This is a genomic window from Pseudomonas sp. Y24-6 (assembly GCF_020295325.1).
Classification (GTDB): Bacteria; Pseudomonadota; Gammaproteobacteria; order Pseudomonadales; family Pseudomonadaceae; genus Aquipseudomonas; species Aquipseudomonas gregormendelii.
Map to the genome: position 1 here is coordinate 1 of NZ_JACBXG010000002.1, position 57,412 is coordinate 57,412.

Genomic DNA, 57,412 nt, shown 5'->3' on the forward strand with positions numbered 1-57,412 from the left:
CATCATCCTCATCGAGCTGACGCTCAAACTCTCTGGTTTCATCGAGAGTCAATTCCTTGAAGGAGATGCACTATGAAAGCAACCAACGTTGTGATTCTTACACTCAGTTTGGCTATATCGTCCCTGGCCTTTGCCGAAGGTGGCGGCGACCGTGCGGTTGAGCGCATGGAACGAGCTCGCGAGACGGCAATGGCCACCGGAAAGTCTGCCCCCGGAGCTGAGGCGCAAGAAAATATTGCACAAGAGAAGCTCAAGGCTGAAAAGCAGCCTCACCATTGCTGAGCCAACCAGCTTACTGAAATGTAATCACCCCGTTTGCTGGCTTATGGCATCTTCCGATACATCAAGCGCACTAGCTCGTCTAGCGTTAGCCCTTAGGGGCACGCCCAGTGCGCACATCTAACATCCGACTGACGGGACATGAATCGGTATGCAAGCCAAAACCTCTCGGCGCACCTTTGTGAAAGGACTCACCGCAGGCGGGATTCTCGGTGGTTTAGGCCTCTGGCATACCCCTATCTGGGCCGCCCCTAGAGTGGGCGATGCCAATGTCTTGTCAGGTACAGAGTTTGACCTCTTCATCGGAGAAACACCGGTAAATATCACTGGGAACTCCCGGACGGCCATGACCATAAATGGCGGGATTCCTGGGCCCCAGCTGCGCTGGCGTGAGGGCGATACCGTGACCTTGCGGGTCAAGAACCGCCTCAAGGATATGACTTCTATCCACTGGCACGGAATTATCCTTCCGGCAAACATGGACGGTGTTCCAGGCCTTAGCTTCCATGGAATTGAGCCTGATGGCACGTACGTCTATCAGTTCAAGGTCAAGCAGAACGGAACGTACTGGTATCACAGTCACTCCGGCTTCCAAGAACAGGTTGGTGTGTACGGCCCACTGGTCATCGATGCCAAAGAGCCTGAGCCTTTTGAGTATGACCGCGACCTCGTGGTGATGCTTAGTGACTGGACTGATGAAAATCCTGCTTCGCTGATGAAAACACTGAAGAAACAGGCGGACTACTACAACACCCATAAGCGAACAGTGGGTGACTTCATCAATGACGTGGCTGACAAAGGTTGGTCAGCGACCGTCGCTGATCGCAAGATGTGGGCCGAGATGAAGATGAATCCTACGGACATTGCGGACGTCAGTGGTGCGACGTACACCTACTTGATGAACGGACAGGCTCCGGACTCCAATTGGACTGGCACCTTCAAACCTGGCGAAAAGCTCAGGTTGAGGTTCATCAATGGTTCAGCCATGTCCTACTTTGATGTACGAATTCCAGGTTTGAAGATGACTGTTGTGGCCGCTGATGGCCAATACGTCAAACCGGTAAGCGTGGATGAGTTCAGGATCGCCACTGCCGAGACTTTCGACGTGATCGTCGAACCCACGCAAGAGGCCTACACACTGTTTGCGCAGTCGATGGATCGGTCGGGTTACGCCAGAGGCACCTTGGCTGTCCGGTCTGGCATGACTGCTCCAGTGCCTGCGCTAGACCCTCGTCCTCTAGTCACCATGGCCGACATGGGTATGGCCGGTATGGATCACGGTGGGATGGCCGGTATGGGCGATATGGCTGGAATGGATCACAGCAAAATGGCCGGTATGGGAGACGACTCGATGCAGGGTATGTCAGGTATGGACGGCGGAGCCATGAAAGATAGCTCTGGTGCTATGCAAGGCATGTCCAGCATGCAGGGAATGGATCACAGCAATATGTCCATGGGCGGCATGAATGGTATGGGAGAAATGCAGTCGCACCCAGCCACAGAGTCCAACAATCCCCTCGTCGACATGCAAGCAATGTCGACCTCTCCGAAGCTCGATGATCCTGGCATGGGCCTTCGCGACAATGGACGAAAGGTGCTGACGTACTCTGATCTAAAAAGCACGTTTGAGGATCCAGATGGCCGTGAGCCAAGTCGCACTATTGAACTGCACTTGACCGGTCATATGGAGAAATTTTCCTGGTCTTTCAACGGCGTGAAGTTTTCAGACGCCGAGCCGGTAAAACTGAAGTATGGCGAGCGAGTTCGGTTCGTTCTTGTGAACGACACCATGATGACTCACCCCATCCACCTGCATGGGATGTGGAGCGACCTTGAAGATGAAAACGGGCAATTCCTTGTCCGCAAACACACCATCGATATGCCGCCAGGATCAAAGCGCAGCTACCGGGTGACTGCAGATGCGCTGGGACGCTGGGCCTATCACTGCCATCTCCTATACCACATGGAAATGGGCATGTTCCGTGAAGTGCGCGTGGAGGAATAAGGAGATGGCTATGAGTAATTTCTTAAGCGGGACTCGCATGCACTCGGCTGTACTCACGGTCGCTCTCACTGCTGGTGTTGCCTTGCCGGCAGCTGCTGAGTCTAGCCAGGGGGTGGCCGCTGGGCAGATGCAGGGCATGGATCACAGCCAGATGCAGGGTATGGATCACAGCCAGATGCAGGGCATGGATCACAGCCAGATGCAGGGCATGGATCACAGCAAAATGGAGGGTATGCAGCCCGCCAAGCAACCACTAACTCAAAGCCGGACTCCGATACCACCACTTACCGATGCTGACAGAGCCGCAGTCTATAACGCCCCTGGTGGTCATGAAGTTCATGACACTGCAATCAACTCATTTTTTATATTTGAGAAACTGGAATGGCAGGATGCTGACGATGGAAGCGCGCTGAACTGGGAAGCACAAGGTTGGATAGGGGGAGATGTTGATCGGCTATGGTTGCGCTCCGAAGGTGAGCGCACCAATGGGAAGACTGAAGAAGCAGAGGTTCAGGCACTTTGGGGCCACTCCATTAGCCCTTGGTGGGATTTAGTCGGTGGGGTTCGTCAAGACTTCAAACCAGGCGACCCACAAACGTGGGCTGCTTTCGGTATTCAGGGCCTGGCTCTCTACAATTTCGAGGCCCAGGCTACTGCTTATCTGGGTGAAGGTGGCCAGACCGCTGCTCGGTTGGAGGGTGACTACGACATTCTCCTTACCAATAAGCTGATTCTGCAACCGACGGCAGAATTCAATTTCTATGGCAAAAACGATCCTCAACGCGGGGTCGGTTCAGGGCTGTCTGAAAGTGAGGTTGGTTTGCGGCTTCGGTACGAAATCCGCCCGCAATTCGCACCTTACGTCGGTGTAACTTGGAATCGGGCTTATGGCAGAACCGCAGACTATGCCCGCGAGGAAGGCGAAGATAACAACGAAGCACGCCTAGTGCTCGGCGTCCGAGTGTGGTTCTGAAACAAAGTTAGCGGTACTAAATAATTATCTAACCTCATTACAACAGCTTCGCGCTGTGAGGAGCCTTGCATGTCCGTATTCAAATCCTGTGTTGTGGCCGTCGCTCTTTCTTCTAGCCTGCTGCTCAGTGCAGTTGCCCAAGCTCACCCGAAGCTGCTGTCTTCAACTCCGGCTGAAGGCGAGAGCGGCCCAGCTCCTGCGAAGATTGAACTGCATTTTTCCGAAAACCTGGTTACTCAGTTTTCCGGGGCCAAGTTGGTCATGACGGAAATGCCTGGCATGTCACACTCCCCTATGCCCATGAAAGCCAGCGTGTCTGGCAGTACCGATCCTAAAACCATGATCTTGACCCCGGCCTCTCCTCTCACCGCTGGTACTTACAAAGTCGAATGGCGAGCGGTCTCCTCCGATACCCATCCGATTACCGGCAGCGTTACTTTCAAAGTGAAATAAGCGTGGGCGACCCATTGAATGTGGCGCTGCGCCTCGCGCTTTATCTGGATCTAATGCTCCTGTTCGGCCTGGCGGTCTTTGGACTGTACAGCTTTCGGGGTAAAGAGCGCGTGTCCGGAGCGGTGCTGCATTTTGGGTGGATACTGCCCGGCACCGCTGCTATAGGCATGCTTTTGTCCGTAGCAGCTTTCATGATTATCACAAGCAATATGAGCGGCGCCTCCGACTGGGACGAGCTGCGGCCTCATCTGGAAATGATGCTGTACGAGACTGAGATCGGCTATAGCTGGGTGACGCGCATGATCTCGCTGGCAGTGGTGATTTTTGTCGCAAGTCAGAGCAAGCGATGGCCAACAGGGAGTCTCTGGGTTGCTACCTTGGCAGGCAGCATCGCCTTGTCCACGCTTGCTTGGACAGGTCATGGGGCAATGGACGAAGGTACTAAGCGGTTCTGGCACTTTGCAGCTGATATTCTGCACCTCCTCTCCGCTGGGGGCTGGATCGGAGCTCTTGCGGCGTTTGGCCTGATGTTGAGGATTAAAGGGGCTAATCCGGAGCAACTCGTAAGAGTGCTGTCACGAGCGCTTAAAGGATTCGAAACAGCGGGTGGATTTATTGTTGGCACAATCATAATGACTGGCGTCGCTAATTATCTCTTCATTGTCGGGCCGACAGTAATCGAACTCGTAACTAGCACCTACGGCATTCTCCTGCTGATGAAAGTCCTGCTTTTCGCTGGGATGATTGGGCTTGCTGCACTCAATCGTTTCTACCTGAGTCCCTCACTTGAACGTTCTTTGAAGGCTGGGGATTATTCTCTGGCAGCAACTGCCTTGAGAAAAAGTGTGATGCTCGAATCGACCTGTGCAGTTGTCATCGTTTTCTTGGTGGCATGGCTAGGAACGTTGAGCCCTTCAATCGAGATGGCTCAAGGGTGATTCATGAGCCAGATCTGAGCGTCACTATGGACGCTCAGGACTAGGTAAAAACTATCGGCTCGAGGGGTAGTCAGCGACCACTTCTTGCGCACCTGCCTTGGTGAGCCCCAATACTTGATAAGGTTGATGATTCTGGCCGTAGTCCATGCCGGGGGAGCCTGCTGGCATGCCTGGTACTGCAATTCCTGCGAGGTCTGAGCGGCCACTCAGCTTCTTGATTTCTTCCGCAGGGACATGCCCCTCTACGAACTTGCCGTCAATAACAGCCGTATGGCATGACGCGAGTCCCTGCGGCACTCCTAAGCTCTGCTTAATAGCGCTCATATTGCTTTCAACATGGTCGACCACCTTGAATCCATTCGATTCAAGGTGCTTGACCCACTCCTTGCAGCATCCGCAGTTCGCGTCACGATGCACATCGATTGTGAGCGGCTCAGCCGCCTGCGCGACAGCACAAATCATCAAGCCCACGGCGAGCGATAGCTTTCGTTTGAACATTCGATGCACCTCGTAGCGTTTTAGTATGCGGTTGCTCTGCAAGCCCCCTAGCCTTGGGCCAGCCGTCATGCTTCCACAGTGGTTGGAATTAGGTTAAGCGCAAAAAGCTCAAATCGCTGATTACATTTTTGTAAGCCGCCTGCCAATTCACTCCATCCAACCCATCACACACCGACCTGTCGTGGCATCGGGCGATCCGTGGGCTGTTGAGGCAATTACATTTACGTAAGCTTGCGCACAGATGTCAGATTGGTAGCACACTAGAACACCGCAAACCGGAGCCCGTGCATGAAACTCTTGGTCGCAGAAGACGAACCCAAAATCGGAATGTACCTACAGCAGGGTCTTGTGGAGGCTGGCTTCACTGTCGACCGAGTTGTTACGGGAACAGAGGCGTTGCACCATGCGTTAAATGAGACCTATGACCTTCTGATCCTGGACGTAATGATGCCCGGCCTGGACGGCTGGGAGGTCATTCAATCTGTCCGCATAGCCGGGAACTCAGTTCCTGTTTTGTTTCTGACAGCCAGGGACGGGGTTGATGACCGGGTCAAAGGGTTGGAACTAGGAGCGGACGATTACCTAGTCAAACCCTTTGCATTTTCCGAATTGCTTGCTCGCGTCAGAAGCTTGCTCCGCCGTGGTTCCGCCGTACCCAACCAAACATCTATCAAAATCGGCGATCTGGAGGTCGATCTTCTGAAACGACGTGCCTCCCGCTCAGGTCGACGCATTGACCTCACCGCCAAAGAATTCTCCCTCCTAGAACTCCTTATGCGCCGTAGAGGGGAAGTCCTGCCAAAATCACTGATCGCATCGCAGGTTTGGGATATGAACTTCGACAGTGATACCAACGTGATCGAAGTAGCAATTCGCCGGCTCCGGGCCAAAATCGATGATGATTTCGACACTAAGCTGATTCAGACCACCAGGGGAATGGGCTACATGCTAGATGCGCCGGATACTGAATGAAGCGTGTATCTCTTACCTTCCGTTTGAGCATGATGTTTGTCTGTGCCGTGGTAGCCGTGCTGGTTGTAGCAGGCTTTACCTTCGATGCTTTTAGTAGACATCACTTCAAAGCGCTCGACCGTCAAGCGATGACGGAAAAGCTCGTATCCATTCGGCAAATCATGGATGGCGAGGCCGGCTCCGTAGACTCTTCAGAAGTGGTGTTACAACTGCAAGCCCTGCTGGGCGCCCATCAGGAGCTTTCAGCATCGATTGTCACCAACGGAGGGAGGACGATCTTCGCTACTCCCAACGGAACTGCACAGCCTACCGCTGCGGTTCATGAGGCTGGGGAAGGTTTGTTGGAGTGGACGGCTGGCGGCCATACGTATAGAGGCATGAAGGCCCAAGTTCATTTAGTGAATGAAGCTGAGCCACTAACCGCATGGTTAAGTATGGATATCACCAGTCACATGCACTTCGTTGAAACTTTGCGTTGGTGGCTGGTCATTGGGCTGGCTATCAGCGCTCTGGTCAGCGCAGCGTTAGGGTGGCTGGTGGCGCGCAGCGGGTTAAAGCCGGTCGCACAGGTGACGCAAGTCGCGGCCTCAATGTCAGCCGGTTCGCTGAAAGAACGCATCCCGATGGACTCGGTGCCTCGTGAGCTTGAGAGCCTTGTCTCTTCTTTCAACGCCATGCTTGCTCGCCTTGAAGAGTCTTTTGTTCGGCTGTCCAACTTTTCAGCCGATATTGCGCACGAGCTACGAACCCCTATCAGCAATCTGCGTACACACACCGAAGTCATCCTTTCAAAGAAACGTGCACCGGACACTTATGAAGAGAATCTCTATTCAAACCTGGAGGATCTGAACCGACTCTCCAGCATTATTGACGGCATGCTTTTCTTAGCAAAATCGGACAACGGTCTGGTTCTACCTGCCAAAGAGAAAGTCGAGTTGCGTTCGGTGGTCGAAAAACTTTTCGAGTATTACCAGTTGCTGGCAGAAGACACCGGAGTAAAGCTACAAGTCTCCGGACACGGCGCGGTCTATGGTGACGGTACGATGTTGGATAGGATGATCTCGAATTTACTTTCTAATGCGCTCAGGTATACCCCTCCTGACTGCACTGTCTCCGTAAAAATCGAGTCGTTGGGTAGCATAATCAGCTTGTCAGTGAAGAACCCCGGCGAGGAAATAGCTGGAGAACATCTGCCCCGGTTGTTTGACCGTTTTTACAGAGTCGATCCTGCACGTAGAGAGGGTGCTACGAACAACGCGGGGTTAGGTTTGGCAATCGTCAGATCACTGGTTGACGCCCATGATGGCGCCGTTGAGTGTGTCTCCGGAGGAGGCTATACGACCTTTGAGATCCGCTTACCTGCTTGGCCTGCTGACTGAGAATAAAAGAAAACTCCCGTGCCTCTTCTTTGAGGAACAAGGCCGCAATGCGGCCTTGTTTATTTACGGCGTCACTCGTGTGAATGGCCGTGCCCAGCGATCTCAGAAGTTGCGTCTTTTTCATCGCCTCCGCAGGCCGTCATCAAACCAAGGAAGCAGATCAGGAGCATCGAACGGATCATGGTTGTTGGGGTTTTCATTGGAATACTCTTCAAAAATGGATGAAATTGAATGACATGTGGTCAAGCAGCACGCTGCGTTTCTTGCCGTAGCACAGCCATCGCTGCTTCTGATTACTGTTTGACGCCCAAATAATCGCCGCTGGTTTTCAGTGTGATGGTCACGTCGTTAGTGCTGCGATTACGCCAAAACCAGCCATGGGTGCCGTCAAAAATGGCGGTGAACTCACCTTTATCACTTTTGACTTGCTTGCCCTTGTTGTAGCTGTGGAAGTACCCCTTTTCGCCGTTGTAAGGCTCTCCATGAGTGTCGTAGTTCACAGGCCCACCTGCCGCTGTCCATTCATAGCTGACAGCCTTGTCCTTCAGCACTTCCAGTTTGATTTCTGTCCCTTCACCTGGCTTGAGCGTGACGGTCATTTGATCCGTCTTTAACGCAGGGGCAGGTGTCGCAACCGGTTGAGTCACTGGTTGAGCCACCGGTTGGACTTGCGCAACCTGCGGAGCCGGGGCTGAAGCCGCTGGTTGAGGTGGAGCTGCATCCGCCAACGCCTCTTGGGCAAGAGTGATCTTCAGTTCGCCCATCTGGGTCAGCCCCAGTGTCCGGCCCACACCTGTCGGATCAATGGCGTATTCCGAGGGCATGACCACGGTCACCAAAAGGCCGGCTGCAACCAGCATTGCAATGACAGTCGAGCGCACCAGTTTGCGAGTGGTAGGTAATTCATTAACAGTGGGAAGCGGAGTATTGAACATGGTCAGAATTCCTTACGTAGAGACAAACAGGCCAGTGATCTGATAACCCATCAGCAGGAAACCGGCACTCATCATGGCGACGTTGGCGGTATAGGCGTGGCGCCAGAAGCTGCCAGTGCGCCGCCAAAACCCCATCAGAATTAGAATCGCGCTGAGGGCAAGCAATTGGCCGATCTCGACACCGACGTTAAAGGCGATGAGGTTGGGAATCAGGCCGTCAGGCGAGATTTCGTACTCCTGGATTTTGGTTGCCAGACCAAAGCCGTGGAGCAGGCCGAATATCAGCGTGGCCACTTTGGTGTTGGGTTGGAAACCGAACCAGCGCTGGAATGCACCCAGGTTGTCGAGCGCCTTGTACACCACTGAAAAACCTATGATGGCGTCGATGATGTACGAGCTAATGCTAATCTCGGTGAGCACACCAAGTAGCAGCGTGACCGAGTGGCCTACAGCGAATAGCGTGACGTAGAGCCCCACGTCTTTGAGGCGATAGAGGAAGAAGATCACCCCGAACAGAAACAGGAGGTGGTCGTAGCCCGTCATCATGTGCTTGGCGCCCATGTAGATGAAAGGCAGCAACATGACGCCGGAGCTTTCCTGGATGAAGCCCTTGTCACCTTCCGCGACGGCGTGAGCCATCGCCTCGGGCATTCCCAGGAAAAGTACAGCGACAAGTAAAAACAACAGCAATACGGGGCGGTGCAAAGGCGCAGTAAACGCGCCGACGCCGCTCATCGAATACGAATGCATAGATCAATCCTACGTTGCAGAGATCGAAGGCCGCAGTGCGGCCAAGGTCAAGACGCGAACGAAGGACGGGGTGGACGCTCGATCAAAAATATCGGCGGCAGGGGAACAGAGTCTCGAAGCGCATCGACCCGGATGGATAGCATTAGGGGGGTCGCCAGCATCAACGCTGCTGTGAGTTGCGGTGTTTCGTGCTGGTGATCAGGGGTCAATGGCGAATGGTAGTGATCTGAAAGGCTCGAGTAGCTGGATGAAGCCTCTTCGCCGTGGGAGTGATGGGCATCTTGCGCGATCTCCCAGGCTGGCTGTTTCGACGCCACAGATAACGAATAGGTATGCCCAGCCCAAGCCACCAACATGGCGAGAGCAAGTGCGATTACCACCGTCGTTGTCAGTGTTCTGCTGAACATGGCGTTAGGGTTTCAACTCGTTTTATAGGGCTTTTACGCGTTTGACCACATCCCCCTGGGGGGGATAGGATGCCAGCGTAATTCATTGAGGCCTGAGGCTCAAGTCATGAGTGAGCACGAACACGAACACAGCCATCCCCACACCCACCAGAGTCATGAGGCAATCATCAAACGTCTCAAACGGGCAGATGGGCATTTACGCGGCATCATCACCATGATCGAAGAGGGTCGTGAGTGCGTGGACATCGCCCAGCAGCTGCATGCGGTTGAAAAAGCAGTGTGCCAGGCCAAACGTACGCTCATCCAGGATCACATTGATCACTGCCTGGAGGACACCGTTTCGGCGCTAGGCAATGGCGAGCGCGCACCACTGGAAGCTTTCAAGCAAATCACCAAGTACCTCTAGGTCTGTCATGCCCAATTTTGCTGAACTGCTGCAACAAGGCGGGGCTCACGCCTGGCTGTATTTCCCGAGCGCGATTCTGCTCGGCGCCTTACATGGCCTGGAGCCGGGACATTCCAAAACCATGATGGCGGCCTTCATCGTGGCCATCCGTGGCTCGGTCAAACAGGCAGTTTTGTTAGGTTTGGCCGCGACGTTGTCGCATACCGCAGTGGTGTGGTTGGTCGCCATCGGCGGCATGTACCTGGGCAAAGGATTGGACGCGCAAACCACTGAGCCGTACTTCCAGCTTGCCTCCTCTGTACTGATCATCGTGATTGCGCTTTGGATGCTCTGGCGTACTTGGCGCGGTGAGCAGATGTTCAAGTTTGAGCAAGGTGATGATCATCACCACGGCGAGCACGACCATGGTCATGATGATGAGACCCATCGAATCGATACCGGCCATGGCCGCATCGAGCTGTCGATCTTCGAGGAAGGCATGCCACCGCACTGGCGCCTGAAGACACTGACCGGGCACGCTTGGGCTGCCTCAGATGTTCGCCTGATGACTACTCGTCCGGACGGTAGCACCCAATCGTTCTCTTTCGTTGAGCGCGACGGCTTCCTGGAGTCGACGGTCGATATTCCGGAACCACATGAGTTCAGTGCTCGCTTGAGTCTTGGGCATGCAGGTCACTCCCATGATTACGATCTTCAGTATCAGGAACACGATCACGGGCATGCTCATTCCGAATTGGAAGGCTTAGAGTTGTCGATTGATGGCTACCAGGATGCGCATGAACGTGCGCATGCCAACGATATACGCAAGCGCTTCACCAATCGCGAGGTCACCACGGGCCAGATCGTCATGTTCGGCCTGACTGGTGGTCTGATTCCTTGTCCGGCTGCCATTACCGTTCTGTTGCTATGTCTTCAGGTTAAAGAAGTCGCACTGGGAGGCATGCTTGTCCTGTGTTTCAGCATCGGATTGGCGCTCACCTTGGTCACTGTAGGTGCTGCGGCGGCAATTGGTGCTAAGCAGGCCTCCAACCGTTGGCCTTGGCTGGGCACCGTGGCTCGTCGTGCTCCGTACCTGTCCAGCGTGCTGATCATTGGTGTTGGTCTGTACGTGGGTTTCCATGGCTGGATCGGCCTGAACGCTTGAGGCAAGTCTTTCGTGTTTGAACTTACGAGCTACATTGGTCTGTTCGTGGCGGCATTCGGTGCCGCGACGTTATTGCCGATGCAGTCTGAAGCCGTGCTGGTCGGGATGTTGCTCGCCGACCGGTACGTCGTTTCTACGCTATTGGCGGTAGCCACTGTTGGCAATGTGCTTGGCTCCGCACTGAACTGGCTTCTGGGCCGTTCTGTTGAGCGATTTCGCCACAAGCGCTGGTTCCCCGTGAGCGAGAGCAAGTTAGAAAAAGCCCAGCATTCCTATCTGCGCTACGGGCGCTGGTCACTGTTGTTGAGCTGGGTGCCCATCATTGGCGACCCGCTGACAGTCGTCGCTGGAGTCATGCGCGAGCCACTCTGGAGTTTCCTGCTGATTGTCACCTTGGCCAAGGGCGTGCGTTATCTCGCGCTGACCGCCGTCACCCTGGGGTGGGCATGACGATGCCTACTGACCCGCTTTCCCCACTCAAGAGCCGAAGCAGTAGCCTAGATCTGATCAAGTGGCTAGCGATGTTGACCATGGTTATCGATCACTTGCGGTTGGTGTGGCCGGAGTTGAGCAACCTGTTCATTCCGGGGAGAGTTTCCTTTCCGTTGTTCTGTGTCGCTATTGCAGCCAACGTGGCGCGCTCCAAACAGGGTGAATTGCTGACTGCTGCGAACGGTCGTTATCTTGCCTTGATGCTGTTATTCGCCGCCATTTCAGAAGTGCCTTATCGCTACATCAGCACCTCGGGATCATTCAACGTGTTGGTGACGCTGGCATTGGGGCTGGTGATTGCCTGGGGATGGCAACATCGCACTCTGTTGAGCAGCGCTATGGCGTTATTGGCCGCCGCGATTGCCTACGTGCTGGATGATCCACTTATGTACGGCTTCTACGGTGCACTTGTACCAGCGGCTGTCTTAATAGCAATCAAAGGCCCCGGTGTTCTTTGGCTGCTGCCTGCGGTTCTATGCTTGATGAGCAATACGCGAAGTAGCATCGTAATCAAAGCGCTGGACTTGGAAGTCTATTCATTGGTGGCTTTGAGCACCGCGTTCGCGGCGCCGCTGATCGGACTCTGGCTACTGCGTCAGAGCTTCACTTTCAAGGTCTGGCCGGTACGGCAATGGGGATACTGGTTCTATCCGGGCCACCTTGCCGCTTTGCAAGCGCTACGGTTGCTTGTCTGAATACCGGTCACCAGCTTTAGCAAGTCTTAGGAACTCACGATCATCTGTTGGGCCATCGGCGATGCTGATCATCGATCACGTATGGATGTTCGTGATCCACACCTTCCTGGCCGTCGATGTGCGCGTGATCGCCCGGCAGATTCTCATGGGTGTGTTTGATCGACTTCTGGTCATGAACTGGGCGCCAGATTACGATGCTGACCAGTAGTGCACTGCCTGCCACAGCGGCGAGGCCAACAAACGACGCCGTGAGGCTGATGTTGGCTCCCAGCCATCCCGCCAGTGGATAAGTAATCAACCAGCAAGCATGGGACAGCGCAAATTGGGCGGCAAACAACGCCGGGCGATCTTCGGCATGTGCCGAGCGACGCAACAGGCGACCGCTTGGAGTCTGGGCCAGCGAATAGCCCACCCCGAGCACCATCCACAGCGGCAGCAGGAAGTTGTAGATGGTCAGGTTGATACCGACGGCCAAGCCTGCGACCAGTATTCCTCCGCCAAACAACATGGCCGTTCGGTCTTTGATGTTTTTCAGCAGGCGAGGCAAGACCAGGGCCGAGATCATGGAACCACCACCAAACGCAGCCAGCGCCAATGCCGTTGAGCTTTGAGGCAGAGCGAAGCGCGACTGAACCATCACCACGGTATTGACGATGACCATGGCACTGGCAGCCGCTACCGTCAGGTTGAGAGCCAGCAGCCCTCGCAGGCGGGGCGTCGCTAGGAATATGCGCATGCCACGAGTAGTTCGTTCATAGATGCTGCGTCGTGGTACTTGCTTCGCCTTTGGCAACAACACCGTGGCGACTAGGGCGGCAGAAGCGAGGAAGCCGATGACCGTGCCGGCGAAAAGGCTGTGGAAGCTGATCACCGTCAGGAGCGCGGCAGCGAGCATCGGGCTCGCGACACTTTCGAGATCGTAAGCCAGACGCGATAGCGACAAGGCACGGGTGTAGTCGTCTTCATCCGGCAGGATGTCTGGAATGGTCGCTTGGAACGTTGGAGTGAACGCTGCCGATGCGGACTGAAGGACGAAAATCAGCACGTAGATTTGCCAAAACCTCGGTCACAAACGGGAGAGCAAGCGCGACCAGCGCCCGCACCAGATCCAGCGAGACCAGCATGGCTCTGCGAGGCAGGCGCTCTGCAAAAGCCGCTGCAATGGGCGCTACGCCAATATAGGCCGTCATTTTTATAGCCAACGCCGTGCCGAGAACGGCACCTGCTTGGGCGCCTGCTAGATCGAACGCCAGTAAACCGAGCGCGACGGTGGCAAGGCCAGTCCCTAAGAGTGCAATCACCTGAGCCAGGAAAAGATGGCGATAGGTTCGGTTGGCTAGGATTTTCAGCATGAGAAATCTCAAAAGGAAGCGCGTACGACTATCTGGTTACTGAGATTTCCCGAAGATAAAAGAACTACGAGTTTCTCGTTTTCAGATGAATTCATATCCCCCCTAGGGGGATATGAATTCATCCTAAACCAGAGCCAGAAGTAGCTCAAGAAATAAGCATTCGACCTTTGATCGAGTCTCCGGAGAAGTAGCTTGCTCAGTGAAGGCACTTAGCCATACGCTGCCGGGCGTGAGACCTCTCACGGATATAAAATATGAGCAAGGAGCAAGCCCTGATGAAACTGTCCGCCATTTTGATCGCCGCTTTACTTTCGATTACGTCCGTTGCTGCCTTCGCACACAGCGGCGGTACTGATTCAAAAGGTTGCCATCGCAACCATAAAACCAACGACTACCACTGCCATTAAATGGCCAAAGCCCAGCGTCAGGCTGGGCTTTGGTGTGAGCTGGTCACTTCAGATCTCTGGGTGTCTGACGGACGCTGTTTAATCCGCTCGTGATCGCTAGCGCAACAGATGTACTGCCAGACCAGCGAGCGCACAGGCCATCAGTACCTGAATGACGCCGCGCTTGAAGCGGAACAATGCTATTGCGGCTGCGATGGCGATCAATGCAGAGGGCCAGTCGAGGTTACCGCTGAAGCCTTTCGGCCAAAGCACGTGATACCCGAAGAAGCACGCCAGATTGAGGATCACCCCAACTACGGCGGCGGTGATGGCGGTAAGCGGTGCAGTGAACTTGAGTTCGTTGTGGGTCGACTCAACCAGAGGGCCACCCGCAAGGATGAACAGGAACGAAGGTAAGAAGGTGAACCAGGTCACCAGGGCAGCTGCGACAGCTCCGGCCAGAAACACCTGATCAGCCCCGAACACTTGCGAGACATAGGCCCCGACGAAGCCGACGAAAGCCACCACCATGATCAGCGGCCCTGGCGTGGTTTCCCCCAGCGCAAGGCCGTCGATCATCTGTGTCGGGGTTAGCCAGCCATAGTGACCGACTGCGCCTTGATAGACATACGGCAGTACGGCATAAGCCCCGCCGAAGGTCAGCAATGCAGCTTTGGTAAAGAACCAGCTCATCTGGGTCAGGGTTCCTTCCCACCCAAAGAGCGCGGTCAAAACACCCATCGGCAAAGCCCATAGCACGGCACTAATCAGTGCGAGTGAGGCCAATTTCAACCAGCTGAACCGAGCATGTTCGGGGGACGGCGTGTCGTCATCGATTAAGGCCGGGCCGAAGGATTTTTTGGCGGCGCTATGGCCACCGGCTCTGAATTTTTCGGGTGCCATTCGCCCCCCGAAATAGCCAATCAACGCTGCCCCTAAGACGATCAGCGGGAACGGAACATTGAATGCAAAGATGGCGGCAAATGAAGCCGCTGCTATCGCCCACAGCCAATTATTCTTCAGTGCCCGAGAGCCGATTCTATGCGCCGCCTGCACCACGATGGCCGTCACGGCGGGCTTGATGCCGTAGAAAAGTCCGGCTACCACGGGTACTTCGCCGAACGCGATGTACATCCACGACAGCGCGATCAGGATGAATAGTGAGGGCAGTACAAACAGCGCGCCGGCGATCACGCCTCCCCACGTTCGATGCATCAGCCAACCAATGTAAGTCGCCAATTGCTGAGCCTCGGGCCCTGGCAACAACATGCAGTAATTGAGGGCATGTAGAAATCTGCGTTCTGAAATCCAGCGTCGCCGCTCCACCAACTCCTGATGCATGATCGAGATCTGGCCCGCAGGCCCGCCGAAGCTAATGAAACCGAGCTTCAACCAGAACCAGAACGCCTCACGCAGACTAATCTGTTCAGGCCTCAACGGATTCGCTTCAACCTCTGGTGCCATAACTTTACTCATTGGGTTGCTCCTCTTTCACAAACCCGGCGAGCAGGCCGTCGAAGATGGCGCTCGCGGCAGCCAGAAGTTGGTCGTCGTCGGAAATGGTCTCTCGCAGCCCAGCAAGCACCCGCTCAATCCCGGCAGCCTCCACCGGCTGAATACCGCCAACATCGAGGTAATGCACAAGGGCAGCAATGCGACCTAGACCTTGTATCTGGATTTGAAAACTGGCCTGTAGGGTTTCAAAGGTGACGCGGTTACCAACATGGCTGAAGGTTGCGTCATCAAAATCAAACCCCAAGGCGTTGACTGGGCAGTCCTGTGGAGTGTTCAGCCAGACGATCTGAGCTTGCGGGTCGATGAAGCGGCGGATCAACCAGGCACAGGCGAGCCGGTCGACCCAGGGACGTTTACGCGTTGCCCAGATACGGCCCTGATAATCGCTGAGATTGAGTACCGATATCGGTTGATTACTGCTGTGCGGCTCATCCGGCGACAGGGCTCTACTGACTGCCGTCTCTAACTCCTGTAGAGCCGCATCAATCTGGTGCTTTGGTTCACCTGGGAAGTAATCGATGCTCGCTATCTGATCGTAGGCTTTGCGCAGCTTGCGGATTTGTTTGGTCGTCGCCAGCGCATTTTCAGCATTCAACTGCTCACGGCAGCCTTCGATCTCTCCACCAAGTTTGGTGTAGTCATCCTTGCGGTCGAAAAACTCGATAAAGCGCTCACCGTTGGGATCAACTACAGGCAGGAGGTAGGCGGTGCCATTGATGGCCAATATGTCTCGTTCGACAGAAGTCAGAGCTTCGCGGCAAGCGCTGGTATCAGGGAGCAGGTAAACACCGTCACGGAGTACAGCGGCACCTGAAGCTTTCAAGGCACGCCAGGCTCGCATGCGCTCGGTGGCGTTGGCGGTGGGTAAGCCAAGGATCAATGCGAGCCAATTTTTCATGTAGGAATATCTACTCGATATGTAGTAATCGCTACGCTACTCCTTGCTGCAAGGCTTGGGAAGCGGTGCTCAACAAAAGCAGTTGTTCAGAGGGCATTCGGAAGAAGGAACAGACACGCAGACTTGCGGTGGTCATTGCGAGCGAAGCCAAGCTTCCATTTTTTGCAACCTTCCTCTACGTAAAAGCACCGGTTTCCCTAAATCCAACATCACCAACAATCCCTGCCTTTCGCATGTTGAAGGGAACCAATCAGCGATTTCGACGTTGCAGCGTTTGGCGTCACCTACCGCCCACTTAATAATCATGTCTGCTGCGGCACGGTAGTGATCCGCCATGAACAGCCTTTTGCCGTCTTCTGACCAGCCTCTCATCGCAAGCTCGTCGGTTACGTCGATGAGTCCAGCGTCTCCAAAGAAATCGGTCGTATCTGGATAATGAATACCTGCCAAGGACACCTTGGCCACGCCGGATTTTCGGTCGAAGTAAGACAGGAAATGCCATCCTCCCGTTGTACTACCTGGATCTGGAAAATTGATCGCAGCTTTGCCAGTGATGTAGTGCGTGCGGGAAACGCGTTTGAGATCAAAATCGAAAAGCGGCTGGTTCATGGGAGTGTTTTGAGCCGGGCCAGCCCCTGTTTGATATGACCAGCGTTCTCACCAATTGTGTAAAGCGCACCACGGACGTTGTCGCCGACTTCCGCATGTCCCTGGGCTTCCACCTGGAGGGTCAGCTCCATGAGCGCAGCCTCAAGGGCCAGCTGGTTTTGGTACATCCTTTCCAGTACATCTGATAGGGAATACTCACCCTGCATTTGGCTCACCTCCATGTTGGGAGCAACAGCATAGCAATAGGCTTAAACGTGTAGGCGCTTTTCCAAACTGGCCTACAGCTCATCACCATTGAACTAATCATCATGCGCATGTCCCTAATGTCGTGCTGATAGCCGCCCGATTAGCGCGGTTCGGAGCTCCCCACTCTCACGCAAAGGTTTGATGAATCATGAAGAGCGAACAAGTTGAAGGTGTAGCAGAAAAGCTGGCCGGCAAGGCGCAGAGCACGGTCGGGAAACTAATTGGTGATTCGAAGATGGAAGCTGAAGGTGCGGGACATCAAGCGGCTGGTCAGCTGACTAAAACCTATGGCGATACACTGAATAGCGTATCCACGTTCGTTAAAGAAAAACCAGTCGCCGCCCTCGCGATTGGTGCTGCAGCGTTGATCTTGATAAATCGCATTTTTCGTCGTTGAACGTGGAGGAGGTGTCTCCAGCCAGGTGACACCTCTCGCTAAAGTCCTGCCCTCTTCGCACTCCCGCTACAGTTTTCTGCCAGGAGAGTGCGAGGGTAATAAACCTGCAGCCTCTTTTGCCTCGAGTAGCCTTTGCTCAGCGTACATAGCCGGATCATCGTCTGGCAGCGGGTAGCCTGCAGCCGATAGGGCCTGGGCCCGCTCCTCAATCAGCACGCGCTCGGGAACGCGAAACGCTTGGTAGGATCTGCCTGGTACGCGTTGAGTTACGCCAACTCGCAACTCCTCAGGACTTACTCTCCAGCCGGCATCGTCTGGGTGCTTGGTAAGCTTGTAACCAGAGCAGTTAGGCACGTGGTGAGTGATCTCGTACTCTCGCCATACGGCCATAGCTTGACCGTCAATCTTCTGTGGCCTGCACTCAATCAGCCAAGCCACCGCATTGATGAGTTGCCCATGTGAAAACACGGCGATGTCCTGGGCAGGATGCTCTGCAAGTCTATCTAAGAAAGACTGACCTCTAGATATAAAGTCCAAGAATGACTCGGCGCCTTCACCATCCGTGAACGCTGGGTCTGACTTGGCCCAGTATCCCTCCACCCAAGCTCGTCTCTGGGCAACGGTCGTGTTGATACACCGTGCAGGTTCAAGGTAGGTGAACTCGTGAATGGGCCATATTTCAAACGGCACTGAAGGGAAAGCAGCCACTGTCTGCATTGCAGTTGCTTGCGCTCGGGAGAACGGCGAGGCAACGATCAGATCTGGGGCTTGAGCGAATGACCCTGCCACTTGGCGCGCTTGCTCGACCCCCTTTGGGGTAAGAGGGATGCTCGCGTGATCAAGGCTGGGTTGGCCTGCGTTGGCCGCGCTTTCTCCATGGCGGATCAGCCTGACGTGCTTCACCGACCAAATATCCCCACTATTTCAGCCATCCGAACCTGCTCTCTACGTTATGGGCAACACCACAAGTGCCTACCCTTGCCCAAGGATACACCGCAGCCATGAGCACGAAACACATCACGTAGAAAAAGAGGGGTCGCGATAACCTGGAGGTTTATGTATTCCAATATTTTTGGACTGTGCTTCTGGCAATGCCAAGCTTTTCAGCGATTGTTTTCCTGTCGAAACCTTGCGCTTTCAGGGCTCGAACGTAATCTGCATAAAGCGGCTGCTTAGGCTTTCCCTGGGAGCGCTTGATGAGCTTTCCATCACTGAATTGCTCCTCTACCAACTGCCACCCTCCGGACATCTCGAATTCCCTGATTCGCAAGGCAGTACGTTGCAGGGCTTGCGAAGGGAGCTCGTCACCCTGAGCCGCAATGGCGAGAGTAACCATAGTCAAAAGGTCGAGGCCTAGATAGTCAGCGATCTCGTCCAGTTTCTCCAACGTCGCGTTCGCTCGGGCCTGCTCAAGCTTCCCCACGTACGTTCTGTGCGTTGCCCCCGCCAACTCTTCGTAACTCAACCCCTGATGAGCACGAGCTCCACGCAATGCTCCTGCCAGCGCTTCTTTCAGATGCATGAGTCGGATCCTCAAAACTGAGGATAGAGCCACGGCAAGCGTGTTTCGATAAACAGATCATAGTGATATTATCGTGACATATGGTTTGCCAAGCAGTCGTTTGATCATAGCGGCGACGTCTGGATTGGTGATGGATTGGTCATCAGAGCAGCACCTAAGACACGGCCAGGGACGTCTCGATGGGAGACGCGCTCATCAAGTCCGGCGTTTATGGCCAGCGTGAGCCCGCCTGCAATAGTCACTGAGCGACGTCTTGGCAAGAACCAGATCCACTTTTTTGAGCGATGGCAGGGATAGTGAGTGATGAAGTTCGATTGCGTGAAAGTTTCAGGAAAAGTTGACTACGTTCGATCTGTTGATCGAATGAACGGCGGACATAAAGCTAAAGTCAGCATTGATGGTGCAGTTATCCCGAATTTGCAAGTATCGAATAAGCTTTACGAAGAGTTAGAAGTCGGCGAAAACGTAACTTTGTATGGACTTTTCAAAAGAAGTAATGACAAGGAAAAAAACACAGGCATCTTGTACGGCCTAGCGAAGCAAAACGGCGAGAAATCATTTGCAACCCAGTATAGATATCAAGTCCCGCTTTTCCTGACGGTCACTGCGACCATCGCATTTTGCTTAACTTTCGTCGCCGGCTGGATAGCTTCGATATTCCCAGTGCTTTTCTTGTTTGGAGAAAATTCGGATTATATGTATACCACTACGGTATTTGCAGTAATTGAGTCGAGCTTGGTTGCCGCATTTTTCCTGTGGAGGGCATGGGCGATGTTCAACGCTACATCTGATCCTGAAGCTTGGGAAACTACCGAAGCCGCAGCGCTATCGAGTCGCTTTAGTAAGCTCCACAAGTAATTGTCCTGTGCGTAGGGCACGCTAACACCCGCCCCGGCTTCAGGATCGCTGCGCCAGACTTTCCTTTGGCTGCGAGTATCGGGCAAGCGGAGCGCGCAGGCGTGTGGGATGGACGCCCGTAGGGACGAGACGTGGCTTGCCACGGCTCGGTTCACGCCAGCCATCCGCCGAAGGCGGCACGCCATAACCACCGCCCTGCTTTGTGAAAAGGAGGCTTAAATGACCTGCGATTTACTCCGCGAGCGTGAGAGGACTAGGCGAAGGGTTCTGTGGGCCCTTGCATGCCTCCGTCCTGGTGATCCCAACGCATCCGACCTCCTTGTCATCCTCGATGATCTCGACGACCAAGAGCGAAACGACACCCCCTGTAGCGATAAGCTACTCGACCTCATTGAGGTTCGTAACTCTGTCTCGGTGATGCGTCATAACTCCGGAATCGACATCATTTTGGAGAAGACTATTCCGCAACCCTGGAGAGAGCGTTTCCACCAAGCAAGCATCGGGTCGACCAGAGTTCCTGATGGGCCCTACGCCACAGACTGGGACAAGTTTGTGAATGAATGGGAGCGTGAGATGCAGCATGTGCAAAACCATCGACTTGCAAAGGCTGCTAACAGTTAGAACGGCTGGTTCGAGCGATGGCGGCGCAAACACACGAGCAGTCGGTGTAGCCGCTGAAAGTCGCAACCTTCAAACCGGAGCAGCAAGGTGGAACGGCCTTCTTTTTTTATCGATTTCGAGGCATCAGGGATAGCCCCAGATAGCTATCCCATTGAGGTGGCTGTCGTGTCGAATGAAACCTGGTTCAGTTCGTTGATAAAGCCAGCCCGCTATTGGACGCATTGGTCGTTCGATGCGCAAGACATGCATGGTCTTACTCAGGATCATTTACTTCAGGAAGGTGATGCCCCACCAACTGTGGCGGAACGAATGAATCAGCTGTTTTCAGGGCAGGTGCTTTGCAGCGACTCACCTCAAGATGTTTTTTGGCTCGATGTCCTCTACGAAGCAGCAGACCTGATGCCGACCTTCGAGTTGAAGCCTTTGGAAGTGTTTGTGGGTCGGGAGGCTGCCAGTGACATTTATCGCCTACTGCCCACGACTAGGCACCACCGAGCTCTCCATGACGCAACCGCTTTGATGAACGCATGCCGTGCTTTGTTCGAAGCTTGAACTACCAGAGGGGTGTATACCTACCCTCACCTATGCGAAAGCGATGAGTCCATTGAAGTATGGATGTAGCACAGCGTGTGCGACCGCTCGAACCGAAGACAGGTGATCACGTGCCTGGTAGGCATGGCAAGCGGAGCGCGCAGGCGTGTGGGATGGAAGCCCGGAGGGCCGAGACCTTGGCATCGCAAGGGCTCGGTACACGACAGCCGCTCCCCGCAGGGGCGCGCCCCAACTGAAAGCTCAGGGTCATCAAAGCTCCGCATCCCAAGCATCCATAGCCTCGCTCACAGCCGCGTACCACTGGAGATCACCAAGTTGTAGAGCGTTCGCGATTTGCCTATTGGTATTGCCATCGACCCAAGTGGGGAGACTCTCTATGGCTCCTGTGAACATGCTTGCTGAAGCGACAGCGAATTGTCCCTTACTCATAGACTGGAGGCACACGTAGCGAACTGCAGCGCCAGTCTGCATCCGACGCCAAGCCACCACCTCAATACAGTCCATGGTGCTCATAGAAGCCTCTATGGTGGCACTCGCTCCCTGTTCCACCCGAATGTCTGCCGCAACTTCGAATGAGCCGCTAGCCGCTCCTGGTTTGTGGACGAGATGCTTCAACTGCTCACGTGAAGCGACGATCTGTTCGCGAAGCTCTTCAGGATCGATGGACATCCCGCCCTCCGGTGTCACCTTGAGGGTCTTCAAGGAGTTCGCCGCCAGGATGAACTCGCGTTCACGCGCTTTCTCCCACTCGGAGCGACGGTCGGGGCTGATAAGGTTCCAGAGGCGTGAAAGCAGCAACAAAACCTTCTCCTAACCTTAAGCCCAAGACTTGAATCCATTGCTAATGAACCATGGTATCTCAACACTACCGTGTGAATGATAGACCCGTGCCAGAATTCACCGAATCATTCGCGGCCAGGCAGAATCGGAGCGATTCCTTTGACCGTTTTCTCTCTTGCAAGCTCACGAGCAAAGTCATCATCTCTTAAAGCCTCAAGCTTCTCCATCTCTACGTTATATTCTTGAATTGTAAGGGTAGAGCCGAGATGGGCTCTGAGTTTACGAGAGTATTTATCGAACTGCTCCATGGCTCGAATTAGGAAAACATTGCTAACTGTAGTGCTATACCCCTCAATCTCCTTGAATGCTGCATGTACATAGCCCATGATAGTCGCAATTGATTTCTGGCCGGTATACATCTTAACCTCCTCAAGATAGCTTTCATCAGAAAGCAACCTGACTTCAAAGTCTCCTGCACGCCTATATCTATCCCGCTGTACAAACTCCATTACCAAGTTCGTTATAAACGAGTGGCGAAACATGTGCGCGCATGCTTGTTCCTCGATGCCAGCAAACCTGCGCACTGAACCGATCTCATTACCAAGGGATGTTTCTGAAAGCGGAGTTCCGGTTGCTGATGATACAAATACGAAGCCATGATCTTTAATACTCGAAAATTTATTTCTTACAACTTTACCCCTGTGAAACTCAATGTATGAGATCAGTTCATTGAGAAACATCTTATTTACGGGTATTTCCCTTTCCTCGCTGTCGTCGCCCTTCAGCGTGATAAACCTAAGCATAGGATGCTTCATCTCATACGCGGTCAGGACATCTACGACCTTAAGACTCGCAACCTCTGAAAGCCTAGCCCCAGAGTTTTCCAATGTTGAGATAAATGCATGCCGCCGAATCTTGATGAACCGTGAGCCCCCCATTTCATCGACAGCGCTCCTGAGCTGGTCGACATGAACAGCAGGAATCGCATTCCGCTCGTGCCTCCTACCACCAGGTGGAAATGCATGATGCCACACACTGTGCACAGCATAATCACGACCACGCTTATCTTTTTTCACTGTAACGTTTTCAGTAATCTTTATTCGCCCTCCAATCGCGACGAAACTGGGTTGCTCATAAAGCCCTCCAATATACTTTAGGAAGTCTATACATACAGTCCCAACGTCTACAACGGTGAGTGTGGCTTTCTTCTTCTCACGAAGATTTTTGGGATCTACTTCCGTACTTAGATGATGAATAAAACGCGTAAAGTCGTTATCTGATAGATCTATAAAATCAATGTTTGAAGCATAACAGAATCTAACCAACTGACTGATTTTTTGAGCATACTCACCAATCGTCCCACCTTTTCTACCTGTACGCGCTAACCCTTTACGCTTCATCCTATTGGGGCGAACCGTAAGGGAAAGCATGTAGAGATTCGCGGCAAAACAGGGTGCCCCGTTTGGCCAATTGATGAATGTCAGATTGCTCGCATCCCTAGTCACGAGCTTCCCCAGTGCGTTGTGGTCAAACAACTCAAGCTCAGGAACCACTGAATAAAGCTTACGCTCATGGAAATTACTCACTCCTTACTACCTTTAAAGACTGGATATTCTCGTGAGATGGAATCACATCAAAAGGAGACTCATTAAGCGAGACTATTGCCAACAGTGCATTTACGGCTTCGCTAGCGCTTTTATTTCTAACAGCCTCACTAGAACCATCCCTGGTTTCTTTGATTCCCGATATAGCAGTGGAAAGCCCTTGAAGTAACCTGAAATTAGCGCGGCGCAGTGCGACCACCGTGCATTCTAACTCGCTATTAATTTGCTCTAGCCCATTTTTGGTCTTCTTGGTAGGCTTGTTGCCCCTTTCGGCATACGCAGCAATTGCATCCTTAGCCACGCTCCTAAGACGCTCTAGCCCTGCGAAACCGTGATAACCAAGTAATTCATCGGATTTTTTTTTGAGGGTGTTCAGACTCGTGGGGGCGATAGCGTATTGCTGGCCAGCCAAATCGAACTTGTAAGAAAGGGAAGCCAAAGCTCCCTGATTTTTTAGAGCGGAAGTAACAACCTCATTTGAAACGTATTTTTCAACATCGGCAAGTACGTCCTCTAGCAAAATCTGTCGCGCCTTGATTGACTGATTGTGAACTTGAATTTCCGACCTAGGCTTACCCATGATTACGCCCCCTTTACGTGAACAAGAACCTGCATTTCCTTGCCATAAGCACCAAGAACAAATACAGGCTCAAATTTGACAATGCCTTTACTCATCAAATGCTCTAGATGCTCCGAAAAGGATTCTTGATCTACAAGACGCACATCATCCGTTCCGAACTGTTCCTTCATCAACGCACGTAACGATTTATAGTTATGCACATCACCAGTGAAGAATTTCTCAGCAATAATTTGGGCTTCCGCCCCACGGAGGGATGCGCCATCTGTGGCATCTGTAATGTACCTCCATGCATGCTCAATATCGTTATGCCCGAGAATCCAACGAAGCGTATCTATGCGTCCTTTCCCATATGCGTGAAAGAACAACAGGGCCGCTACACGGCGCAACTGGTGCTGCCTGATATAATACCGAAGCCCTACTTCATTAACTTCGCTCTCAAAGTAGTCACACAAGAAGTCAAAGCATGTATTCATGCTCATTTTTGTGGCGGAATATATTAACTTTCTGCCATGCAAAGACGGAACGGAGAATATAGTAGGAGCTTCCGCCGAGAATCCAGCATTGATGAGCTCCTCCTGAAGGCGTACTAATTGCCCAAGCATCTGTACCGCAAGGGGATCAATAGGTCTGGCATCGGATTTCCGGAGACCATACGTATTGGTTGTGCTCTTTTCTCTCATGAACATCAGCCAAGTATTCGTGGAGTCGAATGCTCGGGCCGACGGGATCTGCAAAAGCTCATCTATTCGGCGAGCCATAAGCAAACCAACAACAAATTGAATAGCACCAATATAAACGTAGACAAGTTCAAGCAAGCCTGCATTGGATCTTAGCCGCTCAAAATAGTTCTGCTTCGTTCCCTTTCGACTTTCAAGACCACTGCCATCGGCATCACTTGTATTTCTACAACCAAGCCCCAGTTTTGTCACGCCGTGATGTTTCAAATCACTGCCAACAATTGAAACAACCTGCTCATCGGTTAGGCTTGTAAGCGTTGTGTCATGCTCATCACAGTATCGAGCCAACCTGCAAAACCCCTCAATAACGAGAGGGCCCAGCTCGTAATGAAACTCGACAGCACCTTTGAATAATTTAAAAATCGTGCCGGACGGCACTGTCACATAACGACCAGGTTTGGCTAGCTCTGGCATGTAACCTTTAATTCTATCCAAAACTCGCTCATTGGGCCCTGGCACTCCAAGTTTCTTGAGCAACCCCATTCCATACAAAAAGTTGTAAAATAGCCTGTACTGGGATTCGGCCATGAGACTTCCCGACCTAGAAGTAACCTTTACTCCCTCCATCTCACGCTTATAGGACTCACCAAGCGGATAAAAACTAAGAATTTCATGCCTAGGCTTGGCCATGTCCCCACGGATAGTATTTGGGTAAACCTCGGCTGAGATGCGTACAGAGTTTACCGTATAGCCAGCACCTCTATGTCCGTCGTAGTGGCCTTTATAATATAAAGCGGCCCGAATACGTGGAATATCATCAACGGAAACATTAAGCTCGTTGGACTCGAGCTGAGTAGAACTTATCTCTAACATCGACGGATTCTCTTCCAATATGGAAGCAATCGTCGCGCCTGGTATTTCATCCAAGAGCGCTAGAGCATACTTACTCAATTTTTCTGACCAATCATACAGCGCTTCGGCCACGGAGGATTCTGAAGACAGCTTATTTAGGATCCATTTCAAATCGCCTTCAGACAAGCCTGCCAATCCGGCACTTGAAAGCTTGAGCTCATGTGCGTGAATTAGCAGGCAGTCAATAACACCCACGGCGGCGTGAAACTTCCGTCTTAATGTCTCAACACTTTGAGAATTAGCCATTTCAACCAGGCTATTTCGCGTGGCGCCAATGAGGGCGTATTTAAGACCGTTCAACAGATCTAGGTTTTCGTCATCGGTGAGGTATGAATTGTTGTCTAGGGCTACCTTCCAGTTTAGCAGAATGGGATCGCCGTTAAAATTCACGCTCCAGACGAAAGCATTAAAATCAGTGGTTAGCCAGGATGCTTTACGGAAAGCTTCTGCTGGCGCTAAGCGAGGCTCGCCGAGGAACCCAAGTTTAGATGGAGCATTCATATACAAACCTCTCCACAGACTCTGCGCTAGCTGTTAATGCCGCCTTGTGGAGATCACTCCGATAAGTGGCATCTCGGTGCTTACTAATCTCCCCTTCTAGAAAGCCTGCGTAACTCGCCCAGTAGACTGCCTTAGCACTAACCTTCTGATTGGGTGGCGCTTGCTCAACAGCCAATTTTATCGAGAGCAGCACGCTCAAAATATCGACAGACACTAACGCATATACAGTCCCGTCGTTCTCAATCTTTTCATGATGCCCATCTGGATCTTGAAGATACGCAGGAATATCTCCAAAAGCATGATTCACTAGAAAAGCGTCTAATTCAGCCAAGCTTGAGAAATTGCTGGCCCGAAATAAAAACGGACTATCTTTAAGACTATGACAAATTAAGATCTTGTTAAATACTCGCATGCGCCTTTCATGCAGGAAATCGATAATCACCTTGGGCAAATAGTGATCCATGAGGTTAGGATCGTAGCTCTCATGACCTAAAGCCTGAGATGTAGTTTCAGCGCTATGCGTCTCAATAAATATCTCGGTTACTCTGGATGCGCGTACGGAAGACGCACTCACCATCTCCAAAAACTTAACGAGATCATCTTCAGACATGTCCGTATGAGGACGAAATTGAGCTAAAAGATTGTTTCTCAAATACGTACCAGGTTTAAGTGTTGACCTCGACCACGGGGTTAGGGTGCTTTTGGCAGGCGGTGAAAATGCGTTACCGCATGTAATGAACAGCTTCCTCCATGAGGGATCACCCTGTGATTTCAAATACTCACGTAGGGGCGCAGTGATCTCAATAATTTGGTCGACCAAAGCTTTAGTTTCTGAGGTTAGCGTGATTTTTTGTTCAGACCTTCCTGCCCCCTTACGATCCTTGTACCCCACCAGCTTATACACCGACCCGTCCAGTACATATCCAGATCTCTGCCCATGCTTATTCCAAAGATCGAAATCACCCAGAAACTCTGACGTAATTATCGGATGCCTTAGAATAATTAGGAGCTTAAATGGCATTAGACTCCCCGCCAGTGGCATCCCCATATAGCTGGCTAAATCAGAAGCAGGAGTCTGAGAATCTTTTGTATCCACTGACAAGGAAGCGTAGTGGCTGTATGGCTCTCCGTACCCGTAGGTTTCGAAAATACAGCAAATATTTGGGATTATTAGTAGGTGTCCCTTCTTACGTTTAGTTGTATCTACCAACTCTCCCTGCGCAGCGAGCTTTTTACGACGAAGAACCCTACCATATAGATCTGCTATCTGAGCCTTGGCCCATCCCTCAATAATCTTCAGCCGCTTAGATATGGAAATAAATAATATTTCAATAGCTTCAGACTCAGTAAGATGTAATGGTATTTCCATTACGAGCTTGACTTTTACATCAGCGCCATCTTCGTTTTTTCTGATATTAGTCGACTGACCATCGATTCGCTTCGCAGGTGCTAACGGCAGCTTCCCTCCCAATGGCTCCGCCCATACACCTGGAAGAATGAAAATCTTCTCAATGAACCCAATATACTTATTCCAAGTCTTCATTTGCGCGTCGATATCCAGCCCCAAGGCCTCGCCACTCATGAAAAAACTTTCCCTGAAATCCCAGAAGAAATTGTAAATCATTGTCGAATCGTTAAACGTGTATTCAGGCCAAGAATCACTATTCTGACTCAGAAAACCAGCCATCTTATTCGGCATAGTTAACTGTGTAGCTCCATACCCTGAAATATGGAGTCGTAGCTGCTCATACAGGCGGGATGTAAAATCATGACCATGACTGTTATGAATATTGGCAAAGTGACAATACAACGTGGTGCCTTTACGGTTTTCTACAGGCCATCCAGTCCAATATTTGACTTTACGCTGGTCAACCCCATGAAGTATTTTCTTCCACTTCGCATTATATTTTTCTCTTAGTCCACTTCCATATTCTGTCGGCGGCATGGAAGGGACGTAATTACGCGCTTCGAGCAAAATATCTTGCAGATAAACGGAAATCTTCGCGCGCGTCACGTCAGACGTACCGACCAAATCCTGTTCGAACAGCGCTCCTTGAAAACCCGCAACGATGTGGGTCAGCTCTGACGACGAAAGCTTCAAGAAAGACAAGGGCTGGTTGGTGATGTCACAAAAGCATTCGAGAAGCTTCAATGTCGTCGTCGACGGCACCTTCCTACGCTCAGCGCAACGCTGAAACAACTCCACCACATCAGGCGCCAGAGCTCGGAAGGGATAGGTTTCGATGGGCGATCCTTTTTTGACGATTGTCACTTACAAAATCCGTGGTGAGCTGGCTGTAATCTCCATTCTACAGGCATTCCGAATAACTGACAAAAAAATGCGAATGGCAAAATTTGGGAGCTGCTCGACGACATGCTCAACGCCCTGCTGTTTGCCCTGATCGGCATGGAGCTATTGCTGCTGCCATTCAACTGGCTGCACGTGCTGGCAGCCAGTTTGCTGGCCGTGGCAATTTTGCTCTCGCGCCTGCTGACCGTGGCGCCGGCCATCCTGCTGCTGCGACGCTGGCGCACAGTCCCGCGCGGGACGATCAGGATTCTGACCTGGGGCGGGCTGCGTGGGGGGGTTTCGGTAGCCTTGGCGCTGGCGCTGCCGCTGGGGCCGGAGCGCGACCTGTTGCTGAGCATCACCTACATTGTGGTGCTGTCGTCAATTCTGCTGCAGGGCCTGAGCATCGGCAAACTGGTCAAGCACGTCACCCGTGATGAGCCTGCGCCAGCGGCACAGGCTCATCACTGATTACTTCTTGAGCTTTTGCGGATCAGGCTGCTGATCCGCATCCTGCTTGGGCGGCCCGCTTTCGCTGCGAATCTGCGCATGGCTCAGCAGTGCAAAAATGAAGCTGCCTCCGATGATATTCCCCGCCAGCGTCGGCCCGGCAAACACCAGCCAGAAATCACTCCACGACAACTCGCCGGCAAACACCAGGTACGACACTTCGGCCGAGCCGACCACGATGTGGGTGAAATCCCCCAGCGCCATCAGGTAAGTGATCAGAATGATGATCCACATTTTCGCGCTTTCCATGGAAGGGATCATCCAGACCATGGTGGCAATCATCCAGCCCGAGACGATGCCCTTGGCGAACATCTTGCTCGCGTCGTTCTCCATCACCTTGCGCCCGATGTCGAGAAAGGCCATGTCGGTCTTGGTGTCGAAAATCGGCAGGTGGAGCATCACATAAGCCACCAGCAAGGTACCGCACAGGTTGCCCACCAGCACCACCGTCCACAGCCGCAGCAGCCGCCCGAAATTGTTAAGGGTCGGCTTGGTCATGACCGGCAGCACTGCCGTCAGGGTGTTTTCGGTAAACAACTGCTGACGGGCAAGGATCACCGCGAGGAAGCCGGCGCAGTAACCGAAGCTGGCGATTACCTTGAATCCTTCTGCGTCCGGCAGGCGAGAGTTGAGCAAGCCCATGGCCATGAGGGACAAGCCCATGGTCAGGCCGGCCGCCAGGGCGGACCACCAAAGGGCGGCGACGCTGCGTTCCAGCTCCTGATCACCCTGGGTGCGGATGATTTCATGCAGCACGGCAGCGCGCGGCGGCTGGTTTTTGTCGACGTCGTGTTTTTCCTGGGCCGAAAGGTTCGGGGTCTTGCCGTCTTTTTGCGTGTCCATAGTGCTCCGGAACCGGTGGCGTGAGATGTACGTACGACAGGCGCGGTTCGGAGCTGTTCACTGCTCACACTAACGAAACATCAGCCCTGTGGCAGTGCGGCCTGTGGGAGCCATGTGTGGCGCCTGTGGAACATCAATCTGTGGGAGCAAGGCTTGCCCGCGACGGGGTCATTAGCGACACCGGGAACCGAGATGAACTCGGATTTTTTGCGGTGATGCTGACGACGGCATCGCCGGCAAGCCGGCTCCCACGAACTCGTGTTACTCGTCCTGGAACTGATCTTTGACGTATTTGATTTCGGTCCGGCCGTGCGGCGCAGGCAAGCCGTCTTCGCCGAGGTTCACGAACACCATTTTCTCCACCGTCAGGATGCTCTTGCGCGTGATCTTGTTACGCACTTCGCAGGTCAGGCTGATGGACGTGCGGCCGAACTCGGTGGCGGTAATGCCCAATTCAATGATGTCACCCTGGCGCGAGGCACTGACGAAGTTGATCTCCGAAATGTACTTGGTGACCACGCGCTGGTTGCCCAGCTGGACAATGGCGTAAATGGCCGCTTCTTCGTCGATCCAGCGCAACAGGCTGCCACCGAACAGCGTGCCGTTGGGGTTGAGGTCTTCGGGTTTTACCCATTTGCGGGTGTGGAAATTCATATTCACTCCTGAGCGTCTTGCCGAATGATGGTAACCATCATGGCAGAGCCCAAGCTAGAGCTCTATTCACCATCGACTATGGCATCGATTACCGTTCAGACATTGACCTGCAGAAAGGCTTTGGAAGATCAGCATAGCCCGCTATAATCGCCACCGTTTCAAAACGGTAAAGATCGATCGCTACCGTTTTCCCGCCACCTGTCCGAGGGGCGCTGCAGCAGGTTCAACCTGTCAGGCTCGGATGGGGCGTTGCCTGGTCCCAGCGACCGGACACTAAACGCACAACGGCGCCCATTCGCATACATTACGAATGGAGGCTCTTCATGAGCGCTGTTATCACGCCTGCAGATTTTAACGATTACAAAGTTGCCGACATGTCCCTGGCCGCCTGGGGTCGTCGCGAAACCATCATCGCCGAATCGGAAATGCCGGCCCTGATGGGTCTGCGTCGCAAATACGCTGCCGAGCAGCCGCTCAAAGGCGCGAAGATCCTCGGCTGCATCCACATGACCATCCAGACTGCCGTGCTGATCGAAACCCTGGTTGCCCTGGGTGCCGAAGTGCGCTGGTCGTCCTGCAACATCTTCTCGACTCAGGATCAGGCCGCTGCTGCTATCGCCGCTGCCGGCATCGCGGTATACGCCTGGAAAGGCGAAACCGAAGAAGAGTACGAGTGGTGCCTTGAGCAAACCATCCTTAAAGATGGCGCGCCTTGGGATGCCAACATGATCCTCGACGATGGCGGCGACCTGACCGAGTTGCTGCACAAGAAATACCCGGCGATCCTGGACCGCGTCCATGGCGTCACCGAAGAGACCACCACAGGCGTTCACCGCCTGCTGGACATGCTGGCCAAGGGCGAACTGAAAATCCCGGCCATCAACGTCAACGACTCGGTCACCAAGAGCAAGAACGACAACAAGTACGGCTGCCGTCACAGCCTGAACGATGCGATCAAGCGTGGCACCGACCACCTGCTGTCGGGCAAGCAAGCACTGGTTATCGGCTACGGCGACGTGGGCAAGGGTTCGGCCCAGTCCCTGCGTCAGGAAGGCATGATCGTCAAGGTTTCCGAAGTCGATCCGATCTGCGCCATGCAAGCCTGCATGGATGGTTTCGAACTGGTTTCGCCATTCATCGACGGTATCAACGACGGTACTGAAGAGAGCATCGACAAAGCACTGCTGGGCAAGATCGACCTGATCGTGACCACCACCGGCAACGTCAATGTCTGCGACTCGAACATGCTCAAAGCCCTGAAGAAGCGTGCTGTTGTCTGCAACATCGGCCACTTCGACAACGAGATCGACACTGCTTTCATGCGCAAGAACTGGGCATGGGAAGAAGTGAAGCCACAGGTGCACAAGATCCACCGTACCGGTCCTGGCGCATTCGATGCCCAGAACGATGACTACCTGATCCTGCTGGCTGAAGGCCGTCTGGTTAACCTGGGCAACGCCACAGGTCACCCAAGCCGCATCATGGACGGTTCGTTCGCCAACCAGGTTCTGGCACAGATCTTCCTGTTTGGCCAGAAATACGCCGACCTGTCGCCAGCCCAGAAAGCCGAGCGTCTGACCGTTGAAGTACTGCCCAAAAAACTCGACGAAGAAGTGGCCCTGGAAATGGTTCGCGGCTTTGGTGGTGTTGTGACGCAACTGACCAAGCAGCAGGCTGACTACATCGGCGTGACTGTTGAAGGTCCGTTCAAGCCGCACGCTTACCGCTACTGATCGGTCCTGCTCCGCTCCCCCATGGGGAGCGGATTAATGCAGATCTGTGGGAGCAAAGCTTGCTCGCGATGGCGTCGCCATGGTCTCACTGAAGACCGCAGCGTCTCAATCGCGAGCAAGCTTTGCTCCCACAGGGTGCACGGTGCCTTCCAGGCTTATGCGTTTCCAAGGATATGACCATGTCCCAAGACCGTCGCTACAGCTTCGAGTTCTTCCCTACGAAGACCGACGCTGGGCATGAAAAGCTGCTCGCCACTGCCCGCCAGCTGGCTGCGTACAACCCCGATTTCTTCTCCTGCACTTACGGCGCAGGTGGTTCGACCCGTGATCGCACGATCAACACCGTGTTGCAGCTCGAAAGCGAAGTCAAAGTCCCTGCCGCCCCGCATTTGTCCTGCGTGGGTGATAGCAAGGACGATCTGCGCGGCCTGCTGACTCAGTACAAAGCGGCTGGCATTACCCGTATCGTCGCCTTGCGCGGCGACCTTCCCTCGGGAATGGGCATGGCCAGCGGCGAATTGCGTCACGCCAATGACCTGGTGGAATTCATTCGTGAAGAGACCGGCGATCATTTCCACATCGAAGTCGCCGCTTACCCGGAAATGCACCCGCAAGCGCGCAATTTCGAAGACGATCTCGTCAACTTCGTGCGCAAAGCCAACGCGGGCGCCGATAGCGCGATCACTCAGTACTTCTTCAACGCCGACAGCTACTTCTACTTCGTCGAGCGGGTGCGGGCACTGGGCGTTAACATCCCGATCGTGCCGGGCATCATGCCAATCACCAACTACAGCAAGCTGGCACGCTTCTCTGATGCCTGCGGTGCGGAAATTCCGCGCTGGATCCGCAAGCAACTGGAAGCCTACGGTGACGACACCCGCAGCATTCAGGGCTTCGGTGAGCAAGTCATCACCGAGATGTGCGAGCGTCTGCTGCAGGGCGGCGCGCCAGGGTTGCACTTCTACACGTTGAACCAGGCCGAGCCGAGTCTGGCGGTGTGGAACAATTTGAAGTTGCCGCGCTAAGCAAAGAGCAAGATCAAAAGATCGCAGCCTTCGGCAGCTCCTACCGGGAATAAACACACCCGGTGTACGAGCTGCCGAAGGCTGCGATCTTTTGCTTTTAGCGCCCTTTTTTTGTGCGCTAATCCACGGAGATAGAGCTTCTCCATGCAGTTTCTGGCTCTTTGCGGTTTCTCGTCGTAATCTCAGGCCATGCCTTTGATCTCACAGTTACTGACGGTGATTTTATTCACGTGCCTGAGCTTTACAGCCCGGGGCGAGAAACTGCGCATTGTCACCGAGCCCTGGGCACCTTACGTCTATGAAGAGAACGGCAAGGCGCTGGGGCTGGACTATGAAACCACCGCCATCGTCTTCAAGCGCCTGGGCATTGAAGTGCAGTGGCAGTTCCTGCCCTGGAAGCGCTGTCTGTCGATGCTCGAACAAGGCCAGGCCGATGGTGCGCTGGACATTTTTCACAGCGACGAACGCGACGCCACCCTGCTCTACCCCAGCGAACCCTTGTCGCAAGTACAGTTCGTGATGTTCTACGCCAATGACCGCCCGCACCCGTTCACCTCCCTCGACGCCCTGCGCGGCCTGACCATCGGCACCTCGCCGGGCTACCTGTACAGCACGGACTTCAGCCAATCGACGCTGTTTACCAGAGAGCCCGCACCCAGCCATGAAGCAAACTTCGGGAAACTGTTACGCGGGCGCATCGACCTGTTGATCACCGACCGCCGAGTGGGCCAGCACCTCCTGGATGAATTGGGCATTCGCGACAAGATCACTGAAAATCCGCTTATCATCAGTGAACAAAGCCAATTCCTCGCAGTGCGTCGCAGTGCCGGCATGGACTTGCTGGTGCAGCGGTTCGGCGCCGAGCTCAAGCGCTTCAAGCGCGAGCCTGCCTATGCCGAGCTGAGTGCCCGATATGGCGCGGGACCTGCCGTCGAAGCACCCGCAAACGGCCTCACTACCGTACGCGGCAAAACCGTTGAGCAGCAGGAAAGCGGCGCGCAGTGATTGCTCTGTTATACTCCGGCCTTCCCGCCAGGCTCACGCCCGGACGCTCGGACTTGTTCAAGGCATCTCGACCCCGCTACAGCGCAGCTTTTCAGCCCGCGCGAGCGCTCCAGACGAGCTTTTCAGACCCAGCAGGACCGGACGGGATTGCGTTCTTCTTAAACGCCATTCGCGCCAGGCAAGACTCCCATTGGGCCAAGCCCTAACTAAAACAGGATTACTCATGTCCTTTGCTTCCCTCGGTCTCTCCGAGGCTTTAGTCCGCGCCATCGAGGCGGCGGGCTATACCGAGCCTACTCCGGTGCAACAGCGGGCCATTCCCGCCGTGTTGCAAGGTCGCGACCTCATGGTTGCGGCGCAGACAGGTACTGGTAAAACCGGTGGCTTCGCCCTTCCGATTCTGGAGCGGTTGTTCCCTAACGGTCACCCGGACAAATCCCAGCGTCACGGCCCGCGCCAACCGCGCGTGCTGGTCCTGACCCCTACTCGTGAACTCGCGGCCCAGGTCCATGAGAGCTTCAAGGTCTATGCCCGTGACCTGAAGTTTGTCAGCGCCTGCATTTTCGGCGGCGTCGGCATGAACCCACAGGTTCAGGCCATGTCCCGTGGCGTTGATGTGCTGGTGGCCTGCCCTGGCCGCCTGCTCGACCTCGCCGGCCAAGGCAGCGTCGATTTGTCCCACGTGGAAATCCTCGTGCTGGACGAAGCCGACCGCATGCTCGACATGGGCTTTGTGCATGACGTGAAGAAGGTGCTGGCTCGCCTGCCAAGCAAACGTCAGAACCTGCTGTTCTCGGCGACCTTCTCCAAGGACATCACCGATCTCGCCGGCAAGCTGCTGCACAACCCGGAACGCATCGAAGTTACTCCGCCGAACACCACGGTCGAGCGCATCGAGCAACGCGTGTTCCGTCTGCCAGCCAACCACAAGCGTTCGCTGCTGGCGCATCTGATCACCGCAGGCGCCTGGGAACAGGTCCTGGTCTTCACCCGCACCAAGCACGGCGCCAACCGCCTGGCCGAGTACCTGGACAAGCACGGCCTCAGCGCCGTCGCCATCCACGGCAACAAGAGCCAGAACGCCCGCACCAAAGCCCTGGCAGATTTCAAGGCCGGTGAAGTGCGCATCCTGGTTGCCACCGACATCGCGGCTCGCGGCCTCGACATCGACCAGTTGCCACACGTGGTCAACTTCGAATTGCCGAATGTCGACGAGGATTACGTTCACCGTATCGGCCGTACTGGCCGTGCCGGTCGTTCGGGCGAGGCCATTTCGCTGGTAGCTCCGGACGAAGAAAAGCTGCTCAAAAGCATCGAGCGCATGACCAAGCAGAAAATCGCCGACGGCGACCTGATGGGCTTCGACTCCAGCGCTGTAGAGGCCGAGAAGCCTGAAGTGCGCGAGCGTCCGGATGTGCGCAACCCACGCAACCCACGTGGCCCGCGCGGCGACGGTCCAAACGGCGGCGGCGGTGGCGGCGGCCGTAAAGACAAAGGCAAGGACAAGGGCGGCAAGGAAAAACCTGCAGCCACTGGCCGTGGCGATCGCCCGGCCCGTGAGCACAAGCCACGTGAAGGCACGCCAGCTCGCGAGCAACAGCGCCCGGCACCTCGTGCATCCGCTGATCGCGCACCGGACGAGTTCCTGGACGACGACATCGATAACTTCGGTAATCGCGTCGACTACGTGCCGCAAGCCAAGCCGGCTCAGGGCCGTGGCCGTCGTCCAGGTGCTCCGGCACCGGGTGCGGCAGCCGGCGCAGGTGCCGGTGCACCGCGCAACGGCGGTAAGCCACAGGGTCGCCAGAGCGGTCCGCGCAGCAGCGACGGCGCCACCACTGGCACTCCGCCGGCCAAGCGCAGTGGCCCACGCAGCGGTGCTCCACGTGACGGTCAAGCCCGTCGCGAAGAAGGTCGCAATCGCCGTCCGGCGCGTGACGATCAGCCTCGCTCGGAACCAGCGGTGCAGAACCCGCGCGGCCCGGCACCGAAGATCATTCACAAGGAGTCGAAAACCGATCGTTTCCCGACACCTGAACAGCTTGATCAATTGCCAGGCCGTCCTCGCGGCGAAAAGCCAGCGCTGCTGACTCGTAATCGCTGAGTTGACGCTGCAATAAAAAATGCCCCGGATCGTGAGATCCGGGGCATTTTTTCTGGCTAACGCAAACCCTGTGGGAGCGGGCAAGCCCGCTCCCACAATGGATTTCACCACCTGTATGGATTGCGCCAGGCAATAAAAACGCCCCGGATCGCGAGATCGGGGGCGTTTTTTGTGTCAGCGGCGAATGTTATTTCGCTTTCACACCTTCAAACGAAATGTACAGCTCGACTGCATCGGACTTCGGACCCAGGTCTTTCTGCTTGCCGAAATCGGAACGCTTGATGCTGGTGGTGCCTTCGAAGCCGGCACGGTAGCCGCCCCATGGGTCCTTGCCTTCACCCAGGAACGTGGCCTTGACCACGATTGGCTTGGTCACGCCAGCCAGAGTCAGGTCGCCCGCGACATCAGCAGTTTCCTGACCAGCAGCGTTTTTGCCGGTGGATTTGACGCTGGTGGAAACAAAGGTCGCTTTGCCGAATTTGCTGGCGTTCAGGAAGTCGGCGCTGGCGATGTGCTTGTCACGTTCAGCGTGGTTGGTGAATACGCTGGCGGTGTTCACATTGAACTCGATCTTGCTGTCTTCAGGCTTGGCCGCATCGAAGCTGAACTTGCCGTCGATGTCCTTGAAGGTACCTGTGATGAAGCTATAGCCCAGGTGGCTGATCTTGAAGTCGACGAAGGCGTGCTGGCCTTCCTTGTCCACGGTGTAGTCTGCCGCCATTACGTTGGCGGACAGCAGCGCGGAACCGATTGCCAGAGCGGCGAGAGTCTTTTTCAACATGCTTTCTATTCCTTTGGAGTCGAGGTTGAACATCAGGCTTTGCGGCCGAGCATTCGCTTAAGGGTCGCATCACGATCGATAAAGTGGTGCTTCAATGCTGCCAACGCATGAAGGCCGGAAAAAATGACCAGCGCCCATGCCAGGTAGAAATGAATCAAACCGGCGGTATCTGCCTGGTCCGGTAGCCCGGAGACCAGTGCAGGCACTTCAAACAAGCCAAACACCGGAATCCCGACACCGTCTGCGGTGGAAATCAGGTAACCGGCAATCATCACAGCGAACAAACCAAGGTACAGGAACGAGTGGCCAAACCTGGCGCCAAGGCGCGTCATGCGGCTGTAGCTTTCCAGGGTAGGCGGCGGTGGGCTGACGAAACGCCAAAGCACCCGCAGCAACATCACGGCGAACAGCACCAGGCCAATGCTCTTGTGCAGCTCCGGCGCGTCTTTGCGCCAGGTGCTGTAGTAGTCCAGGTCGATCATCCACAAGCCCAGCGCAAACAATCCAAAGACTGCCAGTGCCACACTCCAGTGCAAGAAAACGCTGATCCAACCGTAGCGCGAAGAAGAGTTACGTAGCTGCATTGCCCAAATCCTGTGAGAACTGCGACCAAGACTATCGACTTATCTATCGAATTAAAGCGGAAAATTTTGCTTTGAAATATCGAGAAATACGATCAAGAGTGTGAGACGAGTGAGTTAAGGAAAGATTAAAGGCCAAAGCGTGGCGGGATGTTAGTGGCAGACCGGAAATTAAATGGTAATCGTGAGGACGCTTTCGCGGGCAAGCCCGCTCCCACAGTAAATGCGTAAACCGAGAAATCACGTACGACACAAAACCCTGTGGGAGCGGGCTTGCCCGCGAAGGCGATAGTGCGGGCAAAAAAAAGCGCGGCCATTGAGCCGCGCTTCTGGTCAACAGCAAATTTTACTGAGCCTTGGTCTCAGTGGTTGCTGCCGGTTTAGCCGCTGGCTTCCTGGCCGGTTCAGCCTTTTTTGCCGGGGCTTTGGCCGGGGCTTTTTTGGCCTCGGTCTTGGCTGCCGGCTTTTTCACCGGTGCTTTCTTTGCAGGCTCGGCTTTCACCGGTGCCGCAGGCTTGGGCGCTTCAACCGGAGCCGGCGCAGGTGCTGGTACCGGCGCCGGGGTTGGGGCAACCGGAGCGGCGGGGGCTGGCGCCTTAGCAGGTTCCGGCTTTTTCTCATCATCCGAACCACCAAACAGGTTGGTGAAGAAGTTGCCCTTCTTCGCCGCAACCGCGCCTGCCGCCGCAGCAGCCGCCACTGGCACAACCTTCGCTGGCTCAAACGACTTGCCTGCCGCCAGGTCTTCAACCTGGCTGGCCGCGCGCTGACCGGTGCGCAATGCGCCTTCCAGCGTGCCAGGGTACAAGGTGTCGGTGTGTTCGCCAGCGAACGCTACACGCTGCAACGGGCGCTCCCACAGGCGCCAGTACTTGCTGATCTGGCCAGGACCAAAGGCCAGGTAAGCGCCACCCATGGAAGGGTCGGTGCTGTAGCGGCGGATTTCATAACCGGTGAACGAGCCGCGGGCCTGGGGATAAAAAGCGTGCAGGCGAATCAGCACCTGATCGGCCATCTGCTTGTCGCCGAAGGCCTGCATCACGCGGGCGTTGTCGCCGGACAGGTTGATCACCACATTGGCGCCACCCTTCAACGCCGGCTCGACCCACAACATGCCAAGGCCAGTGTTGCTGTAGATCTCGCCGGACATGCGCGCCTTGCTTTCCCACACAGGCGTCTTGAACTTCAGCATGATCTGGTCGCGCCAGCCGTAGTTGGTGCCCTTGATCGCGCCCAGGTGCTGGGCATCCAGAGCGGGGGTCAGCTGGATCTTGTTCAGTGCGCGCAATGGCACAGCCACCACGACGTAGTCAGCCTGATAGCCAACGCTGCCGACCTTGACGGTCACGCCATCCTTGTCCTGGACAATGGACGAGACCGGGGAGCTGGTCTTGATGGTCTTCAGTTGCTTGACAAATGCCTGTGCCAGCACCGGACTGCCACCGATCAGGCGCGACGCGCGCAAGTCACGGTCGGAAACGCCCAGGTAAACGCGGCTCTGCTGCGCGAAGTACAGCAGTGACAGGCGCGACGGCTCGTCGTAGCGGGTACGGATTTGCTGGTTGATCAGCTGACGGGCCGTGGCAGGCAGTGTCAGGCGGTCGAGCCAGTTGGAGACGTTGATCTGGTCGAGGGCGTGCAGCGTGTTGTTCGCGGCCGGGTTCTGCGGGTCCTCGATCGAGCGGGCCAGGTCGTCGACGGTCTTCTCGTAGCGTTTGAGCGCTTCGGCAGTGGTCGGGTCCTTGATCGCCAGGTCGGCAGCGCTGTAATACACGCCATCGATCAGGTAGCTCGGGGTGCGCACGAACTCCGGGGCCGGCGTGGTGCCAAGCTTGAACGTCGACACGTACTTGTTCAGTACCGGCTGGGTCTTATCGTTGCCAATCCACTCACTGGTGGCCATGCCGGAGCGACCACCCAGGCTCGGCTTGGCTTCCAGCAGGGTGACCTGCCAGCCTTTGTTCTGCAGCTCGTAAGCCGCCGTCAGGCCGGAAAGCCCGCCGCCGATCACGATCGCTGTTTTATCCTTGGCCAGCGCAGACACGCTGAACAGGCCCAACATCACCAGCGCACAGGCGCGCAGCCAACCAGCAGACATTCAGCGAACTCCGGAAATACACGAGGAAAAATCAGTTTTGCGAGTCAGACGACTCAAGGAATGGCGAAGAATACGTCAGCCATCAAATGGCCGCCAGCGACGTCTATCGCCCCATTCAATGTAGCTCAATTGCCCCAATGGGTTGTTCCAGGGCGAGTCATTGCATAGGCTTGCGCGATTGCGTGTCCGCGTTTGTCACGGACTGCCTCGAGGAGACTGAATATGGGCCTGAATAATCAGTGGATGCAACGCGATCTCGCGGTGCTGTGGCATCCCTGCACCCAGATGAAAGACCACGAACAGCTGCCGCTGATTCCGATCAAGCGCGGGGAAGGCGTGTGGCTTGAAGACTTCGAAGGCAAACGTTACCTCGACGCCGTCAGCTCCTGGTGGGTCAACGTGTTTGGCCACGCCAACCCGCGCATCAACCAGCGCATCAAGGATCAGGTCGACCAGCTCGAACACGTGATCCTCGCCGGTTTCAGCCACCAGCCCGTGATCGAGTTGTCCGAGCGCCTGGTGCAGATGACGCCGGAAGGCCTGACCCGGTGTTTCTACGCCGATAACGGTTCGTCTTGCATCGAAGTCGCGCTGAAAATGAGCTTTCACTACTGGCTCAACCGCGGTCAGCCGAACAAAAAGCGCTTTGTCACCCTCACCAACAGCTACCACGGCGAAACGATGGCAGCGATGTCGGTGGGCGATGTGCCGCTGTTCACCGAAACCTACAAGGCGCTGCTGCTCGACACCATCAAGGTGCCAAGCCCGGATTGTTACCTGCGCCCTGAAGGCATGAGCTGGGAGGCGCATTCGCGCAACATGTTCGCGGCCATGGAACAGACTCTGGCCGAACACCACGACACGGTTGTAGCCGTGATTGTCGAGCCACTGATCCAGGGCGCCGGTGGCATGCGCATGTACCACCCGGTATACCTCAAGCTGTTGCGTGAGGCCTGTGATCGCTATGGCGTGCACCTGATCCACGACGAAATCGCCGTCGGTTTCGGCCGTACCGGGACGATGTTCGCCTGCGAACAGGCGGGCATCCGCCCGGACTTCCTGTGCCTGTCCAAGGCCCTGACCGGCGGCTATCTGCCGCTGGCCGCCTGCGTCACCACCGACGATGTCTACAGCGCCTTCTACGACGACTACCCGACCCTGCGCGCCTTCCTGCACTCCCACAGCTACACCGGCAACCCGCTGGCCTGTGCGGCGGCGCTGGCCACCCTGGATATTTTCGAAGAAGACAACGTCATCGAGAACAACAAAGCCCTGGCCCAACGCATGGCCTCCTCCACCGCGCACCTGGCCGACCATCCGAACGTCTCGGAAGTGCGCCAGACCGGCATGGTGCTGGCGATCGAGATGGTCAAGGACAAGGCCACCAAAGAAGCCTATCCGTGGCAGGAACGACGCGGCCTGAAAGTGTTCCAGCATGCGCTGGAACGCGGGGCCCTGCTGCGGCCCCTGGGCAGCGTGGTGTACTTCCTGCCGCCGTACGTGATCACGCCTGATCAGATAGACTTTCTGGCTGAAGTGGCCAGCGAAGGGATCGACATTGCAACGCGCGACAGCGTCAGTGTGTCGGTGCCGGAAAACTTTCACCCGGGATTCCGCGATCCGGGTTGATTGGCCGGAAAATGAAAGCACTGTGGGAGCGAGCCTGCTCGCGATAGCAATCGGCCAGCCAGCACTCATCGCGAATGCGAGACCGAATCGCGAGCAGGCTCGCTCCCACAGAAGGCACCACCTTTTATGATTCACTCCCTTTCCAGAGAACCCGCATGAGACTGTCCCGCTTCTTTATCGACGCCCCCCTGAGCACCGGTGAGCACGAGCTGCCCGAGGCACAGGCGCACTACATCAGCCGCGTGCTGCGCATGGCCGAAGGTGATGCGTTGCAGCTGTTCGACGGCTCGGGACAGGAGTTCCGCGCCCGACTGGTAGAGGTCGGCAAGAAGCGCGTGGTGGTGCAGATCGATGAGAGTTTCGCCGGGCAGGTCGAATCCCCCTTGCAGATCCACCTCGGCCAGGGTTTGTCCCGTGGCGAGCGTATGGACTGGGCGATCCAGAAAGCCACTGAACTGGGCGTGAGCGAGATCACCCCGATCTTCAGCGACCGTTGTGAAGTGCGCCTCAAAGACGAACGTGCCGACAAACGCCTGATGCACTGGCGCCAGGTGGCAATCAGTGCCTGTGAGCAATGCGGACGGTCGAGGGTCCCGGTGGTTCATCCGCCACAGTTATTGGCTGATTGGCTCAAGCAGACTCAAGCGCAGCTGAAGCTGGTGCTGCATCCAGTGGCCGAGCCGTTGCTGAGCCACTCCAAGCCCGCCACGCTGGCGTTTCTGATCGGGCCGGAAGGCGGGCTGTCGGATGCCGAGGTTGATCAGGCCAAGGGCGAGGGCTTTCATGCGGCACGGCTTGGCCCGCGTGTGTTGCGGACCGAGACGGCGCCGGTTGTGGCGCTGGCGGTGGCTCAGCAGCTTTGGGGGGATTTCTAGATCAAAAGATCAAAAGATCGCAGCCTGCGGCAGCTCCTACAGGAGATCATATTTCCCTGTAGGAGCTTCTGAGATCTGTTGATCCGTTGTTCAAAGCACGTAAAAGAAAATCGCCACAAAGTGCAGCAAGCTTCCCGCGATCACAAACAAATGCCAGATCCCATGCGCATGCCGCAGCCGGTGGTCCAGCGCAAAAAAGACGATCCCCACGGTGTACAACACCCCGCCCGATGCCAGCCAGGCAAACCCTGTCGAACCCAGCGCGGCTAACAATGGCTTGACCGCCACCAGCACGATCCAGCCCATCACCGCGTAAATCACGATCGACAGCACCCGCGCTTCCGACCGCGGTTTGATCTCCTGCAGGATGCCAATCAGCGCCAACCCCCAGACGATCCCGAACAAGGTCCAGCCCCAGGGACCGCGCAGCGTGACCAGGCAAAACGGCGTGTAGCTGCCGGCGATCAACAGATAGATCGAAAAGTGATCGACCTTCTGCATAATCGCTTTCTTGCGTCCCCGCACGCTGTGGTAAACGGTCGAGGCGCTGTACAGCACCAGCAAGGTGAAACCATAGATCGCCACACTGACAATTTTCCACGGACTGCCGTCCATGCTGGCAATCACCAGCATCCATACCACGCCGACAAAGGCCGCCACCGCCCCCACCAGATGCGTCCAGGCGTTGAGTTTTTCCCCGTGATACATGTATTGCCTACCTCAAAACCCATTACGACAATGCGCAAGGCTCCGGCTTGAAGCCTGAAAACGCAACGCTTCAGACCGCATCATCCGCATTAAAAATCCGCTGGCGGCATTACTACACCTGGTTGCAGGAGCGTTCGGCGACATCCCAGGAGCCTTCCCACAATGCTTTCAGAACCCCGTCAGACCAGCCCCGCCTCCACCAGCAAACCTTCCAGCGCCAGCAAGTCAGGGACCTTGGCCACTTGATCGCCCACCTGCACCGCGGCTTGCTCCAGCGTGCACAAGGGCACATCGACATAGCTCAACTGGCTGTCGAGCTTGCAGGACCGTGGAATGCCCTGCACCAGCAGTGCGATGAACTTCAGTTCCGGGCGCCCACCCAGGGCATTGAGGATCACGATCCGCACCCGCTCGCCCATGACGATTTTCTGACCACAGGCCGACTCGAAACTGAGCATTGGAATCTGCCGGTCCCGCCACCCTACCCGCCCCAGGTACCAGGGCGGCGTGTCCAGGTCGAACGTGCCCGGCTGGTAGTCGATCAATTCGGCGACCGCCACATTGGGCAGAATCAGGTGGCGATCGGCCAGGGGCAACAGCAGCCCGGTGAGGTTGCTGGTGCGGTGTTCAAGCATGGGGTTTGCTCCAGAAGGCGATGCTTTCGAGCAATACCGATTCCTGATACGGCTTGCCAAGGTAATCGTTGACGCCAATGGCCATGGCGCGGTCGCGGTGTTTCTGTCCGGTGCGCGAGGTGATCATGATGATCGGCAGATGCTGCGTACGCTCGTCCGCGCGCACTTGGGTGGCCACTTCGAAGCCATCCATGCGCGGCATTTCGATGTCCAGCAGCATCAGGTCGGGCAGGTGCTCTTCCAGCAGCAACATGGCGTCGACTCCATCCTTGGCGGTCAGTACGTTCATGCCGTGACGTTCCAGCAAACGACTGGTGACCTTGCGCACCGTGACCGAATCATCAACCACCAGCACCAGCAGGGGTTTGTGCGACTCTGGCTCGGCGTCTTGCATCAGGGCCTGACGCGGCAAGCGGGTCTGCATGGCGCGGATCGGCGCCAGCAGGTCGAGAATCAGCACCACCCGGCCATCCCCCAGGATCGTTGCTCCGGACAAACCTTGCACGGCAGCGAACTGCGGGCCGAGGCTCTTGACCACGATCTCGCGAGTGCCGGCCATGGCGTCGACTTGCACGGCGATGTGGCGTTCGTTGCACTGCACCAGCAACACCGGCAGTGGCAGGTTTTGACCCAGCAGCTTCGGGCGGCTGCTGGTTTTCAGCAGTTCGCCGAGGTAACACAACTCATAGTGCTGCCCGGCATACTTGTAGGTTGGCGGATCCAGGCGATAGTGGCCTTCAAGTTCATTGGGCAAGACACGAACGATGCCGTCGATGGTGTTGAGCGGGATCGCATACTGGTCTTCCGCGCATTGCACCATCAGCGCCCGGTTGACCGACACGGTGAACGGCAGGCGGATGCGAAAATGCACGCCCTGCCCGGGCACCGAGTCAATACTCATGGTCCCGCCCAGCTGCCGCACCTCTTCGTGGACCACGTCCATACCCACGCCCCGCCCGGAAATCTGGGTGATTTTTTCCGCCGTCGAAAATCCCGGTTGCAGGATGAATTGCAGCACGTCGCGGTCGCTGATGTCGCTGTCAGGCGCCAGCAGGCCACGCTTGATCGCCTTGCGGCGTACCGCGTCCAGGGGCACGCCGGCGCCGTCATCGCGGATATCGAAAATGATGTCCCCACCCTCGCGCGACAGGTCCAAGGTGATCGTTCCCTGAGCGGGCTTGCCCGCAGCGATGCGCACCTCGGAGGATTCCAGGCCGTGGTCCACGGCGTTGCGCAGCATGTGCTCCAACGGCGCGGCCATGCGCTCAAGGACGTTACGGTCCATCTCGCCTTCGGCGTTGCCGACGATGAATTGCACATCCTTGCCCAGTTCGCCGGAAACCTGACGGACGATACGCTTGAGGCGCGGCAGCATCCGTTCGAACGGCACCATGCGTGTACGCATCAGGCCTTCCTGCAGCTCGGTATTGATGCGCCCCTGTTGTTGCAGCAGGTTTTCGGCGTCCTGATTGCGCCGGTCGAGGGTTTCCTTGAGGTCAAGCAGGTCGGACGCGGACTCGAACAGCGCACGCGACAGCTGTTGCAGCTGCGAATGACGGTCCATTTCCAGCGGATCGAATTCCTCGTACCCCAGACGTTCGGCTTCCACCTGCTGGCGGCTGAGGATCCGCCCCTGGGTTTCCGTATCGAGGCGCCGCAACTGGTCGCGCATGCGCTCGATGGTGGTTTCCATTTCGCTCAGGGCCACCCGTGCATCGCTGACCTGCTGTTCGATGCGCCCGCGGAAAATCGAGGTTTCACCGGCCAGGTTGACCAAATCATCCAGCAACTCTGCCGAGACCTTAACCATGTCGGCGCCGGCGTCAGGCTGCGGTGCAGGAGGTTCGGGCCTGATCACCGCAGGTGCCGTGACAGAATCTGCCGGCAACACCGGGTGACTGAAATTGCGGATCGAGTCGATCAACTGATCGGCAGGCGGCATAGGTTGACCGGCGCGCGCCGCGTCGAGCATTTGTGCCAGTCGGTCATGGCTGCTCTGCAACAGCGCGAACAAGGCATGGGTCGGATGCAGTAAGCCTGCCGACAAACCTTCATAGAGGAATTCCAGCTCGTGGGCCAGGTCACCGATCGGTGCGATTTCGACCATGCGCGCGCCACCCTTGAGGGTGTGCAGATCACGCAGCAGGTTTTCCACTTCCTGGCGATTCGCCGGGTCGGCCTGCCAGCGCACCAGCGCCGCCCCGGAGTTTTCGATGATGTCGAAACCTTCCTCCAGGAAGATTTCCAGTAGCTCCGGATCATGACCTGGGTGATCGCTGACCGGCAGCGGTCCAGCCACTTCAGCGCTGCCGAGGTTGTTCTGGCGAAACTCGCGGATGGCCTCGATCAGTTCATCTGGCTCATCCAGGGGATGCTGGTCCTGCAACTGCTCAAGCATCTGCCCGAGGCGATCATGGCTGCGCAGCAACAGCTGCGCCAAAGCATCGGTGTGCTGATAACGGCGATCCACCAGGCCTTCGTACAGCCCTTCCAGTTCATGGGCCAGATCACCCACGGACTCGACCTCGGCCATCCGCGCCCCGCCCTTGAGCGTGTGCAGGTCACGTTGCAACGACAGCAGCGGTGCGGCGTTTTCCGGGTCGCTCAACCAGCGTTGCAGGGCCTGGCCCGAGCTTTCGAGGATATCCACAGCCTCTTCCAGGAAGATCGACACGATAGCGTCGTCTGGTTCTGCCTGCGCCAGTTCGGCAGTGGCGCTACCCAGCTCGCGAATGCTCAGGGCGCGGCTGCCGTCGCTGCGGATCAGGCCGGTGGCCGACGGGTCCAGGCTTTCATCCAGCAAATCGCGCAAGGCTCGCACACGCGCCGGTTGCGGGCTGACTTCCTGGCCGGCTGCCAGCTCGTCGAGCATGTTGATCAGCGCTTCATGGGCACTTTGCGCTTCATGGAAAAACGCCGGGCTGACCGCCAGGCTGCTTTCCTCCACCGCACCGTACAGATCGAGCAAGGCTTCACACAGCTCATCCACCGGATGCAGATCAGCCAGGTGCGCGCCTTCACCCAAGGTCGTCAATTCGTCCAGCAGCGCGCTGAGTTCCTGGCGTTCACCGGGGTGTTGCTGCCAGCGTTGCAGTAAGCTCTCGGCGTCCAGCAGGATGTCCATGCCCTGGGCCAGAAAATTGTTGATCAATTGCGGGTCGCGCTTGATACGTGGCCGACTCTGGGGTGCGCTCATCAGGGTTTGCAGGCGCATGGCCAGCAGTGCATGGGTTCGCTCGATCAGATGCTGCGCGCCCGTTATCTCGGCCAGCGGATCCGTCTTTAGCTGACGCAGGCCTAGCCGGAACAGCCCTTCGGCCTCCATTAACAGTTCCACTTCGTCCAGGTCCAGTGCGAGCAGGTGCGCCTTGTACTCGCGGGCAAGTTGATCCAGCGGCGCGGCCAGTTCGGCGATCGGCACCACGCCGGCCATTGAGGCGCTGCCCTTGAGCGTATGCAAGGCGCGCTGCAACTCGTCACTGGCCTGCAAGGGCACATGCTCGGCGGCCTGGTCGAGGAAGCGATTGACGCTGGCCAGATGGGTTTCGGCTTCGTTGCGGAAAATTTCCAGCAGCAGCGGATCGAGTGCCGCGACGTCCTCTGCATCCTCATCCACCAACGGTTGCTCGCCCTTGGCCAAGGCATGCGCACGGGCCGCCACCTGGTCGACATCATTGCGCTGGCGCTGGGCATTGCGGGCAAATTCCGCGACCAGCTCCGGCAACAGCTGCAGCACATCAGCCAGCAGTTGCTGCACGCCAGCGCCCGGCTTCACGCTGTGTTCGAGCACTCGATTGAGCAGGTTTTCCACCGCCCACGCCAGCTCGCCCAGAATCAGCGCCCGAACCATCCGGCCGCTGCCTTTGAGCGTGTGGAAGGCCCGGCGCAGCTCACTCAGGGCCGAAGTGTTCTGCGGGTCGGCAGTCCAGCGGGGCAAGTATTCACGAAGGACTTGCAGTACTTCGTCAGTTTCTTCCAGGAACACTTCACGCAGTTCATCTTCCACCGGCTCTTCGCCCGCGGGCGGCGGTAGCAGGCTACCCGGGGTATGCAGCGCCGGGGGATTTACCGCAGACACAGGATTGGCGAGCACGTCCGCGAGGGTCTGCACCAACTCAGGAGCACCGTACGCCTGCAACTCCTGCATGAGGTGCGCTTCAGTCGGCTCCGGCACTTCTTCGAGTTCCGGGGCATGCCGGGCGCGAGGGAAAACACCCAGTGCGGCGAGGCCTTTCTCGGCAACGTCGAGCACCTGTTCCCCGGCCGCTTCAGGGTCGTCGCTGAGGCGCTCCAGGTAATACTCGATGCTGGTCACCACGTCGGCCAGGCTGTCGAGCTCCTGCCATCCCGGCTGGCCAGGATCCAGCAGCAGGTGTTCACGGATGAACTGGTTGCACGCTTCGACCAGGCTGGCAGCGCGACTCAACGGGATCATCGCCAGTGCGCCGCGGATCTGCGTCAACAAGGCAGGCAAGGGCTGCAGGTGTTGGCGGTCCCAGTCGGCGTCGATGTAGTCGACGATCATGTCCTTGGCCTGTTGCAGGCAGATGCGCGCTTCGCGGATGACGATCTGGTGAATCTGTGTCAGGTCGGTGGTCGGCAAGCGGCTGTCTTCATGGCTTTCCGGTTCCAGGTTGCCGACCATGCCGGCCAGGTTCGCTTCAACGTAGAGCAAGGCGCCCGCGACGTCCATTAGGATGGCGTCCGTGGGCTCACGCTGGCCTTGGGCCAGGCTCAGGACCACCGCCAACTGATCGATGATCACCTTGCGCGGCTGGCCAAAACCCAGCACCGCCAGGGTGTCGGCGATTTGCCGCAGGGGCGACAGCAGGCTGTCGAGATCGGCGATGTGTTGGCGGTCACTGCGCACGAACAGGTCCAGGCGCTCCTTGACCCGCACCAGCTCTTCGCACAGCGCCACCAGCACCGAACGCATCGCATCGCGGTCGGGACCGCCCAGGCGCGCGCGCTCGTCATCAACCATTGCGCTGTCAGGCAACGCGTCCTCTAGGGAGTAGCGATCTTTCATGGTCAGCATGCGCCCGGTGGGGTGTTCGGCCTTGGCAATGTAGAACAGCAAACTCTTGAGCAGCTCTGGTGGTGCCGGTTGATTGATGCCGCGCATGCCTTCTTCGAGCAAGCGCTTGAGTTCCGTGTCGGCTTCCTTGAACAGGCTGCGCAGCGCCGGACTGTTGGCAATCGCACCGCCACGCATGCCTTCTACCAGCGCCGAGGCCACCTGCCACAAGGGGCTGAGCGGCGCCTGACCGGAGATACTTTCGAGTCGCGCGAACACCTTTGCCAGGTAACCGAGATGAGTATCGTCATCCTGTTCGCGCAGCAAGCCAACGAGTGCCATCTGCAGCATCTGCCGCAACTTGCGCAACACATTGGCCAACTCTGGCGGCTCCAGCTGCGCCAGCGCTGCGTCGTCCAGCGGGGGCAAATCCGGCAGTTGCGGGCTGAACAGGCTGGTTTCCGACAACAGCTCCTCGCCGCGGGCACTGCGCAAATCATTGATCAGGGGCAACACCACCAGCGGCAAGTCCCGGCGCGCACCTTGCACCCGGTCAAGGTACACAGGCAACTGCGCCAGCGCCTGCACCAGCAGGTGGATCGCTTCTTCACGATGGCTCACGCGGTTCTGCTGCAAAGCCTGGGTCAGGTGTTCCATTTCTTCGGCCAGCAGCGCCGCGCCGTAGAATTCGACCATCTGCAAACTGCCATGAACCTGGTGGATGCACGCCAGGCATTCAGCGAGCGCCAGGGGCGTCTGCTCTTCGTCCATCGCCATGCTCTCCAGACGGAGCGCCGCCTGCCTCAGCGTTTCGGCAATCTCGCCCTTGACCCACTCGAGGGCCACGTAGTCGTGCCGCTCACCCATAACCACTCCACTGGAAAAAACCTGCGCCTGCCACGCCCTATACTTTATCAGCAGCCTGCGCGCTCGCCGCGGGCAAGGTGAAACCGGACACCGAACGCCTCAGCTGGCTGGCCATCTTCGCCAGGTTACCGATGCTTTCGGCGGTTGCAGTGGAGCCGGAGGAGGTCTGCGAGGTGATCTGCTGGATCACGTTCATCGTCAGGGAGATCTGTCCGGCCGAGGACGTCTGCTGCTGGGCGGCATTGGAAATACTCTGGATCAGCGCCGCGAGCACTTTGGATACGCCTTCGATTTCCTCCAGCGCCACCCCGGCATCCTGCGCCAGACGTGCGCCACGCACCACTTCGGTGGTGGTCTGTTCCATGGAAATCACAGCTTCATTGGTGTCCGTCTGAATTGCCCGCACCAGGGTCTCTATCTGTCGGGTCGCAGCGGATGAGCGCTCGGCCAGGCGCTGCACTTCGTCGGCTACTACGGCGAAACCGCGACCAGCGTCACCCGCCATCGAGGCCTGGATCGCAGCGTTCAGGGCCAGAATGTTGGTCTGATCGGCAATGTCGTCGATCAGGCTGACAATGTCGCCGATTTCCTGGGAAGATTCACCAAGGCGCTTGATTCGCTTGGCGGTATCCTGGATCTGCTCGCGAATGTTATCCATGCCGTGGATGGTGTTGTGCACCACCTCGTTGCCTTTGTTGGCGATTTCCACCGACCGCTCAGCCACCGCCGAAGACTCGGCCGCGTTGGCCGACACCTGGTCGATGGATTGGGCCATGTCGTTGATGGCCGTGGAAGCTTCGGATATCTGCTGCGCCTGATGCTCGGAGGCTTGCGCCAGGTGCATGGCGGTGGCCTGGGTTTCCTGCACGGCGGCGGCGACCTGGCCGGCGGTCAGGTTGATGGTTGCCACCAGGTCGCGCAGCTGGTCGACGGAATAATTGATCGAGTCGGCAATGGAGCCGGTGAAATCTTCCGTCACCGAGGCCGTCACCGTCAGGTCACCGTCTGCCAGGTCTTCAATTTCGTCGAGCAGACGCATGATCGCCGTCTGGTTGCGTTCGTTCTTTTCGGCGGTCTCACGCAGCTGCCGATTGGTTTCGCGCACCATCACCAGGCCGATCAGGATGATCGATGTCAGCGCCAGCAAGCCCAGGACATAGCCGCCGATGGTGTCGGTGTGACGGCCGCCGGCAAGGTTTTCAAAACCATTGGCCAGGTGCGAGGCTTCGTCCAGCAGCGTTTGCGACAGGCCGAAGATGTTGGTTGCTGACTCCCGGACCTTTAACAGTTCAGGCGAGGTTTCGATAATTTCATCGACGGAACCCGAGACGAACTCGAACAGTTCGGAAATCTCGACCAGGCGGGCCCGGGCATCGCGGTCCTCGACCTGGCTGACCTTCAGCGCCGGATCCCCTTGCAACATGCCCGTCAGGACCTGGCCGAAGCGTGCCGCGTCACGCCCGAAGACGTCGGCAGCCTGTTGCGAATTCTCGTCCCCGGACAACACGGTATTCACCGCGCCCAGTATTCGCTCGGCCAGCAAGGATTGCCGTTGAGCCATCGCGACCTGGGCGGCAGGAGCGCCCCGCTGCAGCAGAATCTCGACAACTTTTTCATACTCGACCTGCAGTTGCGGCACCGTCTCGGCCAGGGTCGCGGCGACCTGGTGCAGCGACAGGACGGTCTGTTCGCTGGTGAGAATGGCGTCGGTATTTTTCAGCAGGCGCTCCCAGTCCGTTTGCACTGCGCGCATTTCCGGGCGCACGGCGGACGGCGCAGGGGGTAGGCCGGTAGAGGGGTCGCCTTGCTTCAGATAACTCCAGCGCCGGGCAAAATCATTGCGCGCATCACTGAGCAGCTTGAACGCGGCAGCCTTGCCGGCAGCGGCTTCCGTAGCATTCTTGGCGATGCGCTGGGACAGCACGCGCAATTCGCCTGCGTGGCCGATGTACTGTTTATCGTACGTGGCCTGGGTGTTGAGGTACGCGAAATTGGCGAACAACAGCATGATGAAGATGATCAGCGCGATGAACAGCACGATGATCTGCGACCGGCTGCGCGACCCTTCCATTGGCTTGCCTGCTTTTGCTTTTATCATCGGTCCTCGCCTGTTAACTCACATCTACCAACCCACCGCAGATCTCTTGGTGGGGTCTGCGGTTACACAGCTACGTGCATAAAGCCTTGGGACTGCGCCAGCGCAAACGGGCTGAACACCTGCCAATCCTGCTCGCGCTGAAAACGGCCCTTGATGAACGGCGCGATCGGCCCGCTCACGTTATCCACCGGCTCCAGACTGCCCTGGGCAAAATGCTGCAGACCGTAAACTTCGTCGACCATCAACCCGGCAAACACCTCGTTGTGTTCCACCACCAACACCCGACGCTGCTTGCGCACCGCCGACAGTTCCAGGCCGAAGAAGCCGCAGACGTCCATGATCGGCAGCAAGCGCCCCCGCAGGTTGGCCACGCCCTTGACCCAGGGTTTAACCCCGGGCAACTGGGTGAATCGTGGTTCGTGCAAGACTTCACTGATCTCGCCCATGGGCGCGACGTACCAGTGCTCGCCCAATCGAAAACCGATGCCGCTCCAGCTGTCCTGGCGGGTTGGCTGGGAAGGCAGGTCTGCCGCCAGCAGACGGCAACGCTGATCGATTTGCAGCAGCAGTTCAAAGGCAGTCAGCGATTCGCTCATGGCCCGATGATCAGCCGGCCAGCACGTTGTTCAGGGTCTTGATCAGGGTGTCTTCGTCGACCGGCTTGGTCAGGTAATCCTTGGCGCCCTGGCGCGTGCCCCAGACCTTGTCGGTGTCTTGATCCTTGGTAGTGATGATAATCACCGGGATGTGCCCGGTTTCCGGATCCTTGGTCAGCTGCCGGGTGGCCTGAAAACCGTTGAGGCCGGGCATGACGATGTCCATCAGCACCGCGTCAGGTTTTTCCTGGCGGGCCAGGGCCACACCGTCGGCGCCGTTTTCGGCTTTCAACACTTCGTGACCATGCTTTTCCAGCATGCCCGTCAGTTTGTACATTTCGGTCGGCGAGTCGTCGACGATCAGAATTCGTGCCATGGTCTTCCCCATTCTTGTCGACGCCGGGCCCGTTGGCCGAGCGTCACTGTGCGTGTCCTACTGCGGCAAAACGGCGGCAAACCCTGGAACATGGGCCTGGATCGCGTTCAGCAATTCTTCCCTGCTGAAAGGCTTGGTCAAAAACTGATCGGAGCCGACGATGCGCCCCTTGGCCTTGTCGAACAGCCCGTCCCTGGACGACAGCATGATTACTGGCGTGGATTTGAACGCGCTGTTGTTCTTGATCAGGGCGCAGGTCTGATAACCATCCAGACGCGGCATCATGATGTCGACAAAGATGATGCCGGGATGGTTGTCGGCGATTTTCGCCAGCGCATCGAAACCATCGATGGCCGTGATCACCTCGCAACCCACATTTTTCAGCAACGTTTCGGCGGTGCGGCGAATCGTCTTCGAATCGTCGATCACCATGACCTTCAAGGCGCTGGAATGCTGATCCATATGTGCTCTACCGTCGCCTTTGCGAATCAAATTGTCCGTTTCCGGATCTTCCAGGGCTCGAAACCCTTGATGTTAAAGGGCCAAGCCTTTTTAGCACAGTCTCCAAATCCAATCTATCGGGTGACTGGCACGGTGGTTTTTCCTTGACCGCAAACACACCCCGAGCCAATCTGACGCCACTTTTATAGAGCCCTGTGGCCCGATTCAATTGCGGGAGCGGGCTTGCTCGCGAAGGTCGTCAACGATTACGTGGTTATCCTGACACCCTGCGATGTTGTCAGGTTTACCGCGAGCGAGCTCGCTCCTGCAGGGATCGAGACAACCCACCCATTCGAGGAAAACCCCATGAGCGTTCGCGTCGGGATTGTCATGGATCCCATTGCCAGCATTTCCTATAAAAAGGATAGCTCGCTGGCCATGCTGCTGGCCGCGCAAAAGCGCGGCTGGGAACTGTTCTACATGGAACAGCGCGACCTGTATCAGGGCGAAGGCGAAGCCCGGGCGCGCATGCGTCCGCTGACAGTCTTCGCCAACCCCGAGAAGTGGTTCGAACTGGAGGCCGAGACTGACGCGCTCCTGAGCGATCTGGACGTGATCCTGATGCGCAAGGATCCGCCCTTCGACATGGAGTTCGTCTACTCCACCTACCTGCTGGAGCAAGCCGAGCGCGCCGGCGTGCTGGTCGTCAACAAACCGCAGAGCCTGCGCGACTGCAATGAAAAGCTGTTCGCCACACTGTTTCCCCAGTGCACCCCGCCAACCGTGGTCAGCCGCCGCGCCGACGTATTGCGTGAGTTCGCCGCCAAGCATGGCGACGTGATCCTCAAGCCGCTGGACGGCATGGGCGGCACCTCGATCTTCCGTCATCGCGCTGGCGACCCGAACCTGTCGGTCATTCTCGAGACCCTGACCGCGCTGGGCGCCCAGCAGATCATGGGCCAGGCCTACCTGCCAGCGATCAAGGACGGCGACAAGCGCATCCTGATGATCGATGGTGAGCCTGTGGATTACTGCCTGGCGCGTATTCCGGCCGCCGGTGAAACCCGCGGAAATCTCGCGGCTGGCGGTCGTGGCGAAGCCCGCCCATTGACCGACAAGGATCGCTGGATCGCCGCTCAGGTCGGCCCGACACTGCGCGAAAAAGGCCTGCTGTTCGTCGGCCTGGACGTGATTGGCGAGCACCTGACGGAAATCAACGTCACCAGCCCGACCTGCATCCGCGAGATCGATAATGCCTTCGGCACCGACATTGGCGGCCTGCTGATGGACGCAATCGAGAAGAAGTTGCAGAGCAAGCCATAAGCTGCAAGTGAGATTCGCTCAATGCAGCCTGTCGCTTGAAACTTCAAGCTTGAAGCTAAAAACCAACATTGCGTTATCATGCCGAGCCCTTAAAAACGCGATGTTGGTTTTTTTACCATGACACTTCCGTCCGATCTGCCCGCCGAACTCGCCCACCGCGGTGTGCGCCCGGCCGATCGCCTCGGATTTACCCTGTTTCTCGCAGCATTGATTCATCTGGCGTTGCTGCTGGGCGTCGGCTTCACCATGGTCGAGCCCAAGCAGATCAGCAAAACCCTGGAAATCACCCTCGCCACTTTCAAAAGTGAAAAAAAGCCCGAGAAAGCCGATTTCCTCGCCCAGGAAAACCAGCAGGGCAGTGGCACCCTGGATAAAAAGGCGATCCCCAAGACCACCGAGGTCGCGCCCTTCCAGGACAACAAGGTCAAGAAAGTCACGCCGCCGCCTGCGGCCAAACCTGAAGTCCAGGAAGCGCCGCCCAAGGCCGCAGTGACCACGGTTGCGCCGAAACCGAAGAAAGCACCGGCAAAAACCGAAGCGCCCAAGGTCGATGCCAAACCCAAGGTGGCCGCGCCGACGTTCGACAGTGAGCAGCTGTCCAGCGACATCGCCAGCCTCGAAGCCGAACTGGCCAACGAACAGCAGTTGTACGCCAAGCGCCCGCGTATCCATCGCCTGAGTGCCGCCTCCACCATGCGCGACAAGGGTGCCTGGTACAAGGATGAATGGCGTAAGAAAGTCGAGCGCATCGGTAACCTCAATTACCCGGACGAAGCGCGACGCAAGCAGATCTATGGCAATTTGCGCCTCATGGTCTCGATCAACCGCGACGGCTCGCTGTATGAAGTGCTGGTACTGGAATCCTCCGGCCAGCCGCTGCTGGACCAGGCCGCCCAGCGCATCGTGCGGCTCGCGGCGCCGTTTGCGCCGTTTACCGGGGACCTGTCGGACATCGACCGCCTGGAAATCATCCGCACCTGGAAGTTTGCCCGCGGCGACAGACTTTCCAGCAACTGACCCCCCATCCTGTAGGAGCGAGCTCGCTCGCGATGGTCGTCAACGATAACGCTGAAAAATAGACACCCCACGGCGCTCTCGGGTTTCTCGAGCAAGCTCGCTCCTACAGGGGCAGTGGTTGTCGAGATTTGCGGTATTTCCTGTGCATCCCCAGCTTGTCAGTTTGTCCCTCCAACGCCACACTAGCGCTCATGAAAAACGTCAGCCCCAGTTACCTCAAGCATCATTTCCTGATCGCCATGCCGCACATGGCCGACCCGAACTTTGCCCACACCTTGACCTACATCGTCGAGCACACGGCCAATGGTGCCATGGGGCTGGTGGTCAACCGTCCACAAGACCTGAATCTGGCCGATATACTCGAGCAATTGCGCCCGGATATCGAACCACCAGCGCTGTGCCAGCACGTACCGATATTCATGGGCGGCCCGGTGCAGACCGATCGCGGTTTTGTCCTGCACCCCTCAGGCCAGACTTACCAGGCGACCGTTGATCTGGAAGGCGACCTGTCGCTGTCCACGTCCCAGGACGTGCTGTTCGCGATTGCCGACGGGGTCGGTCCCGGGAAAAGCGTGATCACCCTCGGTTACGCCGGCTGGGAAGCCGGGCAACTGGAGTCGGAACTGGCTGACAACGCCTGGCTGACCTGCCCGTACAGCGCCGACATCCTGTTCAATACCAGCAGCGAACTGCGCCTGGAAGCGGCGGCCCGGCACCTGGGGATCAACCTCAGCCTGCTGACCAGCCAGGCGGGGCACGCCTGATGGCTCTGCGGTTGATTCTCGGCTTCGACTACGGCACCAAACAGATCGGCGTGGCGGTCGGCCAGGTGATTACCGGCCAGGCTCGCGAGCTGTGCACCCTGAAGGCGCAGAACGGCATACCCGACTGGAACCAGGTCGAAGCCCTGATCAAGGAATGGAAACCCGACGCTGTCGTGGTCGGCCTGCCCCTGAACATGGACGGAACGCCCAGCGACATGTGCCTGCGCGCGGAGAAATTCGCCCGCCGCCTCAATGGCCGCTACAACCTGCCCTTCTATACCCACGATGAACGCCTGACCACTTTTGAGGCCAAGGGCGAGCGGCGGGATAGGGGCGGACAAAAGGGCAGCTACCGCGACAACCCGGTGGACGCCATCGCCGCCGCCCTGCTGCTGCAAGGCTGGCTTGACGAAAATACCGCACTGTTCGAATCCTGATCACACCCTATCCTGAAGAGCCGCCACGCGACTCTCTAAGCTGCAACCCGGGCCATTGCTCAAGCAGAATCTGGCCCGGGCCCAAGAAGGAGCAACCATGAGCCTGCCCAATCCCGCCGAACTGATCAGCCAGATGGCGACCCGTCTCAAGGCGCACCTGGAACATCGCGGCATCAGCGAGCCACGCTACATCGGCATTCGCACTGGCGGCGTCTGGGTCGCCCAGGCCTTGCTCGATGAACTGGGCAGCGACTCGCCACTCGGCACCCTGGACGTCTCCTTCTATCGCGACGACTTCAGCCAGAACGGTTTGCACCCGCAGGTACGCCCTTCTGCCCTGCCGTTCGAGATCGAAGGCCAGCACCTGGTGCTGATCGACGACGTGCTGATGAGTGGCCGCACCATTCGCGCCGCGCTCAATGAGCTGTTCGACTACGGCCGCCCTGCCAGCGTGACGCTGGTCTGCCTGCTGGATCTCGACGCCGGTGAGCTGCCGATCCGCCCGAACGTGGTTGGCGCAACCCTGTCGCTGGCCGCCCATGAACGGGTGAAACTGTCCGGGCCATCGCCGCTCGTGCTGGAACTGCAAGATTTCGCCCTTTAATCCGCCCTATTGAGAGTCCCCCTCGCGATGACGCCTCTAGACACCAAGCGCCCGCTGCAGCTCAA

At 56.6% G+C, this 57,412-nt stretch carries 53 protein-coding genes, 3 pseudogenes and 1 riboswitch (1 of these 57 cut by a window edge); of the genes and pseudogenes, 28 read left to right on the forward strand and 28 right to left on the reverse strand.

Annotated elements, in window-relative coordinates; all coding sequences use genetic code 11:
• Positions 1-72: 72 nt before the first annotated feature.
• The 5 genes from HYI44_RS03650 (at position 73) to copD (ending at position 4,648) form a co-directional block, all read left to right on the forward strand.
• Positions 73-282: a co-regulatory protein PtrA N-terminal domain-containing protein gene (locus HYI44_RS03650; RefSeq protein WP_032894835.1), complete on the forward strand. Its 210-nt coding sequence runs from the start codon at positions 73-75 to the stop codon at positions 280-282.
• 148 nt (positions 283-430) lie between these two features.
• Positions 431-2,284 (forward strand): copper resistance system multicopper oxidase, encoded by a 1,854-nt coding sequence (locus HYI44_RS03655; RefSeq protein ID WP_032894833.1) that lies wholly within the window; start codon positions 431-433, stop codon positions 2,282-2,284.
• A 127-nt stretch (positions 2,285-2,411) separates the two neighbouring features.
• Positions 2,412-3,257, forward strand: a complete 846-nt coding sequence (locus HYI44_RS03660; RefSeq protein WP_225568984.1) for a copper resistance protein B — start codon at positions 2,412-2,414, stop codon at positions 3,255-3,257.
• Positions 3,258-3,326: 69 nt separating this feature from the next.
• Positions 3,327-3,710 (forward strand): copper homeostasis periplasmic binding protein CopC, encoded by a 384-nt coding sequence (gene copC, locus HYI44_RS03665; RefSeq protein ID WP_032894831.1) that lies wholly within the window; start codon positions 3,327-3,329, stop codon positions 3,708-3,710.
• Between the two features lie 2 nt (positions 3,711-3,712).
• On the forward strand, positions 3,713-4,648 hold the full coding sequence (gene copD, locus HYI44_RS03670) for a copper homeostasis membrane protein CopD (RefSeq protein ID WP_225568829.1): 936 nt from the start codon (positions 3,713-3,715) through the stop codon (positions 4,646-4,648).
• Positions 4,649-4,699: 51 nt separating this feature from the next.
• On the opposite strand, the gene HYI44_RS03675 is transcribed toward copD, so the two are convergent.
• Positions 4,700-5,146, reverse strand: a complete 447-nt coding sequence (locus tag HYI44_RS03675) for a DUF411 domain-containing protein (RefSeq protein ID WP_032894829.1) — start codon at positions 5,144-5,146, stop codon at positions 4,700-4,702.
• 288 nt (positions 5,147-5,434) lie between these two features.
• Between HYI44_RS03675 and HYI44_RS03680 the strand changes: the two genes are divergently transcribed.
• Together HYI44_RS03680 and HYI44_RS03685 are read left to right on the forward strand one after the other, a co-directional pair.
• Positions 5,435-6,118 (forward strand): heavy metal response regulator transcription factor, encoded by a 684-nt coding sequence (locus tag HYI44_RS03680; protein WP_032894827.1) that lies wholly within the window; start codon positions 5,435-5,437, stop codon positions 6,116-6,118.
• Complete coding sequence (locus HYI44_RS03685) at positions 6,115-7,497, forward strand: heavy metal sensor histidine kinase (RefSeq protein ID WP_047338274.1); 1,383 nt, start codon at positions 6,115-6,117, stop codon at positions 7,495-7,497. The genes HYI44_RS03680 and HYI44_RS03685 overlap by 4 nt, the downstream gene beginning before the upstream one ends.
• 71 nt (positions 7,498-7,568) lie before the next feature.
• Here HYI44_RS03685 and HYI44_RS29265 read toward each other — a convergent pair whose 3' ends face one another.
• From HYI44_RS29265 to HYI44_RS03695, 3 genes are all read right to left on the reverse strand, one after another.
• Positions 7,569-7,697 (reverse strand): hypothetical protein, encoded by a 129-nt coding sequence (locus tag HYI44_RS29265; protein WP_263868211.1) that lies wholly within the window; start codon positions 7,695-7,697, stop codon positions 7,569-7,571.
• A 93-nt stretch (positions 7,698-7,790) separates the two neighbouring features.
• Entirely contained in the window at positions 7,791-8,432 is a 642-nt protein-coding gene (locus HYI44_RS03690; RefSeq protein WP_032894825.1) for a hypothetical protein, read from the reverse strand.
• A gap of 12 nt (positions 8,433-8,444) precedes the next feature.
• Positions 8,445-9,182, reverse strand: a complete 738-nt coding sequence (locus HYI44_RS03695; protein WP_032894822.1) for a HupE/UreJ family protein — start codon at positions 9,180-9,182, stop codon at positions 8,445-8,447.
• Positions 9,183-9,695: 513 nt separating this feature from the next.
• Here HYI44_RS03695 and HYI44_RS03700 point away from each other — a divergent pair.
• The 4 genes from HYI44_RS03700 to HYI44_RS03715 are packed head-to-tail and all read left to right on the forward strand — an operon-like array spanning position 9,696 to position 12,326.
• A complete protein-coding gene (locus tag HYI44_RS03700) occupies positions 9,696-9,995 on the forward strand; it encodes a metal-sensing transcriptional repressor (RefSeq protein ID WP_032894820.1) in 300 nt (99 codons plus the stop codon).
• A 7-nt stretch (positions 9,996-10,002) separates the two neighbouring features.
• Positions 10,003-11,139, forward strand: a complete 1,137-nt coding sequence (locus HYI44_RS03705) for a nickel/cobalt efflux protein RcnA (RefSeq protein WP_032894819.1) — start codon at positions 10,003-10,005, stop codon at positions 11,137-11,139.
• 12 nt (positions 11,140-11,151) lie between these two features.
• A complete protein-coding gene (locus tag HYI44_RS03710; RefSeq protein ID WP_032894818.1) occupies positions 11,152-11,589 on the forward strand; it encodes a YqaA family protein in 438 nt (145 codons plus the stop codon).
• Between the two features lie 2 nt (positions 11,590-11,591).
• On the forward strand, positions 11,592-12,326 hold the full coding sequence (locus HYI44_RS03715) for a TraX family protein (protein WP_032897726.1): 735 nt from the start codon (positions 11,592-11,594) through the stop codon (positions 12,324-12,326).
• 40 nt (positions 12,327-12,366) lie between these two features.
• Here the strand turns inward: HYI44_RS03715 and HYI44_RS03720 are convergent.
• Positions 12,367-13,678: pseudogene (locus tag HYI44_RS03720) on the reverse strand (MFS transporter).
• 254 nt (positions 13,679-13,932) lie between these two features.
• On the opposite strand from HYI44_RS03720, the gene HYI44_RS03725 reads away from it, so the two are divergent.
• Positions 13,933-14,085, forward strand: coding sequence for a YHYH domain-containing protein (locus HYI44_RS03725; protein ID WP_223656464.1), 153 nt, complete (start codon positions 13,933-13,935; stop codon positions 14,083-14,085).
• 96 nt (positions 14,086-14,181) lie between these two features.
• Here the strand turns inward: HYI44_RS03725 and chrA are convergent, their stop codons facing one another.
• From chrA to HYI44_RS03745, 4 genes are all read right to left on the reverse strand, one after another.
• Positions 14,182-15,540, reverse strand: a complete 1,359-nt coding sequence (chrA, locus tag HYI44_RS03730) for a chromate efflux transporter (RefSeq protein WP_032894815.1) — start codon at positions 15,538-15,540, stop codon at positions 14,182-14,184.
• Positions 15,533-16,477, reverse strand: coding sequence for a chromate resistance protein ChrB domain-containing protein (locus HYI44_RS03735; protein WP_032894813.1), 945 nt, complete (start codon positions 16,475-16,477; stop codon positions 15,533-15,535). The genes chrA and HYI44_RS03735 overlap by 8 nt, the downstream gene beginning before the upstream one ends.
• A gap of 132 nt (positions 16,478-16,609) precedes the next feature.
• The gene (locus HYI44_RS03740) at positions 16,610-17,086 is read right to left on the reverse strand and encodes a hypothetical protein (protein ID WP_032894812.1); all 477 of its coding nucleotides are present in this window, start codon (positions 17,084-17,086) and stop codon (positions 16,610-16,612) included.
• Entirely contained in the window at positions 17,083-17,292 is a 210-nt protein-coding gene (locus HYI44_RS03745; protein ID WP_032894810.1) for a hypothetical protein, read from the reverse strand. The genes HYI44_RS03740 and HYI44_RS03745 overlap by 4 nt, the downstream gene beginning before the upstream one ends.
• A gap of 188 nt (positions 17,293-17,480) precedes the next feature.
• Here HYI44_RS03745 and HYI44_RS03750 point away from each other — a divergent pair, with 188 nt between their 5' ends.
• A complete protein-coding gene (locus HYI44_RS03750) occupies positions 17,481-17,729 on the forward strand; it encodes a CsbD family protein (protein ID WP_032894809.1) in 249 nt (82 codons plus the stop codon).
• A 294-nt stretch (positions 17,730-18,023) separates the two neighbouring features.
• Here the strand turns inward: HYI44_RS03750 and HYI44_RS03755 are convergent.
• A pseudogene (locus HYI44_RS03755) lies at positions 18,024-18,632 on the reverse strand (histidine phosphatase family protein); the annotation flags it as partial.
• A 151-nt stretch (positions 18,633-18,783) separates the two neighbouring features.
• Positions 18,784-19,251: a transcriptional regulator gene (locus HYI44_RS03760; RefSeq protein ID WP_032894808.1), complete on the reverse strand. Its 468-nt coding sequence runs from the start codon at positions 19,249-19,251 to the stop codon at positions 18,784-18,786.
• A 303-nt stretch (positions 19,252-19,554) separates the two neighbouring features.
• On the opposite strand from HYI44_RS03760, the gene HYI44_RS03765 reads away from it, so the two are divergent.
• Both HYI44_RS03765 and HYI44_RS03775 read left to right on the forward strand, forming a co-directional pair.
• Entirely contained in the window at positions 19,555-20,109 is a 555-nt protein-coding gene (locus tag HYI44_RS03765) for a hypothetical protein (protein WP_032894807.1), read from the forward strand.
• A gap of 708 nt (positions 20,110-20,817) precedes the next feature.
• Positions 20,818-21,282, forward strand: a complete 465-nt coding sequence (locus tag HYI44_RS03775) for a hypothetical protein (protein WP_050499462.1) — start codon at positions 20,818-20,820, stop codon at positions 21,280-21,282.
• A 249-nt stretch (positions 21,283-21,531) separates the two neighbouring features.
• Here HYI44_RS03775 and HYI44_RS03780 read toward each other — a convergent pair whose 3' ends face one another.
• The 5 genes from HYI44_RS03780 to HYI44_RS03800 form a co-directional block, all read right to left on the reverse strand.
• Positions 21,532-22,083, reverse strand: coding sequence for a hypothetical protein (locus HYI44_RS03780; RefSeq protein ID WP_047338033.1), 552 nt, complete (start codon positions 22,081-22,083; stop codon positions 21,532-21,534).
• 104 nt (positions 22,084-22,187) lie between these two features.
• Complete coding sequence (locus HYI44_RS03785; RefSeq protein ID WP_047338034.1) at positions 22,188-23,648, reverse strand: tyrosine-type recombinase/integrase; 1,461 nt, start codon at positions 23,646-23,648, stop codon at positions 22,188-22,190.
• Complete coding sequence (locus tag HYI44_RS03790) at positions 23,641-24,246, reverse strand: hypothetical protein (protein ID WP_050499460.1); 606 nt, start codon at positions 24,244-24,246, stop codon at positions 23,641-23,643. Before HYI44_RS03790 ends, HYI44_RS03785 begins: the two co-directional genes overlap by 8 nt.
• 2 nt (positions 24,247-24,248) lie before the next feature.
• Positions 24,249-26,336 (reverse strand): hypothetical protein, encoded by a 2,088-nt coding sequence (locus tag HYI44_RS03795; protein ID WP_032894804.1) that lies wholly within the window; start codon positions 26,334-26,336, stop codon positions 24,249-24,251.
• Entirely contained in the window at positions 26,320-28,608 is a 2,289-nt protein-coding gene (locus tag HYI44_RS03800; RefSeq protein ID WP_032894803.1) for a hypothetical protein, read from the reverse strand. The genes HYI44_RS03795 and HYI44_RS03800 overlap by 17 nt, the downstream gene beginning before the upstream one ends.
• An 84-nt stretch (positions 28,609-28,692) precedes the next feature.
• On the opposite strand from HYI44_RS03800, the pseudogene HYI44_RS03805 reads away from it, so the two are divergent.
• Positions 28,693-29,097 (forward strand): annotated as a pseudogene (locus HYI44_RS03805) (cation:proton antiporter); the annotation flags it as partial.
• Here the strand turns inward: HYI44_RS03805 and HYI44_RS03810 are convergent.
• Positions 29,098-29,979, reverse strand: coding sequence for a formate/nitrite transporter family protein (locus tag HYI44_RS03810; RefSeq protein ID WP_122841164.1), 882 nt, complete (start codon positions 29,977-29,979; stop codon positions 29,098-29,100). It abuts the pseudogene before it with no gap.
• Between the two features lie 261 nt (positions 29,980-30,240).
• Positions 30,241-30,633 carry an acyl-CoA thioesterase gene (locus HYI44_RS03815; protein ID WP_045059851.1) on the reverse strand — a complete coding sequence of 131 codons (393 nt, stop codon included), beginning with the start codon at positions 30,631-30,633 and terminating at the stop codon, positions 30,241-30,243.
• Positions 30,634-30,831: 198 nt separating this feature from the next.
• Positions 30,832-30,933: riboswitch (S-adenosyl-L-homocysteine riboswitch) on the forward strand.
• Positions 30,934-30,956: 23 nt separating this feature from the next.
• Between HYI44_RS03815 and ahcY the strand changes: the two genes are divergently transcribed.
• The 4 genes from ahcY to HYI44_RS03835 all read left to right on the forward strand — a co-directional run bounded on the left by ahcY (position 30,957) and on the right by HYI44_RS03835 (position 36,500).
• The gene (ahcY, locus tag HYI44_RS03820) at positions 30,957-32,366 is read left to right on the forward strand and encodes an adenosylhomocysteinase (protein WP_122841163.1); all 1,410 of its coding nucleotides are present in this window, start codon (positions 30,957-30,959) and stop codon (positions 32,364-32,366) included.
• A 179-nt stretch (positions 32,367-32,545) separates the two neighbouring features.
• On the forward strand, positions 32,546-33,391 hold the full coding sequence (gene metF, locus HYI44_RS03825) for a methylenetetrahydrofolate reductase [NAD(P)H] (protein ID WP_225568830.1): 846 nt from the start codon (positions 32,546-32,548) through the stop codon (positions 33,389-33,391).
• A 189-nt stretch (positions 33,392-33,580) separates the two neighbouring features.
• On the forward strand, positions 33,581-34,396 hold the full coding sequence (locus tag HYI44_RS03830; RefSeq protein WP_225568831.1) for a substrate-binding periplasmic protein: 816 nt from the start codon (positions 33,581-33,583) through the stop codon (positions 34,394-34,396).
• A gap of 223 nt (positions 34,397-34,619) precedes the next feature.
• Positions 34,620-36,500, forward strand: coding sequence for a DEAD/DEAH box helicase (locus tag HYI44_RS03835; RefSeq protein WP_122841160.1), 1,881 nt, complete (start codon positions 34,620-34,622; stop codon positions 36,498-36,500).
• Positions 36,501-36,687: 187 nt separating this feature from the next.
• Here HYI44_RS03835 and HYI44_RS03840 read toward each other — a convergent pair whose 3' ends face one another.
• The 3 genes from HYI44_RS03840 to HYI44_RS03850 form a co-directional block, all read right to left on the reverse strand.
• Positions 36,688-37,281: a YceI family protein gene (locus HYI44_RS03840; RefSeq protein ID WP_045059846.1), complete on the reverse strand. Its 594-nt coding sequence runs from the start codon at positions 37,279-37,281 to the stop codon at positions 36,688-36,690.
• A 32-nt stretch (positions 37,282-37,313) separates the two neighbouring features.
• The gene (locus HYI44_RS03845; RefSeq protein WP_122841159.1) at positions 37,314-37,865 is read right to left on the reverse strand and encodes a cytochrome b; all 552 of its coding nucleotides are present in this window, start codon (positions 37,863-37,865) and stop codon (positions 37,314-37,316) included.
• A 343-nt stretch (positions 37,866-38,208) separates the two neighbouring features.
• Complete coding sequence (locus HYI44_RS03850; protein WP_225568832.1) at positions 38,209-39,960, reverse strand: flavin monoamine oxidase family protein; 1,752 nt, start codon at positions 39,958-39,960, stop codon at positions 38,209-38,211.
• Between the two features lie 222 nt (positions 39,961-40,182).
• On the opposite strand from HYI44_RS03850, the gene HYI44_RS03855 reads away from it, so the two are divergent.
• Together HYI44_RS03855 and HYI44_RS03860 are read left to right on the forward strand one after the other, a co-directional pair.
• On the forward strand, positions 40,183-41,589 hold the full coding sequence (locus HYI44_RS03855) for an adenosylmethionine--8-amino-7-oxononanoate transaminase (RefSeq protein WP_225568833.1): 1,407 nt from the start codon (positions 40,183-40,185) through the stop codon (positions 41,587-41,589).
• Positions 41,590-41,744: 155 nt separating this feature from the next.
• A complete protein-coding gene (locus tag HYI44_RS03860) occupies positions 41,745-42,464 on the forward strand; it encodes a 16S rRNA (uracil(1498)-N(3))-methyltransferase (RefSeq protein ID WP_201148162.1) in 720 nt (239 codons plus the stop codon).
• A 90-nt stretch (positions 42,465-42,554) separates the two neighbouring features.
• Here HYI44_RS03860 and trhA read toward each other — a convergent pair whose 3' ends face one another.
• The 7 genes from trhA to pilG all read right to left on the reverse strand — a co-directional run bounded on the left by trhA (position 42,555) and on the right by pilG (position 53,223).
• On the reverse strand, positions 42,555-43,172 hold the full coding sequence (gene trhA, locus HYI44_RS03865) for a PAQR family membrane homeostasis protein TrhA (protein ID WP_045059841.1): 618 nt from the start codon (positions 43,170-43,172) through the stop codon (positions 42,555-42,557).
• Positions 43,173-43,351: 179 nt separating this feature from the next.
• On the reverse strand, positions 43,352-43,807 hold the full coding sequence (locus HYI44_RS03870) for a chemotaxis protein CheW (RefSeq protein ID WP_122841155.1): 456 nt from the start codon (positions 43,805-43,807) through the stop codon (positions 43,352-43,354).
• The gene (locus tag HYI44_RS03875) at positions 43,800-49,691 is read right to left on the reverse strand and encodes an Hpt domain-containing protein (protein WP_225568834.1); all 5,892 of its coding nucleotides are present in this window, start codon (positions 49,689-49,691) and stop codon (positions 43,800-43,802) included. The genes HYI44_RS03870 and HYI44_RS03875 overlap by 8 nt, the downstream gene beginning before the upstream one ends.
• A gap of 37 nt (positions 49,692-49,728) precedes the next feature.
• Positions 49,729-51,789, reverse strand: a complete 2,061-nt coding sequence (locus HYI44_RS03880; RefSeq protein WP_122841153.1) for a methyl-accepting chemotaxis protein — start codon at positions 51,787-51,789, stop codon at positions 49,729-49,731.
• 62 nt (positions 51,790-51,851) lie between these two features.
• Positions 51,852-52,385 (reverse strand): chemotaxis protein CheW, encoded by a 534-nt coding sequence (locus HYI44_RS03885; protein ID WP_122841152.1) that lies wholly within the window; start codon positions 52,383-52,385, stop codon positions 51,852-51,854.
• Positions 52,386-52,395: 10 nt separating this feature from the next.
• Entirely contained in the window at positions 52,396-52,761 is a 366-nt protein-coding gene (pilH, locus tag HYI44_RS03890; protein ID WP_101209186.1) for a twitching motility response regulator PilH, read from the reverse strand.
• A 57-nt stretch (positions 52,762-52,818) separates the two neighbouring features.
• A complete protein-coding gene (pilG, locus tag HYI44_RS03895; RefSeq protein ID WP_122841151.1) occupies positions 52,819-53,223 on the reverse strand; it encodes a twitching motility response regulator PilG in 405 nt (134 codons plus the stop codon).
• 345 nt (positions 53,224-53,568) lie between these two features.
• Here pilG and gshB point away from each other — a divergent pair, with 345 nt between their 5' ends.
• The 6 genes from gshB to HYI44_RS03925 form a co-directional block, all read left to right on the forward strand.
• Entirely contained in the window at positions 53,569-54,525 is a 957-nt protein-coding gene (gene gshB / locus HYI44_RS03900) for a glutathione synthase (RefSeq protein ID WP_122841150.1), read from the forward strand.
• A gap of 117 nt (positions 54,526-54,642) precedes the next feature.
• Positions 54,643-55,542, forward strand: coding sequence for an energy transducer TonB (locus HYI44_RS03905; protein ID WP_122841149.1), 900 nt, complete (start codon positions 54,643-54,645; stop codon positions 55,540-55,542).
• 191 nt (positions 55,543-55,733) lie between these two features.
• Positions 55,734-56,306 (forward strand): YqgE/AlgH family protein, encoded by a 573-nt coding sequence (locus tag HYI44_RS03910; protein ID WP_122841148.1) that lies wholly within the window; start codon positions 55,734-55,736, stop codon positions 56,304-56,306.
• Positions 56,306-56,743: a Holliday junction resolvase RuvX gene (ruvX, locus tag HYI44_RS03915; RefSeq protein WP_005792259.1), complete on the forward strand. Its 438-nt coding sequence runs from the start codon at positions 56,306-56,308 to the stop codon at positions 56,741-56,743. Before HYI44_RS03910 ends, ruvX begins: the two co-directional genes overlap by 1 nt.
• A gap of 97 nt (positions 56,744-56,840) precedes the next feature.
• Complete coding sequence (gene pyrR / locus HYI44_RS03920; protein WP_122841147.1) at positions 56,841-57,347, forward strand: bifunctional pyr operon transcriptional regulator/uracil phosphoribosyltransferase PyrR; 507 nt, start codon at positions 56,841-56,843, stop codon at positions 57,345-57,347.
• Between the two features lie 27 nt (positions 57,348-57,374).
• Positions 57,375-57,412 carry the 5' end (the start) of an aspartate carbamoyltransferase catalytic subunit gene (locus tag HYI44_RS03925; protein ID WP_007913665.1) on the forward strand. 967 nt of this gene lie beyond the right edge of the window, so 38 of the gene's 1,005 nt are visible here — the first part of the coding sequence; it begins with the start codon at positions 57,375-57,377; its stop codon lies off the right edge, out of view.

Coding starts and splice junctions, on each gene's coding strand:
- HYI44_RS03880 (WP_122841153.1), bottom strand. CDS start 51,789: ATGATAAAAGCAAAAGCAGGCAAGCCAATGGAAGGGTCGCGCAGCCGG.
- pyrR (WP_122841147.1), top strand. CDS start 56,841: ATGAGCCTGCCCAATCCCGCCGAACTGATCAGCCAGATGGCGACCCGT.
- HYI44_RS03740 (WP_032894812.1), bottom strand. CDS start 17,086: ATGAACCAGCCGCTTTTCGATTTTGATCTCAAACGCGTTTCCCGCACG.
- HYI44_RS03810 (WP_122841164.1), bottom strand. CDS start 29,979: ATGGACACGCAAAAAGACGGCAAGACCCCGAACCTTTCGGCCCAGGAA.
- HYI44_RS03870 (WP_122841155.1), bottom strand. CDS start 43,807: ATGCTTGAACACCGCACCAGCAACCTCACCGGGCTGCTGTTGCCCCTG.
- HYI44_RS03835 (WP_122841160.1), top strand. CDS start 34,620: ATGTCCTTTGCTTCCCTCGGTCTCTCCGAGGCTTTAGTCCGCGCCATC.
- HYI44_RS03845 (WP_122841159.1), bottom strand. CDS start 37,865: ATGCAGCTACGTAACTCTTCTTCGCGCTACGGTTGGATCAGCGTTTTC.
- HYI44_RS03725 (WP_223656464.1), top strand. CDS start 13,933: ATGAGCAAGGAGCAAGCCCTGATGAAACTGTCCGCCATTTTGATCGCC.
- HYI44_RS03705 (WP_032894819.1), top strand. CDS start 10,003: ATGCCCAATTTTGCTGAACTGCTGCAACAAGGCGGGGCTCACGCCTGG.
- HYI44_RS03905 (WP_122841149.1), top strand. CDS start 54,643: ATGACACTTCCGTCCGATCTGCCCGCCGAACTCGCCCACCGCGGTGTG.
- HYI44_RS03885 (WP_122841152.1), bottom strand. CDS start 52,385: ATGAGCGAATCGCTGACTGCCTTTGAACTGCTGCTGCAAATCGATCAG.
- HYI44_RS03690 (WP_032894825.1), bottom strand. CDS start 8,432: ATGTTCAATACTCCGCTTCCCACTGTTAATGAATTACCTACCACTCGC.
- chrA (WP_032894815.1), bottom strand. CDS start 15,540: ATGAGTAAAGTTATGGCACCAGAGGTTGAAGCGAATCCGTTGAGGCCT.
- HYI44_RS03675 (WP_032894829.1), bottom strand. CDS start 5,146: ATGTTCAAACGAAAGCTATCGCTCGCCGTGGGCTTGATGATTTGTGCT.
- HYI44_RS03795 (WP_032894804.1), bottom strand. CDS start 26,336: ATGAATGCTCCATCTAAACTTGGGTTCCTCGGCGAGCCTCGCTTAGCG.
- HYI44_RS03860 (WP_201148162.1), top strand. CDS start 41,745: ATGAGACTGTCCCGCTTCTTTATCGACGCCCCCCTGAGCACCGGTGAG.
- ahcY (WP_122841163.1), top strand. CDS start 30,957: ATGAGCGCTGTTATCACGCCTGCAGATTTTAACGATTACAAAGTTGCC.
- HYI44_RS03650 (WP_032894835.1), top strand. CDS start 73: ATGAAAGCAACCAACGTTGTGATTCTTACACTCAGTTTGGCTATATCG.
- HYI44_RS03715 (WP_032897726.1), top strand. CDS start 11,592: ATGCCTACTGACCCGCTTTCCCCACTCAAGAGCCGAAGCAGTAGCCTA.
- HYI44_RS03855 (WP_225568833.1), top strand. CDS start 40,183: ATGGGCCTGAATAATCAGTGGATGCAACGCGATCTCGCGGTGCTGTGG.
- pilH (WP_101209186.1), bottom strand. CDS start 52,761: ATGGCACGAATTCTGATCGTCGACGACTCGCCGACCGAAATGTACAAA.
- HYI44_RS03700 (WP_032894820.1), top strand. CDS start 9,696: ATGAGTGAGCACGAACACGAACACAGCCATCCCCACACCCACCAGAGT.
- copC (WP_032894831.1), top strand. CDS start 3,327: ATGTCCGTATTCAAATCCTGTGTTGTGGCCGTCGCTCTTTCTTCTAGC.
- HYI44_RS03815 (WP_045059851.1), bottom strand. CDS start 30,633: ATGAATTTCCACACCCGCAAATGGGTAAAACCCGAAGACCTCAACCCC.
- HYI44_RS03790 (WP_050499460.1), bottom strand. CDS start 24,246: ATGGGTAAGCCTAGGTCGGAAATTCAAGTTCACAATCAGTCAATCAAG.
- HYI44_RS03750 (WP_032894809.1), top strand. CDS start 17,481: ATGAAGAGCGAACAAGTTGAAGGTGTAGCAGAAAAGCTGGCCGGCAAG.
- HYI44_RS03680 (WP_032894827.1), top strand. CDS start 5,435: ATGAAACTCTTGGTCGCAGAAGACGAACCCAAAATCGGAATGTACCTA.
- HYI44_RS03830 (WP_225568831.1), top strand. CDS start 33,581: ATGCCTTTGATCTCACAGTTACTGACGGTGATTTTATTCACGTGCCTG.
- HYI44_RS03660 (WP_225568984.1), top strand. CDS start 2,412: ATGCAGGGCATGGATCACAGCCAGATGCAGGGTATGGATCACAGCCAG.
- HYI44_RS03745 (WP_032894810.1), bottom strand. CDS start 17,292: ATGCAGGGTGAGTATTCCCTATCAGATGTACTGGAAAGGATGTACCAA.
- metF (WP_225568830.1), top strand. CDS start 32,546: ATGTCCCAAGACCGTCGCTACAGCTTCGAGTTCTTCCCTACGAAGACC.
- HYI44_RS03840 (WP_045059846.1), bottom strand. CDS start 37,281: ATGTTGAAAAAGACTCTCGCCGCTCTGGCAATCGGTTCCGCGCTGCTG.
- HYI44_RS03910 (WP_122841148.1), top strand. CDS start 55,734: ATGAAAAACGTCAGCCCCAGTTACCTCAAGCATCATTTCCTGATCGCC.
- HYI44_RS03875 (WP_225568834.1), bottom strand. CDS start 49,691: ATGGGTGAGCGGCACGACTACGTGGCCCTCGAGTGGGTCAAGGGCGAG.
- HYI44_RS03655 (WP_032894833.1), top strand. CDS start 431: ATGCAAGCCAAAACCTCTCGGCGCACCTTTGTGAAAGGACTCACCGCA.
- pilG (WP_122841151.1), bottom strand. CDS start 53,223: ATGGATCAGCATTCCAGCGCCTTGAAGGTCATGGTGATCGACGATTCG.
- HYI44_RS03685 (WP_047338274.1), top strand. CDS start 6,115: ATGAAGCGTGTATCTCTTACCTTCCGTTTGAGCATGATGTTTGTCTGT.
- HYI44_RS03760 (WP_032894808.1), bottom strand. CDS start 19,251: ATGCATCTGAAAGAAGCGCTGGCAGGAGCATTGCGTGGAGCTCGTGCT.
- HYI44_RS03735 (WP_032894813.1), bottom strand. CDS start 16,477: ATGAAAAATTGGCTCGCATTGATCCTTGGCTTACCCACCGCCAACGCC.
- ruvX (WP_005792259.1), top strand. CDS start 56,306: ATGGCTCTGCGGTTGATTCTCGGCTTCGACTACGGCACCAAACAGATC.
- HYI44_RS03850 (WP_225568832.1), bottom strand. CDS start 39,960: ATGTCTGCTGGTTGGCTGCGCGCCTGTGCGCTGGTGATGTTGGGCCTG.
- HYI44_RS03765 (WP_032894807.1), top strand. CDS start 19,555: ATGAAGTTCGATTGCGTGAAAGTTTCAGGAAAAGTTGACTACGTTCGA.
- gshB (WP_122841150.1), top strand. CDS start 53,569: ATGAGCGTTCGCGTCGGGATTGTCATGGATCCCATTGCCAGCATTTCC.
- HYI44_RS29265 (WP_263868211.1), bottom strand. CDS start 7,697: ATGAAAACCCCAACAACCATGATCCGTTCGATGCTCCTGATCTGCTTC.
- HYI44_RS03695 (WP_032894822.1), bottom strand. CDS start 9,182: ATGCATTCGTATTCGATGAGCGGCGTCGGCGCGTTTACTGCGCCTTTG.
- trhA (WP_045059841.1), bottom strand. CDS start 43,172: ATGTATCACGGGGAAAAACTCAACGCCTGGACGCATCTGGTGGGGGCG.